This window comes from Mesorhizobium sp. M7A.F.Ca.US.011.01.1.1 (assembly GCF_003998295.1).
Taxonomy (GTDB): domain Bacteria; phylum Pseudomonadota; class Alphaproteobacteria; order Rhizobiales; family Rhizobiaceae; genus Mesorhizobium.
The window spans coordinates 1-54,690 of record NZ_RZRT01000013.1; the positions used below are offsets into that span (position 1 = coordinate 1).

General features: G+C 61.4%; 58 protein-coding genes and 4 pseudogenes (1 of these 62 only partly in view). 31 read left to right on the forward strand and 31 right to left on the reverse strand.

Annotated features, from left to right (window positions below; genetic code table 11):
• Positions 1-29: 29 nt before the first annotated feature.
• From EOA13_RS15165 to EOA13_RS15200, 8 genes and pseudogenes are all read right to left on the reverse strand, one after another.
• Complete coding sequence (locus EOA13_RS15165; RefSeq protein ID WP_127293689.1) at positions 30-725, reverse strand: VIT family protein; 696 nt, start codon at positions 723-725, stop codon at positions 30-32.
• Entirely contained in the window at positions 722-1,126 is a 405-nt protein-coding gene (locus EOA13_RS15170; RefSeq protein WP_127293691.1) for an OsmC family protein, read from the reverse strand. Before EOA13_RS15170 ends, EOA13_RS15165 begins: the two co-directional genes overlap by 4 nt.
• A gap of 130 nt (positions 1,127-1,256) precedes the next feature.
• A pseudogene (locus tag EOA13_RS38735) lies at positions 1,257-1,870 on the reverse strand (IS5 family transposase); the annotation flags it as partial.
• Between the two features lie 266 nt (positions 1,871-2,136).
• Positions 2,137-2,289, reverse strand: coding sequence for a hypothetical protein (locus tag EOA13_RS37920; protein WP_164780090.1), 153 nt, complete (start codon positions 2,287-2,289; stop codon positions 2,137-2,139).
• Complete coding sequence (locus tag EOA13_RS15185; protein WP_127293697.1) at positions 2,286-5,552, reverse strand: efflux RND transporter permease subunit; 3,267 nt, start codon at positions 5,550-5,552, stop codon at positions 2,286-2,288. The genes EOA13_RS37920 and EOA13_RS15185 overlap by 4 nt, the downstream gene beginning before the upstream one ends.
• Positions 5,549-6,559 carry an efflux RND transporter periplasmic adaptor subunit gene (locus EOA13_RS15190; RefSeq protein ID WP_127293699.1) on the reverse strand — a complete coding sequence of 337 codons (1,011 nt, stop codon included), beginning with the start codon at positions 6,557-6,559 and terminating at the stop codon, positions 5,549-5,551. The genes EOA13_RS15185 and EOA13_RS15190 overlap by 4 nt, the downstream gene beginning before the upstream one ends.
• An 88-nt stretch (positions 6,560-6,647) precedes the next feature.
• A complete protein-coding gene (locus tag EOA13_RS15195; protein WP_127293701.1) occupies positions 6,648-6,851 on the reverse strand; it encodes a DUF2892 domain-containing protein in 204 nt (67 codons plus the stop codon).
• Between the two features lie 29 nt (positions 6,852-6,880).
• Positions 6,881-8,173 (reverse strand): FAD/NAD(P)-binding oxidoreductase, encoded by a 1,293-nt coding sequence (locus EOA13_RS15200; protein WP_127293703.1) that lies wholly within the window; start codon positions 8,171-8,173, stop codon positions 6,881-6,883.
• Between the two features lie 93 nt (positions 8,174-8,266).
• Between EOA13_RS15200 and EOA13_RS15205 the strand changes: the two genes are divergently transcribed.
• Entirely contained in the window at positions 8,267-8,635 is a 369-nt protein-coding gene (locus EOA13_RS15205; protein WP_245490381.1) for a metalloregulator ArsR/SmtB family transcription factor, read from the forward strand.
• A gap of 73 nt (positions 8,636-8,708) precedes the next feature.
• Positions 8,709-9,038, forward strand: coding sequence for a rhodanese-like domain-containing protein (locus EOA13_RS15210; RefSeq protein WP_127293705.1), 330 nt, complete (start codon positions 8,709-8,711; stop codon positions 9,036-9,038).
• 39 nt (positions 9,039-9,077) lie between these two features.
• Here EOA13_RS15210 and cydX read toward each other — a convergent pair whose 3' ends face one another.
• Genes cydX through EOA13_RS15225 form a run of 3 tightly spaced genes read right to left on the reverse strand, consistent with a single transcriptional unit; the run spans position 9,078 to position 11,988 of the window.
• The gene (gene cydX / locus EOA13_RS15215) at positions 9,078-9,209 is read right to left on the reverse strand and encodes a cytochrome bd-I oxidase subunit CydX (protein ID WP_127293707.1); all 132 of its coding nucleotides are present in this window, start codon (positions 9,207-9,209) and stop codon (positions 9,078-9,080) included.
• Positions 9,210-9,231: 22 nt separating this feature from the next.
• On the reverse strand, positions 9,232-10,386 hold the full coding sequence (gene cydB, locus EOA13_RS15220; RefSeq protein WP_127293709.1) for a cytochrome d ubiquinol oxidase subunit II: 1,155 nt from the start codon (positions 10,384-10,386) through the stop codon (positions 9,232-9,234).
• Between the two features lie 27 nt (positions 10,387-10,413).
• Positions 10,414-11,988, reverse strand: a complete 1,575-nt coding sequence (locus tag EOA13_RS15225) for a cytochrome ubiquinol oxidase subunit I (RefSeq protein ID WP_127293711.1) — start codon at positions 11,986-11,988, stop codon at positions 10,414-10,416.
• A gap of 101 nt (positions 11,989-12,089) precedes the next feature.
• On the opposite strand from EOA13_RS15225, the gene EOA13_RS15230 reads away from it, so the two are divergent.
• On the forward strand, positions 12,090-13,748 hold the full coding sequence (locus tag EOA13_RS15230; protein ID WP_127293713.1) for an ABC transporter transmembrane domain-containing protein: 1,659 nt from the start codon (positions 12,090-12,092) through the stop codon (positions 13,746-13,748).
• Positions 13,745-15,382 carry an ATP-binding cassette domain-containing protein gene (locus EOA13_RS15235; protein ID WP_127293715.1) on the forward strand — a complete coding sequence of 546 codons (1,638 nt, stop codon included), beginning with the start codon at positions 13,745-13,747 and terminating at the stop codon, positions 15,380-15,382. Before EOA13_RS15230 ends, EOA13_RS15235 begins: the two co-directional genes overlap by 4 nt.
• A gap of 13 nt (positions 15,383-15,395) precedes the next feature.
• Here the strand turns inward: EOA13_RS15235 and EOA13_RS39390 are convergent, their stop codons facing one another.
• Positions 15,396-15,521: a hypothetical protein gene (locus EOA13_RS39390; protein WP_281040869.1), complete on the reverse strand. Its 126-nt coding sequence runs from the start codon at positions 15,519-15,521 to the stop codon at positions 15,396-15,398.
• A gap of 48 nt (positions 15,522-15,569) precedes the next feature.
• Between EOA13_RS39390 and EOA13_RS15240 the strand changes: the two genes are divergently transcribed.
• Positions 15,570-16,049, forward strand: coding sequence for a potassium channel family protein (locus EOA13_RS15240; protein ID WP_245490382.1), 480 nt, complete (start codon positions 15,570-15,572; stop codon positions 16,047-16,049).
• A gap of 88 nt (positions 16,050-16,137) precedes the next feature.
• Here EOA13_RS15240 and EOA13_RS15245 read toward each other — a convergent pair.
• Positions 16,138-16,671: pseudogene (locus EOA13_RS15245) on the reverse strand (VIT1/CCC1 transporter family protein); the annotation flags it as partial.
• A gap of 4 nt (positions 16,672-16,675) precedes the next feature.
• Positions 16,676-17,194, reverse strand: a complete 519-nt coding sequence (locus EOA13_RS15250) for a cytochrome b/b6 domain-containing protein (protein ID WP_127293717.1) — start codon at positions 17,192-17,194, stop codon at positions 16,676-16,678.
• A 203-nt stretch (positions 17,195-17,397) separates the two neighbouring features.
• Here EOA13_RS15250 and EOA13_RS15255 point away from each other — a divergent pair, with 203 nt between their 5' ends.
• Genes EOA13_RS15255 through EOA13_RS15265 form a run of 3 tightly spaced genes read left to right on the forward strand, consistent with a single transcriptional unit; the run spans position 17,398 to position 20,424 of the window.
• Complete coding sequence (locus tag EOA13_RS15255) at positions 17,398-18,168, forward strand: FMN-binding protein (RefSeq protein WP_127293719.1); 771 nt, start codon at positions 17,398-17,400, stop codon at positions 18,166-18,168.
• A gap of 25 nt (positions 18,169-18,193) precedes the next feature.
• Positions 18,194-18,916 carry an FAD:protein FMN transferase gene (locus EOA13_RS15260; protein ID WP_245490383.1) on the forward strand — a complete coding sequence of 241 codons (723 nt, stop codon included), beginning with the start codon at positions 18,194-18,196 and terminating at the stop codon, positions 18,914-18,916.
• Positions 18,913-20,424: an RnfABCDGE type electron transport complex subunit D gene (locus EOA13_RS15265; protein ID WP_127293723.1), complete on the forward strand. Its 1,512-nt coding sequence runs from the start codon at positions 18,913-18,915 to the stop codon at positions 20,422-20,424. Before EOA13_RS15260 ends, EOA13_RS15265 begins: the two co-directional genes overlap by 4 nt.
• 7 nt (positions 20,425-20,431) lie before the next feature.
• Here the strand turns inward: EOA13_RS15265 and EOA13_RS15270 are convergent, their stop codons facing one another.
• Genes EOA13_RS15270 through EOA13_RS15280 form a run of 3 tightly spaced genes read right to left on the reverse strand, consistent with a single transcriptional unit; the run spans position 20,432 to position 22,709 of the window.
• Positions 20,432-21,775, reverse strand: coding sequence for a HAMP domain-containing sensor histidine kinase (locus EOA13_RS15270; protein WP_127293725.1), 1,344 nt, complete (start codon positions 21,773-21,775; stop codon positions 20,432-20,434).
• Positions 21,775-22,440 carry a response regulator transcription factor gene (locus EOA13_RS15275; protein ID WP_127293727.1) on the reverse strand — a complete coding sequence of 222 codons (666 nt, stop codon included), beginning with the start codon at positions 22,438-22,440 and terminating at the stop codon, positions 21,775-21,777. The genes EOA13_RS15270 and EOA13_RS15275 overlap by 1 nt, the downstream gene beginning before the upstream one ends.
• Positions 22,440-22,709: a PepSY domain-containing protein gene (locus EOA13_RS15280; protein WP_245486349.1), complete on the reverse strand. Its 270-nt coding sequence runs from the start codon at positions 22,707-22,709 to the stop codon at positions 22,440-22,442. The genes EOA13_RS15275 and EOA13_RS15280 overlap by 1 nt, the downstream gene beginning before the upstream one ends.
• A 185-nt stretch (positions 22,710-22,894) precedes the next feature.
• On the opposite strand from EOA13_RS15280, the gene EOA13_RS15285 reads away from it, so the two are divergent.
• The 3 genes from EOA13_RS15285 (at position 22,895) to EOA13_RS15295 (ending at position 24,514) form a co-directional block, all read left to right on the forward strand.
• On the forward strand, positions 22,895-23,128 hold the full coding sequence (locus tag EOA13_RS15285; protein ID WP_127293731.1) for a hypothetical protein: 234 nt from the start codon (positions 22,895-22,897) through the stop codon (positions 23,126-23,128).
• Positions 23,129-23,215: 87 nt separating this feature from the next.
• Positions 23,216-23,683, forward strand: a complete 468-nt coding sequence (locus EOA13_RS15290; RefSeq protein ID WP_127293733.1) for a DUF2231 domain-containing protein — start codon at positions 23,216-23,218, stop codon at positions 23,681-23,683.
• A 132-nt stretch (positions 23,684-23,815) separates the two neighbouring features.
• On the forward strand, positions 23,816-24,514 hold the full coding sequence (locus tag EOA13_RS15295; RefSeq protein ID WP_127293735.1) for a CBS domain-containing protein: 699 nt from the start codon (positions 23,816-23,818) through the stop codon (positions 24,512-24,514).
• Positions 24,515-24,788: 274 nt separating this feature from the next.
• Here EOA13_RS15295 and EOA13_RS15300 read toward each other — a convergent pair whose 3' ends face one another.
• The 4 genes and pseudogenes from EOA13_RS15300 to EOA13_RS15315 form a co-directional block, all read right to left on the reverse strand.
• On the reverse strand, positions 24,789-25,058 hold the full coding sequence (locus EOA13_RS15300) for a DUF6455 family protein (protein ID WP_127293737.1): 270 nt from the start codon (positions 25,056-25,058) through the stop codon (positions 24,789-24,791).
• A gap of 95 nt (positions 25,059-25,153) precedes the next feature.
• Positions 25,154-25,627, reverse strand: a pseudogene (locus tag EOA13_RS38740) (NUDIX domain-containing protein).
• Positions 25,628-25,631: 4 nt separating this feature from the next.
• Positions 25,632-28,325 carry a magnesium-translocating P-type ATPase gene (gene mgtA / locus EOA13_RS15310; RefSeq protein WP_127293739.1) on the reverse strand — a complete coding sequence of 898 codons (2,694 nt, stop codon included), beginning with the start codon at positions 28,323-28,325 and terminating at the stop codon, positions 25,632-25,634.
• Positions 28,256-29,068 carry a universal stress protein gene (locus EOA13_RS15315; protein WP_127293741.1) on the reverse strand — a complete coding sequence of 271 codons (813 nt, stop codon included), beginning with the start codon at positions 29,066-29,068 and terminating at the stop codon, positions 28,256-28,258. Before EOA13_RS15315 ends, mgtA begins: the two co-directional genes overlap by 70 nt.
• A gap of 200 nt (positions 29,069-29,268) precedes the next feature.
• Here EOA13_RS15315 and EOA13_RS15320 point away from each other — a divergent pair, with 200 nt between their 5' ends.
• Positions 29,269-30,822, forward strand: a complete 1,554-nt coding sequence (locus tag EOA13_RS15320) for a PAS domain S-box protein (protein ID WP_127293743.1) — start codon at positions 29,269-29,271, stop codon at positions 30,820-30,822.
• Positions 30,812-31,426, forward strand: coding sequence for a response regulator FixJ (fixJ, locus tag EOA13_RS15325; protein ID WP_127293745.1), 615 nt, complete (start codon positions 30,812-30,814; stop codon positions 31,424-31,426). Before EOA13_RS15320 ends, fixJ begins: the two co-directional genes overlap by 11 nt.
• Here the strand turns inward: fixJ and EOA13_RS15330 are convergent.
• Complete coding sequence (locus EOA13_RS15330) at positions 31,423-31,695, reverse strand: hypothetical protein (protein WP_348629756.1); 273 nt, start codon at positions 31,693-31,695, stop codon at positions 31,423-31,425. The genes fixJ and EOA13_RS15330 overlap by 4 nt on opposite strands.
• A 50-nt stretch (positions 31,696-31,745) precedes the next feature.
• Between EOA13_RS15330 and EOA13_RS15335 the strand changes: the two genes are divergently transcribed.
• Positions 31,746-32,051, forward strand: a complete 306-nt coding sequence (locus tag EOA13_RS15335; protein WP_245490392.1) for a lipoyl domain-containing protein — start codon at positions 31,746-31,748, stop codon at positions 32,049-32,051.
• Positions 32,052-32,211: 160 nt separating this feature from the next.
• Here EOA13_RS15335 and EOA13_RS15340 read toward each other — a convergent pair whose 3' ends face one another.
• From EOA13_RS15340 to EOA13_RS15350, 3 genes are all read right to left on the reverse strand, one after another.
• Positions 32,212-32,442, reverse strand: coding sequence for a hypothetical protein (locus EOA13_RS15340; RefSeq protein ID WP_127293747.1), 231 nt, complete (start codon positions 32,440-32,442; stop codon positions 32,212-32,214).
• A gap of 112 nt (positions 32,443-32,554) precedes the next feature.
• Positions 32,555-32,908: a cytochrome c gene (locus EOA13_RS15345; protein ID WP_127293749.1), complete on the reverse strand. Its 354-nt coding sequence runs from the start codon at positions 32,906-32,908 to the stop codon at positions 32,555-32,557.
• Positions 32,909-32,927: 19 nt separating this feature from the next.
• Positions 32,928-33,359 carry a phasin family protein gene (locus tag EOA13_RS15350; RefSeq protein ID WP_245486347.1) on the reverse strand — a complete coding sequence of 144 codons (432 nt, stop codon included), beginning with the start codon at positions 33,357-33,359 and terminating at the stop codon, positions 32,928-32,930.
• 169 nt (positions 33,360-33,528) lie between these two features.
• Here EOA13_RS15350 and EOA13_RS15355 point away from each other — a divergent pair, with 169 nt between their 5' ends.
• The 5 genes and pseudogenes from EOA13_RS15355 to EOA13_RS15375 all read left to right on the forward strand — a co-directional run bounded on the left by EOA13_RS15355 (position 33,529) and on the right by EOA13_RS15375 (position 36,896).
• On the forward strand, positions 33,529-34,344 hold the full coding sequence (locus tag EOA13_RS15355) for a universal stress protein (RefSeq protein WP_127293751.1): 816 nt from the start codon (positions 33,529-33,531) through the stop codon (positions 34,342-34,344).
• A 302-nt stretch (positions 34,345-34,646) separates the two neighbouring features.
• Positions 34,647-35,077, forward strand: a pseudogene (locus tag EOA13_RS15360) (aminotransferase class I/II-fold pyridoxal phosphate-dependent enzyme); the annotation flags it as partial.
• Positions 35,078-35,187: 110 nt separating this feature from the next.
• Entirely contained in the window at positions 35,188-35,700 is a 513-nt protein-coding gene (locus tag EOA13_RS15365; RefSeq protein ID WP_245490384.1) for a DUF2267 domain-containing protein, read from the forward strand.
• A gap of 3 nt (positions 35,701-35,703) precedes the next feature.
• Positions 35,704-36,438 carry a phosphoribosyltransferase gene (locus tag EOA13_RS15370; protein WP_127293753.1) on the forward strand — a complete coding sequence of 245 codons (735 nt, stop codon included), beginning with the start codon at positions 35,704-35,706 and terminating at the stop codon, positions 36,436-36,438.
• An 11-nt stretch (positions 36,439-36,449) separates the two neighbouring features.
• Complete coding sequence (locus tag EOA13_RS15375; RefSeq protein WP_127293755.1) at positions 36,450-36,896, forward strand: pyridoxamine 5'-phosphate oxidase family protein; 447 nt, start codon at positions 36,450-36,452, stop codon at positions 36,894-36,896.
• A 78-nt stretch (positions 36,897-36,974) separates the two neighbouring features.
• On the opposite strand, the gene EOA13_RS15380 is transcribed toward EOA13_RS15375, so the two are convergent.
• The gene (locus EOA13_RS15380; protein ID WP_127293757.1) at positions 36,975-37,811 is read right to left on the reverse strand and encodes a universal stress protein; all 837 of its coding nucleotides are present in this window, start codon (positions 37,809-37,811) and stop codon (positions 36,975-36,977) included.
• Positions 37,812-37,987: 176 nt separating this feature from the next.
• On the opposite strand from EOA13_RS15380, the gene EOA13_RS15385 reads away from it, so the two are divergent.
• Together EOA13_RS15385 and EOA13_RS15390 are read left to right on the forward strand one after the other, a co-directional pair.
• A complete protein-coding gene (locus EOA13_RS15385; RefSeq protein WP_127293759.1) occupies positions 37,988-38,386 on the forward strand; it encodes a c-type cytochrome in 399 nt (132 codons plus the stop codon).
• A gap of 49 nt (positions 38,387-38,435) precedes the next feature.
• Positions 38,436-39,989: a bifunctional aminoglycoside phosphotransferase/ATP-binding protein gene (locus EOA13_RS15390; protein WP_127293761.1), complete on the forward strand. Its 1,554-nt coding sequence runs from the start codon at positions 38,436-38,438 to the stop codon at positions 39,987-39,989.
• Positions 39,990-40,007: 18 nt separating this feature from the next.
• On the opposite strand, the gene EOA13_RS15395 is transcribed toward EOA13_RS15390, so the two are convergent.
• On the reverse strand, positions 40,008-42,689 hold the full coding sequence (locus tag EOA13_RS15395; protein ID WP_127293763.1) for a bifunctional acetate--CoA ligase family protein/GNAT family N-acetyltransferase: 2,682 nt from the start codon (positions 42,687-42,689) through the stop codon (positions 40,008-40,010).
• A gap of 154 nt (positions 42,690-42,843) precedes the next feature.
• On the opposite strand from EOA13_RS15395, the gene EOA13_RS15400 reads away from it, so the two are divergent.
• The 6 genes from EOA13_RS15400 to EOA13_RS15425 all read left to right on the forward strand — a co-directional run bounded on the left by EOA13_RS15400 (position 42,844) and on the right by EOA13_RS15425 (position 47,956).
• Complete coding sequence (locus tag EOA13_RS15400; RefSeq protein WP_127293765.1) at positions 42,844-43,230, forward strand: DUF302 domain-containing protein; 387 nt, start codon at positions 42,844-42,846, stop codon at positions 43,228-43,230.
• 32 nt (positions 43,231-43,262) lie between these two features.
• Positions 43,263-45,116, forward strand: a complete 1,854-nt coding sequence (locus EOA13_RS15405; protein WP_127293767.1) for a heavy metal translocating P-type ATPase — start codon at positions 43,263-43,265, stop codon at positions 45,114-45,116.
• Positions 45,117-45,144: 28 nt separating this feature from the next.
• Positions 45,145-45,594 carry a thioredoxin TrxC gene (trxC, locus tag EOA13_RS15410; protein WP_127293769.1) on the forward strand — a complete coding sequence of 150 codons (450 nt, stop codon included), beginning with the start codon at positions 45,145-45,147 and terminating at the stop codon, positions 45,592-45,594.
• Positions 45,595-45,608: 14 nt separating this feature from the next.
• The gene (locus tag EOA13_RS15415; RefSeq protein WP_127293771.1) at positions 45,609-46,859 is read left to right on the forward strand and encodes an MgtC/SapB family protein; all 1,251 of its coding nucleotides are present in this window, start codon (positions 45,609-45,611) and stop codon (positions 46,857-46,859) included.
• Between the two features lie 88 nt (positions 46,860-46,947).
• Positions 46,948-47,334 carry a hypothetical protein gene (locus tag EOA13_RS15420; RefSeq protein WP_127293772.1) on the forward strand — a complete coding sequence of 129 codons (387 nt, stop codon included), beginning with the start codon at positions 46,948-46,950 and terminating at the stop codon, positions 47,332-47,334.
• 31 nt (positions 47,335-47,365) lie between these two features.
• Positions 47,366-47,956: an NAD(P)H-dependent oxidoreductase gene (locus tag EOA13_RS15425; protein WP_127293774.1), complete on the forward strand. Its 591-nt coding sequence runs from the start codon at positions 47,366-47,368 to the stop codon at positions 47,954-47,956.
• A gap of 207 nt (positions 47,957-48,163) precedes the next feature.
• Here the strand turns inward: EOA13_RS15425 and EOA13_RS15430 are convergent, their stop codons facing one another.
• Together EOA13_RS15430 and EOA13_RS38745 are read right to left on the reverse strand one after the other, a co-directional pair.
• Positions 48,164-48,697, reverse strand: coding sequence for a plastocyanin/azurin family copper-binding protein (locus tag EOA13_RS15430; RefSeq protein WP_245490385.1), 534 nt, complete (start codon positions 48,695-48,697; stop codon positions 48,164-48,166).
• 210 nt (positions 48,698-48,907) lie between these two features.
• The gene (locus tag EOA13_RS38745; protein WP_245490386.1) at positions 48,908-49,126 is read right to left on the reverse strand and encodes a hypothetical protein; all 219 of its coding nucleotides are present in this window, start codon (positions 49,124-49,126) and stop codon (positions 48,908-48,910) included.
• A gap of 429 nt (positions 49,127-49,555) precedes the next feature.
• Here EOA13_RS38745 and EOA13_RS15440 point away from each other — a divergent pair, with 429 nt between their 5' ends.
• Positions 49,556-49,834: a PepSY domain-containing protein gene (locus tag EOA13_RS15440; RefSeq protein ID WP_127293776.1), complete on the forward strand. Its 279-nt coding sequence runs from the start codon at positions 49,556-49,558 to the stop codon at positions 49,832-49,834.
• A gap of 43 nt (positions 49,835-49,877) precedes the next feature.
• The gene (locus EOA13_RS15445; RefSeq protein ID WP_127293888.1) at positions 49,878-50,408 is read left to right on the forward strand and encodes a cytochrome b/b6 domain-containing protein; all 531 of its coding nucleotides are present in this window, start codon (positions 49,878-49,880) and stop codon (positions 50,406-50,408) included.
• Positions 50,409-50,488: 80 nt separating this feature from the next.
• On the opposite strand, the gene EOA13_RS15450 is transcribed toward EOA13_RS15445, so the two are convergent.
• Positions 50,489-51,472 (reverse strand): zinc-dependent alcohol dehydrogenase family protein, encoded by a 984-nt coding sequence (locus EOA13_RS15450; protein ID WP_127293778.1) that lies wholly within the window; start codon positions 51,470-51,472, stop codon positions 50,489-50,491.
• A gap of 73 nt (positions 51,473-51,545) precedes the next feature.
• Entirely contained in the window at positions 51,546-52,193 is a 648-nt protein-coding gene (locus EOA13_RS15455; protein ID WP_127293780.1) for a BON domain-containing protein, read from the reverse strand.
• 231 nt (positions 52,194-52,424) lie between these two features.
• On the opposite strand from EOA13_RS15455, the gene arcD reads away from it, so the two are divergent.
• Together arcD and EOA13_RS15465 are read left to right on the forward strand one after the other, a co-directional pair.
• The gene (gene arcD, locus EOA13_RS15460; protein ID WP_127293782.1) at positions 52,425-53,891 is read left to right on the forward strand and encodes an arginine-ornithine antiporter; all 1,467 of its coding nucleotides are present in this window, start codon (positions 52,425-52,427) and stop codon (positions 53,889-53,891) included.
• Positions 53,892-53,905: 14 nt separating this feature from the next.
• Positions 53,906-54,690 carry the 5' portion of an arginine deiminase gene (locus tag EOA13_RS15465; protein ID WP_127293890.1) on the forward strand. It continues 430 nt past the right edge of the window, so the window shows 785 of its 1,215 coding nt (coding positions 1-785); its start codon is at positions 53,906-53,908; its stop codon lies off the right edge, out of view.

Consider the following 54,690-nt stretch of genomic DNA (forward strand, 5'->3'; position numbering starts at 1 on the left):
CGGTCGGAACTGTCGGGGTTCCCGGCCGCTTACACCGCCGTACCGACCAGCGCGCCGATGCCGGCGGTGAGCGCCATGGCGAAGGCGCCCCAGAAGGTGACGCGCAGCGTTGCACGTAGGAGGTTGGCGCCGCCCGCCTTGGCGCCGATGGCGCCCAAAAGGCCAAGGAAAAGCAGGGACGCCACCGAAACCGCCAGCACCAGCATGGAGGCCGGCGACAGTAGCACCATGATGAGCGGCATCGCGGCGCCGACGCTGAAGGTCGCCGCCGAGGTCAGCGCCGCCTGGATCGGCCGTGCCGTAGTCATTTCCGAAATGCCGAGTTCGTCATGGGCGTGCGCGGCCAGTGCGTCCTTTGCCATCAGCTGATCGGCGACCTGGCGCGCCAGACCAGTCTCCAGCCCGCGCTTGACGTAGATCTGCGCCAGCTCCTCGCGCTCGAATTCCGGCTGCGTCCTGAGCTCCTCTCGCTCGCGGGCGAGGTCGGCGTTCTCGGTGTCCGACTGGGAGCTGACCGAGACATACTCGCCAGCGGCCATCGACATGGCGCCGGCGACCAGCCCAGCTATGCCGGCGACCAGAACCTGCGAAGTCGGCGCGGCGGCCGACGCCACGCCGACGATCAGGCTCGCGGTCGAAACAATCCCGTCATTGGCTCCCAGCACGGCGGCGCGCAGCCAGCCGATGCGAGACACAAGATGGTTTTCGACATGCAGGCGGCTCATGCTTTTCTCCTGATCGTGCCTTCGAGTTTCGTGGCCGCCGCGACTGTATTGGAAATTGTACCGTACTTGCGGACGTTCTTGTGCAACAGCTCCAGCCGCGGGTCGGTTTCATCGGTGTCGACGACAAGCTCGTAGTCGATCGAGGCAATCCCCGGCGGGCTGTCGCGCCGAACGGCATGCAACGCGACCTCGACGCCGCGCAGTTCGAAACCAAGCATTGGCGTGACGCGCTCGATGCCCTTGATCATGCAGGCGGCAATCGCCGCGAGAAGCAGTTCGGCTGGATTGAAGGCATCTGCCCGGCCATCGAGACAGGTGTCGAGTACAAGCGCGGCGCTCTTGGTCGTGGCCACGCTGCCTCGTGCATTGGTCCGTTGGGCTTTAACGCTGTATTCGAACATTCCGCGGCCTTTCTCGCTGGCGCTTTTCCTGTTAAGTGACGCCTGGGCGTTCTGGCACTAAATCGGGCGCCCGGTATTGATCGAGGTCAGATCGCGGCGTGCCGCCGAACGTCCTAGGCCGAATCGACATTCAGCGTAGCCAGATCATTGCGGCGGCGAGGTGCATGAAGCCTGTGAAGTGAACTGTGCGTCGGTCATAGCGCGTAGCGAATCTACGGAAGTGTTTGAGGCGGTTGAAGCATCGTTCGATGCGGTTTCGGTGCTTGTAGATGTCGGTGCCGTGAGGGATGGCGACCTTGCGGTTGCGCTTGGATGGGATCCCCGCCTCGGCCTTCATGCCGGCGATGCGTTGGCGTAAGTCGTTGCTGTCATAATGTCGGCCAGCACGGCACAGGCCTGCTGGCCCTTCAGAAGATCAGGAGCAGCGGTGATGTCATTGGCTTGGCCAGGTGTGATCAGAAACCGCAAGGGACGGCCAAGCGTGTCGCAGAGCATGTGGATCTTGGTGGTCAGTCCACCTCGGGAACGCCCCAGCGCCTGATCCTTGGCCCCCCTTTTTCCGGTCGCTGCCTGCTGGTGGGCGCGAACGATGGTACTGTCGAGCATCAGGTATTTGTTGTCGCGGTCAGCGGTCAGCGTGTCGAACACGCGTTCCCAAACGCCGGCATGGCACCACCGGCTGGAACGCCGATGAGCTGTCTTCCACTTGCCATAGCGTTCGGACAAGTCGCGCCAGTGCGCGCCCCACCAGGCGGTCCCGCTTCCCAAGAGCAGCTTTCCCAGACCCTGGCACGCCCAGGTCGACGGCGACGCCTTGCATCGATCGAGGATCTGTCCGGCAAGGCGTCGCCCGTCCTCCACATAGGCGCGGAATTTTCGCCAACCGAATAGCCTGACATCGGATCTTGCCAATCGAAGAGGAGGAACGGCTAGGGCACATTCTGGAAGACAATTTGTGCCTTCAGACGGCTGGAAGAGACAGCCCGTGCTTTACGCCTATCTCCGCCAGTTCAGATCCGTCCGTGGCGACCAGCGTCGATCTCGTTAATGATGCCGAAGCCGGCATCCTTCAGAACGGCCGTCGTGTGTTCGACCGCCGCATCAAAGCTGGAGGCCAGCGTCTTGGAAAATAGTAGCTCATGATCTTGTCCTTGCTGGCTCACGCGGGAGTTGGGGTTGGTTCGTCGGCCGCCGTGAGCTCTGCCGGCGCGTCGCTGTCGGTGCCCGGCTTCGAGCCGCCTCGAAGCGCCACGTAGATGGCGGGAATGACAAGCACCGTCAGCAGCGTCGACGAGGCGAGGCCAAACAGCAGCGAAATCGCCAACCCTTGGAAAATCGGGTCGGTCAGGATGACCGCCGCCCCGATCATCGCTGCGATCGCGGTGAGCAGGATCGGCTTGAAGCGGATGGCGCCGGCCTCAAGCAACACGTCGACCAGCGGCCTGTCGGTGCCCTTGGAATGGCGAATGAAATCCACCAGCAGGATCGAGTTGCGCACGATGATGCCGGCAAGTGCGATGAAGCCGATCATCGAGGTGGCCGAGAACGGGGCGCCGAAGGCCCAATGGCCGATCATGATACCGATCAGGGTCAGCGGGATCGGCGTCAGGATAACCAGCGGCAGCCTGAACGAACCGAACTGCGCCACAACGAGAATGTAGATGCCCAGGATCGCCACTATGAAGGCCGCGCCCATGTCGCGGAAGGTGACCCACGTCACCTCCCACTCCCCGTCCCACAGAAGTGTAGGCTTGGATTCGTCGCCCGGTTGGCCGTGCAGTGCGATCGTCGGTTTCGGCAGGTCAACCCAATCCGCTTTGGCAATGGCCTCGTCGACAGCGAGCATGCCGTAAACGGGCGCCTCGAACTCGCCCGCGAGTTCCCCCGTCACCATTTCGGCGGGCCGGCCGTTGTGGCGGAAGATCGGGTAGGATGCCGGCTCGCGCGTCATCCGCACGACGTCGCCGAGCTCCACCACGTCGCGTGCGCCGGGCAGAGCGTTCGCCGGCACCGGTGTCGTCAGGGCGCGCTGGTCGACCACGCCGTCACTCTTCGAGAGCGCCACGCGGATCGGGATCGGCTGGCGGCCGCCGCCGCGATGTGAGTAGCCGACTGTCGTGCCGCCGTAGAGGTAGTTCAGCGTATCGTACACGTCGGACTGCTCGACCTTGTAGTATTCGAGGTTGTCCTGGTCGATCGACAGCCGCACGCGCTGCGGCTGGTTGTGGAAGCTGTCGTCGACGTCGACGATGAACGGAATAGAGGCGAACGTCTCGCGCACCTTTGTCGCCACCGCACGGCGCGTCTCGGCGTCAGGCCCATAGATCTCCGCGAGCAATGTCCCCATCACCGGCGGACCAGGCGGTGGCTCGACCACCTTGAGCACGGTGCCTTCTGGCATGGCCATGCCCTTCAGCCGTTCGCGGATGTCAAGGGCGATGGCATGGCTTGGACGACTGCGCTCTCCCTTCCCCACCAAGTTGACTGCGACGTCGCCCTGCTCGGGCCCAGAGCGAAGATAGTAATGGCGCACAAGGCCGTTGAAGTTGAACGGGGCTGCCGTTCCGGCATAGGTCTGGAAAGAGACCACCTCGGCCACGTCGGCGAGGCGGTTCACCACCGCCGCCAACAGCCGGTTGGTGTCCTCGACAGAGGAGCCTTTGGGCAGGTCAGCAACCACCTGCAATTCGGTCTTGTTGTCGAACGGCAGGAGCTTCACCGTGACGTGCCTGGTGTAGATGAGCACCATGGAAGCCATGGTCGCGGCGCCGACGACGAGCAGGAAGGTCCACGACCGAAACCGCGACTTCAGGATGGGCCTTGCGACCGCGATATAGGCGCGGCCGAGCGCGCCACCGGGGCTACTGGCATCATGGACATGCGCCGAGGCGTGGCCCTTCTTGCCGAATTTCATCATCAGCCATGGCGTCAGCGTCACCGCGACGAAGAAGGAGAACAGCATCGCCGCCGAGGCGTTGGCCGGGATCGGGCTCATATACGGCCCCATCAGGCCCGACACGAACAGCATCGGCAGGAGCGCCGCGACCACGGTCAGCGTCGCCACGATGGTCGGGTTGCCGACCTCGGCCACGGCGTCGATCGCCGCCTGCTTGCGGGACCGCCCATCGTCCATGGACCAGTGCCGGGCGATGTTCTCGATCACCACGATGGCATCGTCGACGAGGATGCCGATGGAGAAGATCAGCGCGAACAGGCTGACCCGGTTCAGCGTGTAGCCCATGATGCGCGAGGCAAACAGCGTGAGCAGGATGGTCGTGGGGATGACAAGGGCCACCACCAGCGCCTCTCGCCAGCCGATGGCGACTGCAACCAGCACGACAATGGAGATCGTGGCAAGGCCGAGATGGAAGAGCAGTTCGTTCGCCTTCTCGTTCGCGGTCTCGCCATAGTCGCGGGTCACGACCATCTCGACGTCCTTCGGGAAGATTTCGCCGCGCACCTGGTCAAGACGCTTGACGATCGTGTCCGCGATGACAACGGCGTTGGTCCCGGGCCGCTTGGCAACCGCCAGCGACACGGCCGGCGCCCGTTCAAGCCCCTTGTCGGACTTGACAATGTTGGTGACGAGGTTCTCCGCAGGCGACGTCGCCAAGACAATTCTGGCCACGTCGCGCACATAGACCGGCCGCCCGTCGCGCGCAGTCAGAAGCAGGTTACCGATGTCGGCGAGCGTCTGCAGGGTCTGGCCGGCCACCAGCACGCGCTGCTTGCCCTCATCGCGCACCGTGCCGATCTGGAAAGACCTGTTGGCGCCGGTGATCTTGGCCGTCAACTGCTGCAGCGTGATGCCGTAAAGAGAGAGTTTTTCCGGGTCCGGCTCGATCTGGATCGCTTCCGGCTCCTCGCCGACGATGTAAGTCAGGCCAATGTCCGGCAGCTTGGCGACCTCGACCTGAAGCTCGTGCGCCAGTCGGCTTAGATCGGCCGAGGAATAGCGGCCGGCCGCCTCGGGTGTCGGCGTCAACGTCACCACCACAATCGCGACGTCGTCGATACCGCGCCCGACGATGAGCGGCTCGGGGATGCCGACCGGGATGCGGTCCATGTTGGCGCGCACCTTGTCGTGAACACGCAAAACGGCGGCGTCGGAACTGGTGCCGACCTTGAAGCGGGCAGTCACCAGCGCACCGTCGTCCACGGTTTGCGAGTAGACATGCTCGACACCGTCGATGCCCTTGATGATGGTTTCCAGCGGCTCGGTCACGAGCTTGACGGCATCCTCCGCCTTCAGCCCGTTGGCCGCGACATGGATATCCACCATGGGCACGGAAATCTGCGGTTCCTCCTCGCGTGGCAGCGTGGCCAGGGCCACAAGCCCGAGCGCCAGTGCCGCCAACAAGAAGAGCGGCGTCAGCGGCGAGGCGATGAACGAGCGGGTGAGCCCGCCGGCGATGCCAAGTTTCATGGTACGACGACCTTGTCGCCTTCGGCGAGCCCGGTCAGAACCTCGACCCGCGGCTGGCCGCCATCCTGGTACCGCTCGCCGAGCACGACTGCCACGCCGAGCGGTCCGTCCGCCGTATTGACTGTGACGTAGTCGATCCCATGCACCCTGGTGACCGCCTGCGGCGGCACGCCCAGCATGGTTCGCTTCGCGACTGGAATCGACACCAGCGTGCGCTCGTTGACGAAGAAGCTGCCGATGTCGGCGACCTCGACATCGGCGATGACGCGGCCGTTCTCGATCTCCGGATAGACCTTGGCGACCCGGCCCTGGCGGGCCTTGACGAAACCGCCATCCGCGCCGGCACCGCGTTCGGCGATATCGACCTGGGCCCCCTCCGTGATCTCCGTCGCATGCCGCTCCGGCAGCGACAGTCGCAGATAGTATTGTCCCGAAGCGATCCGGGCGACCGGTTCGCCTGCCATGATCACCGAGCCGGCCGTCACTGGAACTGTCAGCACCCGACCGTCGGCTGGAGCCAAGGTATCGCCTTCCTTGGCGCTCTGCTGGGTAACGGCCTTTTCGGCAACGGCAGCCGCCAGCTGGCTCGTGATGACGTCGAACTGGGTCTGAGCTGCATCGACCCGGCTCTGGGTCGCGGCGCCTTTGGCCAACAAGTCCTGGGAGCGCTGCAGATCGGTCTTGGCATTCTCCATCTGGGAATTGAGAGCGCCGATCTTGGCATCGGCTGCGCGAAGCTGCAGAGCTATTTTGTCGTCGACGACGGTAGCGACCACATCACCCTTTTTGACGACCTGGCCTTCCGTTACCCGCACGTCGGTGATGGTACCGGAAAGGCGAGCGCGCGCCGGCACGATTGTGCGGCTCTCGACCTGACCGTAAACGGCCTTCATCTCGATGACGGTGGCTGCCTTGACTGTGAAGTCCCCCGCAAACGCGCCGCCGTTGACGAGCAGCGTGATGCCGAGCGGAAGCCCGTTGGTCAGGAGGAATCGTACGTATCTCATCGCTATGTGCCGTTCTCGGAACGAATTGAAAGGACGGGAGGCGCGAAGGCACCTCCCGTTCGGGACGGCGGTCCTGGAAAGTCGGGTGTTACTTGAAGGCGACGCCGCTCTTGCAGCCAACTTTCTTGAAGACAATAGCTGCCGGGCACCAGCCAGTAAGCGAGGCCTGGACCATGTTAAGCCCAGCAAAGGCGGTCAGGAGGAACCAGTAGGGCGAATAGTAATAGCCGAGCGCGACGGAGATCAGCACCATGAACCCCGCGAACATCAGAACTGCCTTGTCAATCGTCATGATCTTGTCTCCTTAAATCTGCGCCGTGCCTATTCGGCCGGCTCCATGTGAATGGCCTTGAGCTTCTTGATGCCGAGCAAGTCGAGTGCCAGTCCCTCGTAGAAGGTCTCGCTCTTGCCCTGCCGGACCTTGTGCAGGAAATATTTCTCGAACCCGACCTTGGCCGCGTGCACCCACTTTCCCTGCGATGACCAGTTGACGTTGCGTGGCGGGATCTGCGGCTGCGCCACGAAGGCGATGCCCTCGTCGCCGAAGTCGGCCAGGCAGACCGCGTTCCAGGTCGCGACAGCCCGCGGTTCCTCGCCGCGCAACAGCGCGCCAATGTTTTCCGCCGTCGCCGTGACCATGGATTCGATCATGAAGCCGGTCTTTGGAACGCCGACCGGTAGCGGCGTCTTGCCGAGTGGAGGAATGGCGACGCAGACGCCGATCGAAAAGATGTTCGGATAAGTCTGGTTCCGCTGATGCTTGTCGATCGTGACGAAGCCGCGCGGATTGACCAGGCCCTCTATGTCCTTCACCGCCGGCACGCCACGGAAGGCCGGAAGCATCATCGAGAAGGTGAACGGCAGGTCGTGCTTGGCCTTCAGCGCACCATCCTCGTTCACTTCCTCCACATGCATGGTTCCAGCATCGACTGACGTCACCTTGGCGTTGGTGATCCACTTGATGTGGCGATCGCGCATGGCACTCTCGAGCAGACCCTTGGTATCGCCGACGCCGTCCAAGCCGAGATGACCGATATAGGGTTCCGGCGTTACGAAGGTCATCGGCACCCGGTCGCGCACCTTGGCTCTGCGCAGCGCGGTGTCGAGGATGAAGGCGAATTCGTAGGCGGGTCCGTAGCAGGATGCCCCCTGGACGGCGCCGACGATCACAGGGCCCGGATTGCGGACGAGTTCATCGACCTTCGCCTTGGTGGCGGTCGCATGGTCGATATGGCAGATCGACTGCGTATATCCAGCAGGTCCGAGGCCGGGCACCTCATCGAACGCGAGGTCCGGCCCGGTCGCGATGATCAGGTAGTCGTAGTCGACAAACGTCCCGTCGTTGAGCTCGATCCGGTTTTCCTTCGGATACACTTTCTTGGCGCCTTCGGGTTTGAGCGCGATGTTTCGCCGCTTGAAGGTTGCGGCGAGATCGACTGTGATGTCGTCGCGCTTGCGCCAGCCGACTGCTACCCAGGGATTGGAAGGCACAAAGGAATAGGATGTGCCGAGATTGACGACGGTGAGGCTGTCCTCACGGCGCAGCGTCTCTCGCATTTCATAGGCCATGATGGTTCCACCAAGACCGGCCCCGAGGACGACGACATGTGACATAGGGTTTCTCCCGATGTTTCTCGTTCGAGCAAACTGACAGCAAGGCAGCCGGCTTGTGTTGATCTGGCGCAATTTCCGAAGGCGGGGAGCGCGATGATAAGGATTTCACTGCTCGTGCGCCTATCGATGGGCTTGCAATTAACATTCAAAAGTTTTAAATTCAAGAGTATGAATGTAAAAGAGATGATCCCAGCTTCGGGAAAGGCGGCGGAGCTGCTCAGGAGCCTGTCCCATCCGCAACGGTTGCTGGTCCTCTGCGCGTTGGGGAAGGATGAACGTTCAGTGGCGGAACTGCGCGAGTTGCTGGGCATCGACCAAGTGCCGATGTCTCAGCAACTCATGCGATTGCGTGCTGACGGCCTGGTCGAATCGCGCCGCGAAGGCACGACTGCCTATTACCGCATCACGCGGCCGGAGGTGCTCACCGTCGTCGAAGCGCTTCACGCGGCTTTCTGTCCCTGACGATAAGCTGTTGCTATCGACATCTCATAGGCGGCGCACAGCATGCTGCCTCCGGAAAAACAGGAGAAGTGCAATGTCTGGATGTGGAACGTGGTCGGCGGCCAAGACACTGACGCCGACGCAAGTGCGTCAGCTGGGTGACGCTGTCACGCTTGTCGATGTCAGGGAGGACGGCGAATGGGCATCTGGGCATATAGCCGGCGCCGTCCATATTCCACTAGGCAGGCTTCGTGAAGAGATGGACCGGATTCCATCCGGCAAACCAGTCGTGTTTTATTGCCACGCCGGCGGCCGGTCATCGCAAGCGATCGCCGTCGCCATGGCGGCAGGGCAGGCGCACGATACGCATATGGGTGGCGGCATCAGCGCCTGGCGTGGGCAAGGTTTCCCGTCTGCGGCTTGACAGCGAAGGTGTTGTCGCAACAGGTTTCGTTGCGGCGCCTCATGGGGCTTCCAAGTGCTCAATTTGCTCGGACGTTTGGGCGCGAACCGCGCGCAACTCGTACCAGAGGGCATTCAGGATGCCGACCGTGGCGGCCAGTCCGAGCCCGAGGATCCAGGCAAAATACCACATCGTTGCAATCTCCAATCTCTTTTCAGTACACCGATGAACCAGCCCCGCGTACCGAAGTTTCGCTGACCTTGCCCCAAAGCACGCTGTAGACCCAGGCTGTGTAGGCAAGGACCAGCGGTAGGAAGATGACAGTTGCGATCAGCATGTTGCGCAGCGTCGCCCGGCTTGAGGATGCGTCGAACACGGCAAGCGAATGGCCCGGATTGCTGCTTGACGGCAGAATGATCGGAAACATCGCCAGGCCGACAGTCGCAACGATGCAGAGCACGCCAAGCTTCGATGCGAGGAAAGTGAGGCCTTCGCGACGCGCTCGGAAGCCGGCCGCGGCGACCAGCGGCGCCACGATGCCGAGCGCGGGCACCAAGCAGAGGACCGGCGTGGCACTGAAGTTGCGCAGCCACGCGCTCGAATTCGCTATCACTGTCTTGCCGAGGGGATTGGACGGACCACCCCAGACGATGGCGCTGGTCACTTCATAGCCGCCGAGCAGCCCGAGCCAAACAAGCACGCCGCCGCCGGCAAACAGGGCAGCGGTGGCAAGCGCGGCCTTGCCGCCGATCAGGCGGGCGCGGTCAGCCACCGGCCCTTCCGCCTTGAATGTCAGCCAAGCCGCGCCGTGCATGACAAGCATGGTCAACGAAACCAGGCCGCAATAAAGCGCCACCGGATTGAGCAGGCCGAACAGGGTGCCCTCATAGAACGGCCGCAGGTCGGTGGAGAAGTGGAACGGCACGCCTCTCAGCGCATTGCCCACCGCCACGCCGAAGATGAGCGCCGGCACGGCGCCGCCGATGAATAGTGCCCAGTCCCAGTTCGAGCGCCAGCGGGGATCCTCCCGCTTGGAGCGGTATTTGAAGCCGACCGGCCGCAGGATCATCGCGAACAGAACCAGGAACATGGCGAGGTAGAAGCCCGAGAAGCTCAACGCGTAGAGCGCCGGCCACGCAGCGAAGATGGCGCCGCCACCAAGCACGAACCAGACCTGGTTGCCCTCCCAGACCGGCCCGATCGTGTTGATGGCAACACGCCGCTCGATATCGGTTTTTGCCACGAAGGGCAGCAGTGCCCCGACGCCCATGTCAAAGCCGTCGGTCACCGCGAAGCCGATCAAAAGGACGCCCAGCAGCACCCACCATGTGATCCGCAGCGTTTCGTAATTAAAGAGGAAATCGATCATCGTCGTTGTTCCTTGCAGGTCCCGCGTTTACTGGGCGGCGACCAGATGGATTTTTATGCCTTCGCCGACGGGAGGCGTGATATCCGCGGCGACAGTCGGCCCTTTCGCTATCGCCTGCAGCATCAGCTTCACCTCGATCACGGCCAGCACGCCATAGACCAGGGTGAAGCCCAGGATGGTAATCACAAGGTCGGGAACGCCGAGCTCGGACGTTGCCAGGAACGTCGGCAGCATGCCCTCGATGATCCAAGGCTGGCGGCCGAATTCGGAGACGAACCAACCGAGCTCCACGGCAAGCCATGGCAATGGCATCGCGATCAGCCCCATGCGCAACAGCCAGCGCGGCGCGGGTGTCTCGCGCATCGTGTGCCAGAGCGAGAGTGTAAAGACCGCAAGCAGCACGAAGCCGCACAGGACCATCAGCCGGAATGTGAAGAAGATCGCCGGCACCTCCGGCACGGTCGACCAGGCTGCCTGCTTGATCTGATCGTCAGTGGCCAGGCGCGGATCCTCGACGTAGCGCTTTACCAGCAGCGCGTAGCCAAGATCCTTGCTTGTCGCGTCGAAGCTGGCGCGTGCTGCTGCGTCGGCATGGTTGAGCTTGAGTTTTTCGAGAGCGTCATAAGCGGTTAGCCCGTTGCGAATGCGCCCCTCTGCCCTCTGGACGAGTTCGATGATTCCGGGGATTTCCTTGTCGATCGAGCGCGTGCCGATAAGGCCCATGACCCAGGGGATATGCACGGCGAAATGGGTCGTGCGATCGCTCATGCTGGGTACGCCGAAGGCCGTGAACGAGGCGGGAGCCGGCTCGGTCTCCCACATCGCCTCCATGGCGGCGAGCTTCATCTTCTGGTTGTCGGTGATGGCATAGCCGCTCTCGTCGCCAAGCACGATGACCGACAGCGAGGAAGCCATGCCGAAGGCCGCAGCGATGACGAAGGAGCGCTTGGCGAGATCGATGTGCCGCCCGCGCAGCATGTAGAAGGCCGAAACGCCGAGCACGAAGACGGCGCCGCAGACATAGCCCGCCGAAACGGTGTGGACGAACTTCGCCTGCGCCACCGGATTGAAGATGACGGCCATGAAGTCCGTCACTTCCATGCGCATCGTGTCGGGATTGAAGGCCGAGCCGACGGGATTCTGCATCCACCCATTGGCGATCAGGATCCATAGCGCCGAGAAATTGGTGCCCAGCGCGACAAGCCAGGTTACCACAAGATGCGCGCGCGCCGAGAGCTTTTCCCAGCCGAAGAAAAACAGTCCGACGAAGGTCGCCTCCAGGAAGAACGCCATTAGGCCCTCGATCGCGAGAGGGGCCCCGAACACGTCTCCGACATAGTGAGAATAATAGGCCCAGTTCATGCCGAACTGGAATTCCATGGTGATGCCGGTGGCGACACCGAGGGCGAAATTGATGCCGAACAGCACGCCCCAGAATTTGACCATGTCGCGCCAAATCGCGCGGCCAGTCATGACGTAGACCGTCTCCATCATCGCAAGCATGATCGAGAGACCCAGTGTCAGCGGGACGAACAGGAAGTGGTACATCGCAGTCAGTGCAAATTGCAGCCGCGACAACTCCACAAGCAGTGGGTTGGTCATGGGAGAGCTCCGTTAGGCGTGCCCTTCGATAGCGTGTTCGGCGGTCGCGCCTTTTGATGTGCGTCAATTCACTGATGGCCCCGGCATGAGATTGAGCTGTCATGCTCGAAACTGTCCTGAAACACTGCGGCAAACGCCCAACGGAGGCAAATCAGCCGGAAGCGGCCAAGCCAGGGGCGCCTGCCCCCGGCAAGACACTTTGCGTTGCCCGCGGCCTTGCCGCTTCCGGTCTGCGTTGCGCCCTTGCATTGCAAGCGGCGCGCGCGGTGCTGCGGCTTGCCTTCGTAGGTCTGGCGGCAATGTTCGTGGGCCGTATGATCTCCGGGAATGCAAGCTGGCTGCTGCTTGGCGCGGCGCTGGTCAGCCTGATTCTCGGCTCTGTCGTCGGCCTGGGGGCCGACCTAGCCGTCGCCAACACGGAATTGAAAGTCGCCAACGGCCTGCTCGAGTCGGTGCGTCGAGCCCTGGCCGCGGCTCTTCCCGGCGACATCCAGGCGAAGCCGCTCGGAGCTTTGATCGCCGGACTGCAACGCTATCCGCAAGCCGTGGCCGGCCTGGCGGTCGGGCATCGCCTCGCGTCAGCCATGCTGGGGCTGGGCCCGCTGCTTGCCGCAACCGTGATCGTCGCTGTTTCGTGGGAGGCGGCACTGGCGCTCGTCGTTCTGACCCCGGTGATGATCGTTTTTTTCGCTCTGATTGGCGGCGCGATCCGCAGCGGCGCCGAGGCTCAGGAAAGAGCGTTCGGCCGTCTCGCTGCACAGTTCGCCGATCGCATCCGCACCTTGCCGACCATTCTTGGAAACCACGCGCTGAGCCGGGAAAGGCGCAAGCTCGCGGTGCGGCTGGATACCTACGCCTCGGGCACGATGGGCGTGCTCAGGATCGCCTTCCTCAACGCCGGCATCATCGACTTCTTCTCGTCGCTGTCGATCGCGATGCTCGCCGTGTTTCTCGGCGTCGGCCATCTCAAGCTCGTCAACATCCCTGGCTTCGCCGACCTCCAGCTCTGGCAGAGCCTGTTCATCCTGATGATCGCGCCGGAGTATTTCGCCCCGTTCCGGCGCTACGCGGAGCAGTATCACGCCAAGGCCGAGGGCCTCGCCGCCGCCACCGCGCTCGATACCCTCGTTCTGGCCGCTCATCCGCAATCGTCGGCTTTCGAAGCCGCCATCGTGACCCGAGATCTGGCCGGTGCCGCATCGCTTCTGCCCCGCACCGGGTTGGTAGCCATCACCGGACCGAGCGGATCGGGCAAGTCGACCCTGCTGCGCCACCTTGCCGGGATCGGGTCCGCGCCATCTTTCGAAGCGGATCTCTACACCCGCCCAGGCATCGCTTGGTGCTCCACCGACATCTATGTGCCGGAAGGCACGCTTGGCGGCGCCATCGCCTGGCGAAACGGCCCATGTTGCCGGACCCGGCTGTTGCTTGCTGCGGGCACTGTCGGTCTTCTCGACGAAGTGCTTCTGCCCGGCGGGCTTGACGCGCTGATCCAGGCCGGCGGTGAAAACCTCTCCGGCGGACAACGGCTGCGTATTGGCCTGGCGCGTGCGCTGATCTCGGGCCGGGCCATCTTTGCCGACGAGCCGACCGCCAAGCTTGATCCCGGCAGCGCCGCGATGGTGCGTCGTGCGCTTGTGGAGGCGGCGTGCAGCCGGATCGTCCTGGTGGCAACGCATGACACAAGCCTGGCCATGCTTGCCGGCACAACCATAGACCTCGGCGCGGACAACGGTCAGGCACGGGAGAACGTCGCATGAACGCCGCCGCGTCCTCGGTCACCGAGCAATCGCGGATCGGCCCACCGCAAGAGCCAGTTCGAAACAGGGCACCGTGGCGCCTCGCCCTGGGTTTGGCGCTTGCCGCCCTGGCGGGCGGAATCCTGCTGACCGGCGTGTCCATTTGGTTTCTCGGCGCTGTCGCACTGGCGGGCCTGACGCCCGCCGCGTTGACATTCAACTTCCATGTGCCGGCCGCATTCATACGCCTGTTCGCTCTGACCCGGACGGCGGCCAAATATGGCGAGCGCGTTGTCGGCCATCGGGCGGCGCTCACCGATCAGGTTCTTCGCCGTTCGACGCTGTTCGCCGCGATGGCCGCGGCACCGTCCGTGCGCAAGGCCGGCTGGCAGCTTGGCAATCAGGACCGCCTTGCCGACTATCTCGACGAGGTCGAGGACGTGGATTATGCGCGCCTGCGCGTAAGCCTGCCGTCAGCGACCCTTGGCGTCGCCATTCTCTTGCTTGTCGCACCGACCCTGTTGATAGCGCCGCTGGCAGTCGTGCCGATCCTGTCGCTCATCTCGGCAAACATCGTCGGGGCCTATTTCCTGGCAAACCGAGCCGACGCCGATCTGGCGGCCATGCGCGAAAGCAGGCAGCAGGCCTCCCGCCTGCTTGGCGCCGCGATACAGGCCGTGGTGCCATTGCAAGGCGAACGCCGCTGGGGTCTCACGATCGAAGCGCCGTTCGACGGTTACGCCAATGCCCAGACGCGCGCGATGGCGCTTCGCCACTGGCAGGCACTGCTCGACACGCTGGCCAACTGCCTTGCGCCTTGTGCAATGCTGAGCATTCTGGTGTCCGCCTGGTTGTCAGGTCTGCGTGGCGAGGCACTGCTGCCGCCTGCCCTACTGGCCTTCGCCTGGCTGGCCGTCGCTGAATCGGTGTTGGGCACATCGAAGATCGTCGTCGCCTTCGCGCGCGAGAAAGCAGCCCGATCGGCTCTGGCTCAATGGAACGCGCCGGATGGCGTAACGCGTAAGCATGTCACGGAACGGATCTCGTCGTTGACGTTGGACCGGTTGCCGCGCCACGCAGCGGATGGCCGGCTGATCGGCAGGCCAATAAGCGCGACCCTCAAGGCCGGCAGGCCAACTGTCCTGCATGGTGCCAGTGGCTGCGGCAAGACCTCGCTGTTGAAGCAGATCGCTGGCTGGCTCGACGCCAGTGACGAATGCCTCCTGGGTGATGATATCGAGCTCAGTGCGGATGCGCGCCGCGCCATGAGTTGCTTCTGCGCCCACGATGCGACGGTTCTTGCCGACACAGTGCGCGAGAACCTGTTTGCCCCGCACGCCAGCGACGATGAGCTGTGGCGCGCGCTGGACGCAGTGGAACTCCAGGGCAGGATGAGAGCGGCTGGCGGCCTGGATGGATGGATCACGCAAGATGTGCTGTCACTGGGTGAGGCGCAAAGGCTGAATCTCGCCCGATCATGGCTTTCCGACAGGCCCGTCATCCTTTTGGACGAACCAATCGAGCATCTCGCGGCCGAACAGGGCAAGCGCATCCTCCATGCGCTGCTGCAGCGGCTGCGGCAACGCATCGTCATCCTCTCGAGCCATGGCGAACTGATACCGAAAGGGGCCACAGCGATTAGGCTGCAAGGTTAGATAATAAAATCCGCTACAGCCGTCGAAGAAAGGCGTCATCCTTGCCGCCCTGTGCCGATCTCCGCTCGTCGGAGCCGATCTCGACCTTGACCTCTTCGCGAAGAAAGGACGCAAGGCGGAGATCGATCTGGCTGAGCAATACCACAATCTGCTGGCTATGCTTAGGCTCACAGGCCGTCGACAGCTTTTGATTTTGCGCAAGGAAGTTTGCCGCCGCGATTTCTACCTTCCGCGAATGGCCCTAAATCTTCTCATCGGCACTGTCGTCATCAGTCTGACCGTTCTCGTCCACACATTTGGTCTGATCGCCGTCACACATGCGATGGGGCACATGGTCGCCCGCTTCCGCATGCACGGGCGCCGCAGCCGTATCGTCGCAATGATCAGCGTAGTGATGGGCCTTTTTGCGATCATGACCGCCGAGGTCTGGCTTTGGGCTGGGTTGTACCGAATGCTCAACATCTTCGCCGACTTCGAAACTGCGTTGTACTTCTCCACCATCACTTTCTCGACGGTTGGGTACGGCGACATTGTGCCCGCCCATGCATGGCGTGTCCTGGCGGCACTCGAGGGCGTCAACGGCTTCTTGCTCATCGGCTGGTCGACCGCCTATCTGATCGCTGCAGGCACCCGCATCGGACCGTTCAAGGCCGGCGAGCATTTCTGACGCGGCCAACTCAGACTACTAGGGAATGTCGCGCTTGCCGGTTTCGGCCTATGTCGCGATGCTCCTGACAAGGGGCCGGCATTCGGCGCGACGAAGCGGTCACCGTTGCGGCAAGCCACGCTGTTGGTGAAACGAGCACCATTGCAAATGGCATGTCCGCGCCATCTGAAAAATGCCACCGCCGAGGCCAGCGCCGCCTGGATCGGCCGCGCCGCAGTCAATTCCGAAATGCAGAGTTCGTCACGCGCTGCCAAGCGCGTCCCTGGCCATCAACTGGTTGGGACTTGCAAGGCCAGTGTCGGCTCCGCGCCGCGCTTGACATAGATGCCTGCAAGTTCCTGTCGCTCAGAGTCTGGCTGCGTTGCTAACTCGCCTCGCTCAATGGTCGAGGTCGGCTGGTATCGGACTGCGAAATGACCGAGACACATTCGCCGGCCGCCATCGACATCGCACCGGCGACCAACCCGGCGACGCCGGCCACCAGAACGTTGACGCCGTTGCATTGGCCGCCGCCACGCCAACGATCAGGCTGGCCGTCGAGACGATGCCATCATTGCCGCCAAGCACGGCCGCGCGCAGCCGGTGGCGATACGAGATGGTTTTCACTGTGCAGGCGGCTCATCGCATCACGGCGCGCGCCGTCCAGCGGGTCGCAGCATCCTGACGAGGACGTCCGATTTCACAAAGAAATGCTGCCATAGCGCCGCCACGGCATGGAGCCCGACGACAATGATGATCACTGGCTTGGCGAGTTCGTGTATCTCACCCATCGCTCGAATGTTGAAGTACCATGCTAGCGCTCCGGTAATCGGCATCCCGAAAATGAACAGGTAGAGCAGGAAATGGGCGGCAGCGGCGAGCCGCTTTAACAATGCGCTTTCTTCCGACGGTGCAGCCGGCACACCAACCATAAGTCGGACCGCAAACCGCCAGATCGCCAGCACCAGGACCGCCAAACCGACATACACATGAATATTCGCGTTGAAGATATCGCCAGCAGCCGGCTCGGTGCCGCGTGAGAACGCCCGGTAAGCCGGCTTGATGTCCTCACCGAGGATGAGCTGTAGGACGATCAACGCCGCAATCACCCAATGCAGCAGAATCTGGGTTGCGGTGTATCCGGCCGGCTCATTGGCAACAGTCATGGCAGCTTCCTCGCTTGAGAGAGCCCTCTTAGCTCGGGCTTCATGCGAATATCTTGATCTATGACAAATCGACTTGATGTCGTCCATGAGCGTTGACGGGTCGCAGCCCGCTGACAGCCAGTTGTCAGCTTGGCCGTGGGATATTGCATCCGAAGCGGACCAGACGGGTCACCCTGCAAGATTCAACGTGGAAGCACATTCCGATGAAACAGATTGCCTTGTCACTTTTCGTGATCGCCGCCTCGGGCGCTTATGTCTGGGATCAGGCCGGCAAGGATCCGGCAAACGATATGCTTGGCGAAGCGCTGCCGGCCGATGCAGCAGATGTGCCTTCCGAGCAGCCAAAAGAGCCCGCATCCGCTGCGGCTTTGCCGATGCTTCGCACCTCCCCGGCGCCCCTCGATCCCCAATTCAGAACAAGGTTCCCGATTGCCCGGGAAACGACAGCGGGCATAGCAGTTCCCGCCGAACGACCAAATGATCCAGTCAAGCAGACAGTGCCGGTCGCACCACAACCGTCGCGAACGCCACTGGCGCAGCCAGTGGCTCCGGCTGCCTCCGATCCAGCGCCATCGGTACCTTCATTCGCCGTAACTCCTGCCGTCTACATACCTGTCCCACAGCCGCGGCCGGCATATCCGGATGCGCCAGCACATGTCGTCCGGGTCGGCATGAAGCTCGCCGCACACGGCTATGCCGACGGCGTCTACACCGGCCCCACGGCCGATGCCTACTACGGCATCATCCAGATTCAGGCCCTCGTACAAGGCGGCCAGCTTACGGCGCTGAAAGTGCTGAAATATCCATCCGACCGCCGCACCTCCATCAGCATCAACAGGCAAGCGCTGCCCATGCTGCGCGACGAAGCGATCAGCGTCCAAAGCGCCAATGTCGACATCATTTCGGGCGCGACGCTAACCAGCAGGGCTTTCATCCAGTCGCTGCGTGGCGCGCTGAAGAAAGCGTCGTCATAGCATCATGCGCGACACGCGAATTTTGATGGGCATGCCCATCACGGTCGACATCGGTGGCGCGTCGACCGGTGAACTGATCGATACGGTCTTTGGCTATTTTGAAAATGTCGACAGGCGCTTCAGCACGTACCGGGCCGACAGCGAGATCGCGGCCATCAACCGCGGCGACGTTCCGGTCGTCGACTGGAGCGGCGAGATGATGGAAGTGCTGGCCATTGCCAGACAGACAAAAGACGAGACGGACGGATACTTCGATATTCGCAAGCCCGACGGGTCGCTCGATCCTTCCGGCATCGTCAAGGGCTGGGCCATTCGCAATGCCGCGAGGATTGTTCAACGGGCCGGCATCAGCGATTTCTTCATCGAGGCGGGTGGCGATATCCAGTCCAGCGGCAAGAATGCATCGGGCCAGGACTGGAGCGTCGGCATCCGCAATCCGTTCAATGCGAACGAGATCGTAAAGATCGTCTATCCCCGCGGCCGCGGCGTCGCGACCTCCGGCACCTATGTCCGAGGCCAGCACATCTACAACCCGCATGGGATTGGCAGTCCGATCCAGGACATCATCAGTTTGACCGTCATCGGCCCGGATGTGCTTGAAGCCGATCGTTTCGCCACCGCGGCGTTCGCCATGGGGCGGGACGGCATTCTCTTCATCGAGCAGACGCCTGGCCTGGAGGGCTATCTCGTCGACGCCAATGGCCGCGCCACGCCGACAACCGGGTTCGGAGCCCTTTGCCTGCCATGATCAAGACCATCGACCGATTTCTGGATCACCTGACCATGTACAGGCTGATCCTCTACTATCTGATGGCGCTGGTCGGCGCGGCGTTCGTGTTCGGCTTCGTTAGGCTCGTGCCACATGATCCGATTGCGCTCGCCTTCACGACGGCTTTGGCGTTGGCCGCCTGCTGGATCACCAACAGGATTTTTGCGTATGTCTTCGCGGTCCCGGCCAACAATGAATCCGTCTACATCACCGCATTCATCCTGGCGCTCATCGTCGATCCGGTAGCGGTCACGGACATCAAAGGGATTGCGGCGGTGGCATTCGCATCCGTCTGGGCGATATCATCCAAGTTCATTCTCGCCATCGGCCGGAAGCACCTTTTCAATCCGGCTGCGCTGGGCGTGGCGGTGTCCGCGCTGCTGCTCGACCAACCCGCCACCTGGTGGGTCGGCGGCAATTTCCCGTTGCTTCCTCTCGTGCTCGTCGGTGGCATGCTCATTGTCCGCAAACTGCGCCGGCTTGATCTTGTCTCGACCTTTGTTGTCGTGGCGCTGGCGACCATTTTGGCAACCACGGACCCGTCGCAGTACCGGACCGCACTCGCGGAGACACTCGGTTCGTCGCCTCTGCTGTTCTTTGCCTTTGTGATGCTGACCGAGCCGCTGACCGCGCCGACGATGCGTTGGCCGCGTATCGCCTTTGCCGCCATCGTCGGCTTTCTGTTTGCTCCCAACATCCATATCGGCTCGTTCTATTTCACGCCGGAACTGGCGCTGCTTGCCGGCAACCTGTTTGCCTATGCGGCAGGCCCCAAGGGACGCTTCGTGCTGACTCTTGAGCGCATTGAGCAATCGGCTGTCGACAGCTTTGACTTCGTCTTCCGGTCGCCGCGCAAACTCGCCTTTGAGCCCGGCCAGTATCTCGAATGGACGCTTGGCCTCGATCGTGCCGACAATCGCGGCAACCGCCGCTATTTCACGGTGGCCTCGGCGCCGACGGAGGAAACGATCCGTCTCGGCGTCAAGTTTTATCCACAATCAAGTGCCTTCAAGCGCGAATTGATGACCATGAGGCCGGGCAGCACGATCCACGCCGCGCAACTGGCCGGCAACTTCACGCTGCCCGCCCGGCATGAAACCAAGATCGCTTTCCTGGCCGGAGGCATCGGCATCACGCCGTTCCGCTCGATGCTGCAATATCTCCTCGACCGCAAGGAGCGGCGGCCGATCGTCGTCCTCTACGGAACCGAAGGCCAGCAGGATATTGCCTATCGCGACGTGCTTGGCGCGGCCAGGCAGGAACTTGGCATCAAGACGGTCCACGCCGTGGCGCGCGGTGGCGAGCGCGGGCAGTATCCCGGTCACATCGACGAGCGCCTAATACGTTTGGCCATACCTGACTATCTCGAACGCACATTCTATATTTCCGGCCCGCAGGCGATGGTCAAGGCGCTGCGTCAGAAACTGCTGGCCATGGGCGTGCGCCGCTCGAAGATAAGGGTCGACTACTTCCCAGGTTTTGCTTGAAGCAGGGTCAATTGTGTCGTGGCAAGGAAATGGTCACGACCAGGCCCGGGTCGGCGTTGGTCATGGCAAGACACCCGCCGTAGGCTTCGACGATGTCGGAAACGATGGCCAGGCCGAGGCCGTTGCTGCCGCCCTTGCTGTCGAGCTGAACGCCACGTGACAAGGCGGATTGGCGATCCGCATTCGGTATGCCGGGTCCGTCGTCGGCGACAGTGATGGTCACCTTGCCAGCGGCGGCGGATGCATCGACCTGCACTGACGATTTTGCGTAGCGCGCCGCGTTCTCGACCAGATTGCCGAGGATTTCCGACAGGTCACCCTCATCGATCGGCGCTGTGAGATCCTCCGGGACAGTCATCTTGAATGAAAGCTGCTTGCCGCTTGGCGTCCGTTTGACGACGGCAATGACGCCAGCCGCGACTTCCGACACGAGGCAGGATGCCTTGCCGGAGATGCCGGGCGCGAGGCGGGCGCGCGCGAGCTCCCGCTCGACATGGCGCCGGATCGCTGCGGCGCTCTTCTCGATCTCGTCGGCCAAGTCCGTCTCGCCCTTCTTTCTCAACGCACGAATGTCGGCCGACAGCACTTGCAGCGGCGTCTTGAGGCCATGTGCCAGATCGGTGGCACGCGAGCGGGCTCGGGCAAGGGCCTTTTCCTGGGCATTGAGAAGACGATTGATTTCGTCCGCGAGCGGCTGCACCTCGCTTGGTGCCGCCACATCGAGCCGTGTCGTTCGTTGTGCGATCACGTTTCTGACGGCGACCCGCAAGGTCTCCAGCGGTGCAAGGCCGATGGTGATCTGGATGAAAAACGCGGCCATAAGAACTGCAGCGAGCATCAAGAGAGCCGGAGCAAGGTCGCGAACATATTCGCTTACAGATAGCTCAACGGTTCGATGATCTTCCGCCACGATGGCGCGAAACGACCGGCCTCCGGCATCGATGATCGTACGCTCGACTGCAATGCTGAGTTCTCCGCCCGGGCCCGTGAACTCCTCGACCGTTCGCAGCCCACCACTTGCGCTCTGGGCAGGCAGGAGCAGCTTGGCGTCCCACAATGATCGCGAACGCTCGAGGCTGCCGGTGGTGATGTCCTCCACCTGCCAATAGTAACCGGAGAGTGGGTTGGCAAACCGCGGATCGGTCAGCACTGGGGTCACGACAAGGCGGCCATCGCCGGCGAAAGCCGTTGCGCCGATCAGTTCGTTGAGGTCGACCGTCAACTCGCCCACCACGCGCCGCTCGACGTGGAGTTCGAACAGATAACGCAAGCCCGCGCCGGCGATGCCGAGCGCGACAAGAATCGAGATTGTCGCAGCCAACCACAACCGGAAGCGGATCGAGTTGCCCATCAAGCGGGATCATCGGGCATCAGATACCCGAACCCACGTCGCGTTTCGATGACATCGCTGCCGAGTTTCCGTCGCAACCTCGCTACAATGACCTCAATCGCATTCGGATCGCGATCGTTGCCTGAATCGTACAAATGCTCGGCCAATTCGGTCGGCGCCACCACCCGCCCGGCGTGATGCATCAGAAATGCCAGGAGCCGGTATTCCAGCGGCGACAGGGAAACGGGGATGCCGCGTAGCGAAATGCGCATCTGGCGTGTGTCCAAGAGCAGCGGCCCTGACCTCAACACGGGTGCCGCCTGCCCGGCCGAGCGGCGCAGGATGGCGCGCAACCGAGCGAGCAGTTCTTCCATTTCAAAAGGCTTGGGAAGATAGTCGTCAGCGCCGGAATTGATGCCGTCGACACGTTCGGTCCACATGCCTCTTGCGGTCAGGATGAGAACCGGAAACCTGCGCTCATTGGCCCGCCAGCGCTTCAAGACCGTAAGACCATCGAGCTTGGGCAATCCGAGATCCAGAATCGCGGCGTCGTAATTCTCGACATCGCCTGCGAACCAGGCAGCTTCACCATCCCTTACGATATCGACCGCCATTCCGGATGCCTTGAGGGCGGTCGCGATATCGGCAGCGATACGGGGCTCGTCTTCGGCGAGGAGGATCTTCATCAGTCACCCTCCCCATCGCGCATGATGACACCGGCGCCGGCGTCGACGTCGACGGTCTTTCGCCTGCCATCGGCACCCAAGACCTGGAACCGGTAGACCCATCTGTCGGCCTCGCGGATGAGATCGACCGCAATAACATCGCCGGGAGCTTTGGCGCGGACAAGGTCCAGTATGTCGGCAAGGCCCTTGATTTCGCCGTGCTCGTACAAATCCCGCGCCCGGTCATGGTCGCCGTCATCGTCCTCGTCGGCACGGGCAACGAGAGGCATTGCCAGGATAAGTCCAGCGAGACCCAGCACCGCCAAACGCTTCCATTGTCTTCTCATCGGCAAGGCATGTCGCACGTTGCAGCTTTCAATTTGCTGTCAGTTATCCTCAGCCCACGGCAAGCAAAGGGTCCATATCAGGGCATCATCGCGTCCAATCATGGCCGCGCCGAGAAGGATACCAGACCATGCGCAATTCCATGCTTGTCCTTGCAGCACTTGCAAGCCTCACGATCTTTGCCCTACCCGCGGCCGCTGAATCGGACGAAGGATCATGTGGGGCGTCATCGTCTGTTGTCCCATCCGGCCCGATTGATCTGCAGGCCATCCCGATGCAGGACGCCTCCACTCCGAAAGCGATTAAGGGTGGCGACGATGAGTGTGACGACCGGCAAGGCGATGAGGCCGACGAAAACGACTAGGTCTTCCCTTCGCTGTGCGTGGCGGGCCAAGGCTCGCTGCAAGGCTGGCAATTATCCAAAGTCCCTTACCAATCCCTGGAGCATTTCATGGTCCCCATTCAACACATCCACCCCATTCTTGTTCATTTTCCCATTGTTCTGATCTACACGCTTGCGGCTATCGACCTTGTAGCGCTGGCTGGTGGCAACGCCGTCACGAGAAAATCGGGCGCCGGCACGATTTCCACGTTTGTGGCCCTGGCTGCCGGCGTGTTCGCCCTTGGAACCTGGTTCTTCGGCGGTCTTGCCCTGGATCACGCCGAAGCGGCCGGCTTCAGCAGCGATATCGCGGAAATCCACGAAAGCCTGGGAGGTATCACTGCTTTTGCCTTCCTGATCTGGGGATTTGTGAGGCTTGCGCTTTGGATTCGGAACCGCGAGTTCCGGGCTGTGACGATCGCCATTCCTCTGATTGAAATTGGCGGAGCGGTGCTGGTCACCACGACTGCCTATTATGGTGGTCTGCTTGTCTACGAACTTGGCGTGAATGTCGCCAAGACCGCGATCTCTGGTTGACGGGCACGGGCCCGTCATTCGCGACCCCACACATGGACCATTTGTCTCGATGGCAAAATGATGCAGATCAAGGCGCTTTATACATGTGACTCCTAAGAAGCCGGAGGTTTTGGAAAACTCCGGAGAACGAAGATGCAAGCCGCAGCCATAATGAGCAAGCCGGTCGTCGGCATAGACCCGTCCGCATCGATCGCCGAGGCGGCCGGGTTGATGCTCGCCAAAAAGGTGAGTGGCCTCCCCGTCATTCGCAGCGACGGCAGGCTGGTCGGGATCCTCAGCGAGGGCGATTTCCTGCGACGAGGAGAACTGGGCACGGAACACAAGCGCTCGCGCTGGCTGGAGTTTCTCGTCAGCCCCGGGAAAGCCGCCGACCAATATGTCCGGGCCAATGGCCGACGGGTTGAGGAGGTGATGTCGCAAGATGTCGTGACGGCATCCCCAGCGGCATCGCTCGCGAAAATCGTCGAGCTCATGACGCGTCACCATGTCAAACGCATTCCGGTCATCGACGGCGGGAAAGTCGTTGGCATCGTCACCCGCTCTGATCTTCTGCGGGCATTGCTCGGCATTCTTCCGGATGGTGCCGCCACGGTCATCGACGACGAACAGATTCGGCAGAACATCATAACCGAGCTTGCGGCGCAGAAATGGGCCGGCAACGACTTGATCAACGTGACGGTGGACAGTGGCATCGTGACACTGGGCGGCGCCATCTTCGACGAACGCGAGCGCCAGGCAGCGATAGTCGCCGCCGAAAACGTCGCCGGCGTCAATGCTGTCAAGGACAATCTCTTCTGCGCCGATCCCGTGTCGGTGGTCCTTGTTTCGTAGCGGAGCTGACATTGACCGGTGGCGAGGCACACCATTGCCTCTCTGTGTTGCTAGTGGTCGCCCAAGGCTTCGCCGCGCTTAAGGTGCGACCAGGGTGATCAATGGCCGATGGCGTAACAGGGCAAAGGCAATAAGCGCGCGCCCGCAACTTTTTCTGCCAGTGTTTTGCCTTGCGCCCGTCGAATGCAAACTTATCAACTGCAAAACGTGGGTTGCGTTGACTCTCGTCAGAACACGCACAGCACGACATGGTCCAGGCCGAGGACTCGAACGGCTAGCGTTGGCCAGCCGCATGCTGCAGTCGAGCGATCAAGTCGCTATTGCGGCAATAGTCTGGCGGGTTGTCGGCTTGCTGGTGTTCGTTGAGCCAGACCGAGCATTCATCCTGATGCCCACAGGAACGGCAGCGGTCCACCGCCCGGCCGGTGACGGCCTCATGGTCGGCTACGACCTTCAATTGTCTGTCGACGCCGAGCTTCTGCATCATACGACCCATCAAAGCGGTTCTGGCGTCGACTGAAATCACGTAATCGAGAAAGGTCATGGTGATCACTCCTGTCTATTGCTGATCATTGGCATGTTGGCAGCAGGCGGCGTTGATCTCGATCAACAGGCGATCAGCTGACAAGCCCTTGACGGCTAAACCGACGCGACGAGGCGGTCGAGAAAAGGCCGTTGACCGACCACCAGCTTGTCCCTGGCCAGTGTTCAATCCAGCCATTCACCACGATCGATCTTGGCAAACGATTGTACCCGATCGCTGCGTGGCGGCCATTCCACCTCAAACAGGTTGCTGCGCAACGTCGCGGTATCGAAGTCGCCTTCGAACGCGAATGCAGTGATGAGTTTGCCTCCTCGCTGGCGCAATTGACCCAGAGTGAGCAGGGCTCCCGTGGGCTCCCAGTCTCTCTCTTCCGTGAACTCACGTCGTGCCGCTGCCTCGGGCAGCTCGCTTTCGTCATACTAGCCTTTGGCAATCGACAAGGCGCCAAGATCGCGCCTTTGCCACAACGGGCCTCCAGGATGGACAAGCAGCACCTGCAGACCCTTGTCAGATCCTCGATAGGGCAGAATTCCTGCGCTTCTTTTCGCCGTCGCTTCAAGCGTCCGCACGGCCCTATGATCTCGGACAGGCTGCACGAGGCTTGGCCTCTCTTTCAATCGAATGCTCCCTCTTCCGCGAGTTGCGGTTCTCTTGTCCGAAAAACCAGCGCTTGGTCGCCTCAGAGGCGAGTAAATAGAGCGCGGTAATTACGACAAGCACGGCCAGCACGGGCAGAGGCAAGGGCACGAAGCCGAACCAGGCTGCAAACGGCAGATAGGGGATCATGATAGCGATAATCCCAACGGCCAATGTAAACCAGGCAAGCAACGGGCTCGGACGGCTCGCCCAGAAAACCCTGTGCGTGCGCACAATGAGCACAATGGCAAGCTCCGTCAGTAACGACTCGACGAACCACGCGGTCTGGAATGCGGCCTCCGTGGCGTGCGCAAAAAACACAAGGAATGCGAAGGTCGCGACGTCGAAGAGCGAACTGACGAGGCCAAAGCTGATCATGAACCGCCGCACAAAACGGATATCCCAGTGGCGAGGCCGGCGCAGTTGGTCGGGATCGACGTTGTCGCTTGCAATGGCGAGTGAAGGAACGTCGGAAAGGAAGTTATTGAGCAGGATCTGCTTGGCCAGAAGCGGCAGGAAAGGCAGGAACATCGAGGCAACGGCCATGCTGATCATATTGCCGAAATTGGCGCTGGTGGTGATGGAAATGTACTTCATCGTGTTCGCGAAGGTCTTGCGACCATCGTCGACGCCGCGCACAAGCACGCCTAGATCCTGTTTGAGTAGGATGATATCGGCCGCTTCGCGCGCAACATCGACAGCGCTGTCGACCGAGATGCCTATGTCGGCCTCATGAAGGGCAGGCGCATCATTGATACCGTCGCCAAGGTAGCCTACGACATGGCCCCTGCTCCGCAAAGCGTGAACGATGCGCTCCTTCTGGTTGGGGTCGATCTCGACGAAGAGGTCGGTGTGCTGCACGCCTGCGAAGAGGGCGCTCTTCGTCAATTTCGAAAGCTCCTCGCCGGTCATAATCCTGTCGGCGTGCAAGCCGATCGTCTGGGCGAGATGTGCGGCAACGTAACGGTTGTCGCCAGAAATGACCTTTACGGCGATACCACGCTGGGCGAGTTCGGCGAGCGTCTCCTTGACGCCTTTCTTTGGCGGGTCGAGGAAAAGCAGAAAGCCCGCGAAGGCGAGATCGATCTCGTCTTTCCTGCTGAACGGTTTTGCGCTCTCAAACCGACGGATGGCCAGGCCCAGAACGCGGTAGCCGTCCGCACTCCAGCGCCGGAATTTTTCGTCGATTGCAGCACGGTGCATTTCATTGAGAGGTTCCAGCCCCTTGGCCGTTCGCACAAAGCTGCAGGTTTCGAGGATATTTTTTACGGCGCCTTTGGTAATCAGAAGATCTTCGGCGTCATTGGTCCGCACTACAACGGAAAGCCGCTTGCGAATGAAATCATAGGGGATTTCGTCGACCTTGGAGAAGGCGGCCAACGATCCGCCCTCGCCCGGAGCGGTTGCGATCGCTTCGTCCAGCGGGTTCTTCAGGCCGGTCTGCAGGGTCGCGTTGAGACGTGCCCAGAGCAGAACATCGGTAGACGGACTGCCATCGACATCGAGCCATCCATCCAGGTGGATGACGCCTTCCGTCAGCGTCCCCGTCTTGTCAGTGCACAGCAGATCCATGCTGCCCAGGTTCTCGATGGCGTCGAGACGGCGCACGATGACGCCATTGGCGGCCATGGCGCGGGCACCACGAGCAAGGGTCACGCTGATAATAGCCGGGAGAAGCTCCGGCGTGAGGCCCACCGCCAGTGCCAGCGAAAACAGCAGCGAGTCAATCAGCGGTCGATGCAGCAGCAGATTGGCGAAGAACACCACGATGACTATCGCCAGCATGATCTCGGTCATCAGATAGCCGAACAGCCGGATGCCTCGGCCAAACCCTGTTTCGGGAATTTGTCGCTCCAGGGCCGCGGCGATCGACGCGAATTCCGTGCGGGTCCCGGTTGCTGCTGCAAGCACGGTTGCGGTGCCGCTACGGACGGATGTGCCCGTAAAGACCGCGTTGGTGCGCAGTGTGAGCGCGGCATTCGGCGCGGATCGTCCGGGGGTCTTCACGGCGGGGAAGGTCTCGCCGGTCAGCACGGCCTCGCTGACATTGAAATCGCGCGCGTCCAGAATGACACCGTCGGCAGGGATGAGGTTTCCTGCCGAAAGCCGGATTACGTCACCCGGCACGATGTCTTCGGCGGCGACCGAGCACTCGACACCATCACGCAACACGATAGCCTTTCGCGAAATACGCTGTTTCAGTGCTTCGGTCGCCCGCGAGGCACCGTACTCCTGGGTGAAGCTCAGGACGCAGCTTGCCAACACGATCGCGCCGATGATCGCAGCCTCCTGGCCCTCCCCCACGAAAGCGGACACGCCGGCCGCGAAAATGAGGATCAGGACCAGCGGGCTGCGGAACTGGCGGGCAAACACTGCCACGGCCGATGCGCTCGACGTCGACGCCGGTGTGTTTCGGCCGAATTTTGCCAGCCGCGATGCGGCATCGGAGGCGGCAAGCCCCGATGGCGACGTCTTGAGGCTCCGCAGGAGGTCATCGGTCTCGATCGACCAATAAGCGGCGCCGTCCGGCGGCACGGATTGCTGGTCAGCTTCGCTTGTCATCAATACGACATGAAGCGGCTTATGCCGCTCTCTTCGATGAGCGTGCGGGTGACACCGCCAAAAGCCCATTCCCGCAAGCGGCTATGGCCGTATGCGCCAGAGACGATCAGATCCGCATGGATGGAGCGTGCGAAAGTCAGCAGCCTGTCGCCATCAGCCTCGCCGGTGATCAGCTCGGTTTGCGCCTTGATGCCATGGTGTTCGAGAAAAACCGCGACATCGGCGAGGCTGTCACGAATGCTCTCGTCACGACTGGTGTCAATTGTGGCGACGACGACCTCGTTCGCCTTGCCCAGGAAAGGCAGTGCATCGGCTATCGCCCGCCGTGCCTCCCGTGTGTCCTTCCAGGCAACCAGCATGGTTTTCGCGCGGATATGCTCGATATTGCTGGCAGTGACCAAGACTGGCCGCCCCGTCCCGAGTGCAAGGCTGCCGATATCCACGGCGCGAAAGACATTGTCGCCATCAACGCCGCCGGTGACGATGAGATCGGCCGCGGCCGCTTCTGCACTGAGCAGGCGGGTCGGACTGCAGACCGCTTGCTCCCATTCGGTTGTGATCGAAGCTGGGACAAGCGACTCGAACACGTCACGTAATTCTGCGAGCCGCTTTTCGATCTCCGTTCGCTGGATCTGCATGACCTCGCCTTCGTAGACCATACCGTCGCCAGTCGCGACCAAAGGCGGAACATCCGCAGCCGCCAGGCCGATCAGATGCGCTCCAAATCGTTCGGCAAGTTCGATCCCCACCCTCACTATGGGTTCAGGAGCGGCATCGATGGCGAGGTTCACGATGATTGACTTGTAGGACATTGCGGGTGCCTTTCGCGGAAATGGCGCAATTCTCGATGATTGCAGGCGCCAGCGCCCGATGCCTTGACGCGCGTCAAAAGACCGCCAATTGCGGCTGCCAACGGCATATCGTCTGAAAGCGTCATTTCGATCTGTTTTGCGTGTTCTGCGAGAAGTGGTAGTTAGCCCAGGTAGCACCGTCTCAACCCGAGGAATTTCACGTGATCAAAGACGAAGCGCTCAGTCTGTCGCCCGCTGGGACGACACTGAAAGCCCTCTTGTCGCGGATGTTCGATCAGGCTCCGGGCTTTATCGCGCTCCTGCGCGAGCCGGGTCATATTTTCGAATTGACCAATGCCGCCTATCAGCGATTGATCGGCAACAGGCAGGTCATTGGAAAGTCAATCCGGGATGCCTTTCCCGAGCTCGAAGAACTTGAGTTTTTCGAACATCTGGACCAGGTCTACACGACCGGCGAGCCCTACAGGGGCGCCGGCGTGAAGGTTGGCCTTCGCAACCAAGCCGACGGACCGGTCGAAGAGCGCATCCTCGATTTTGTCTATCAGCCGGTCAAGGCTGACGATGGCCGTATCACCGCGATCTTCATTGAAGGCACGGATGTCAGCGAACTCTCCTTTGCAAACGCAGCACTTCGGCTGCGTGAGGACCATCTGCGATCGATCCTTGCCACGGTGCCGGATGCAATGGTCGTCATCGACGAACAGGGCGGAATTCAATCCTTCAGCACTGCGGCCGAAACGCTGTTTGGCTATCAATCAGGTGAAGTCATCGGTCAAAACGTGAAAATGCTGATGCCCCCGCCCTACCGCGACGAGCATGATGCCTATCTGCTTCGCTACCTGACGACGGGAGAGCGCCGGATTATTGGGCTCGGCCGCACCGTCACCGGGATGCGCAAGGATGGTTCGACCTTCCCGATGGAGCTTTCCGTCGGCGAAATGAACCCTGGAACCGGACGCTTCTTTACCGGGTTCTGCCGCGACCTGACCGAGCGCCATCGCGCAGAAGCACGAATTCAGGAGCAGCAGCAGGAGCTCCTCCACATGGCGCGGTTTACAGCACTTGGCGAAATGGCTTCGACGCTTGCTCATGAGATCAACCAACCCCTAACAGCCATCACGAACTACCTGAAGGGCAGTCGTCGGCTGCTCGAGAAGAGCACGGAAGAGAACGCGCCCATGCTGCGGGATGCTGTGGAAAAGGCGGCTGAGCAGGCGCTGCGGGCAGGCGACGTCATACGTCATCTGAGGGATTTTGTTGCAAGGGGCGAAAGCGAGCGTCAGGTCGAACGACTGCCGGCGCTGATCGAGGAAGCTTCGTCCCTGGCCCTGGTTGGCGCCAGGGAGATAAATGTCCTCGTCAGCTATAAGCTTGACCCTGCCGCCGAACTGGTCTTGACCGACCGCATCCAGATTCAGCAGGTTCTGCTCAACCTCATGCGCAACGCGGTAGAGGCCATGCAGGATGCGCCGCGCCGCGAATTGAAAGTCACGACCGTTGCCAAGAACGATGGTATGGCCGAGGTAAGCGTCATCGACACCGGCGCCGGTCTGGCACCGGAGGTTTCCGCACAACTGTTCCAGCCATTCGTAACCACGAAAAAGCAGGGCATGGGCGTCGGCCTTTCCATCTGCCGCACCATCGTCGAGTCACATGGCGGTCACATATGGGCCGAGGCAATGCCGGCCGGCGGTACCGCCTTTCGGTTTACGTTGCGCATCGTCGAGAAAGATGAGGTCACCAATGGCCACTAGCGATCTGGTGCACGTGGTCGACGACGACGTGGACGTCCGCAAGTCCCTTGGATTTCTATTGGGCACGGCAGACTTTGCCGTGCGCCTGCATGAATCGGCCACAGCCTTTCTAGCGACCGCGACGGGCAAGCTCGACGGTTGCATCGTCACCGATGTGCGCATGCCGGGGATCGACGGCATAGAATTCCTGCGGCAGCTCCGAACCCGCGGACATTCGCTTCCGGTCATTGTCATGACGGGCCATGCCGATGTGGCTCTCGCCGTTCAGGCGATGAAGGAAGGCGCTGCCGATTTCATCGAAAAGCCCTTCGACGACGAGGTGCTGATCGAAGCGATCCGCTCCGCACTGGCCAACCGCAACCAGGCGAATGCAGCGCATCCGCGGTCCGCAGATATCCGCGGGCGCCTGTCAACCTTGTCAGAGCGGGAACGGCAGGTGCTGGATGGACTTGTTGCGGGCCTGCCGAACAAGACGATAGCCTACGATCTGGGGATCAGCCCGCGCACGGTCGAAATCCACCGGGCCAATGTCATGAGCAAAATGGGTGCGGGCAGCCTGTCCCATCTCGTGCGCATGGCGCTGATCTTGGAATCCCGACCTTAGGGAGAACCTTCGAGAGGGTTGCCAGTGCTGGCCTGAACCTTCTCCTCGTCCCACTCGCGCCAGTGGGTCGGACGGATGTCGACACGGGCGCCGGTGACGGCATTTTTCCAACCTTCGCGGCTCTTTATGCAGGGAAATACCAGCGCATGCGCCCCCTCCTCGTCGAAGACGGCGAGTTTGAGATGGCGACCATAAGGTGCGCTTTGGATAGAGTTCCACATCATCCTAGCTTTGACGAAGACAGCGCGACGCGCTTTGACCTGGATCATTTTCAAGAATTGCTGAACGCTTGTCCGCAAGACGGCACTTGCCTTTGATCGTGGTCAAGGACGCTCCCGGTGCGCAGCCTATCATTCCTGGTCAAAGGAGAATTGCGATGCAATACATCAAAGTCGACGAAGCGCTATGGGCGTCCAGCTTGCTGCCCGAGGGCATCCTGGCACGTTGGTTCATTGCCAGCGGCGACACAATCAAGGCCGGCGAGCGAATAGCCGAAGTTCGCGTCGAAGACGCGCTTCACGAGATTGTCGCGCCGGCAGATGGCCGCGCGACGATTGTCGCCACAGCAAATGCCGTCATTGAACCCGGCTCAATCCTGGCAACGCTGGACTTCCAATCGGCGTGAGGCATTCGAGGCCTAACCGCGACGATTGCGCCATTAATCCAAGGAGGTATAGACATGCAGGCCCAACATGCCGTCGCCTGGCTGGACCATCGCGAAGCCAAGGTGTTCCTCTTCAACCATGAGACAGCCGCGTGAGGCTTGCCACCGCACTGGCGCATCATCAGACCCACAACAAGGCTGGCACCGTGGACGGCAAGGGTGCCTGGAGAACGGGGCTTCCTACTACGATGTCGTCAACGCCCTGCAGCTGGCAGGGAATGGCTGATCGTGGAACAGGATCGGCAAGGATGAACTGGCCAAGCATATCCGCGACCACCATTCTCACCTGAAGGATCGCATTGTCGGCGTTGAACCTGCGGATCATCCTACGCAGGCCCAGATCGTGGCGCATGCGCGGACGTTCTTCCGGGCCGCTGACCGGATGTTGCCCTAGCTCAGTCTGGAGTGGCTCTGATGGCGCCGCAATTGGCACGCTCGGCCGACTGCTGCGACTGCGGCCTCGATCACGGTTGCTGCAAACTGCTGATATAAGCAATTATTGCCTCGATCTGGTCAGGACTCGCAACCCACTCGGGCATGTCCGGGTGGCCGGTCGAAATGCCCTCCGCGAGGGCTTCCTCGAGGTCCGTGATTGGGTAGCGTTTCGACAAGGTGCGAAATGCTGGCGCGTCGGGATGGCTGCTTTTGTCAGTTTTTCCAATGGCGTGGCAGCGAGCGCAATTGAACTCAACCAGTGCCTGACCGCGTTCTGTTAAGCTGTTGGCCTGTGCCGGCAGCACGGAACCAAGCAACACCGCCGCAAGTGCCCAAACTGATCGACGCCGCCAGCGAAGCCCATTACCCATATAGCCGCTCATGGTTGCAGGCGCCTTCCAATTACGCGACTGTCTTTGCCAGTACATCCTCGATGCTGGTTCTGGCTTCCTTGCGCAAACACTTTGCCGTCTCCGAGGCGAGTTTGGAGGTCAGCGCCGCGAGCTTGCCGGCTTCGGTGGTGTATTGCAATGTCGCATTCTGCAGGAAAGTCGAGACAATGTCGAACGCGTCGTTGAATTCGAAACCAGCGACGAGATCGTGGGCCAGCTTGGCATCCTGCTCGTAACGGTTTTTGAGAAACGCGAGCGTTTCGATCTGATAGCGCATCACCGCCTGAAAAGCGTGCGCCTGAAGAGACGCCGCAGCGAGGACGACCTTCTGACTGTTTTCCGCCATCGGCAACTGTTGCATGCCGCATTGCGACGGTTCGGGATGAGTCTGCATGATCGCTACTCCATGTGAGGCGGCGCAAACAAAAGTCTGCGCCCACAACGCTAGCCCCTTTCGTCGCCGGGTCATTGATCCGGATCAACCGACGTATGACCTTTGCCGGAATGTGCGAGCAATCGAGCGGCACCGGTCGATTTGAAGCGTTTGACACGCATCAAGGTCGCTGCCCTTCCTTCGTGCTGTTTCGCTTCAACGCAAAAAGGTTGCAGCGATGGCTTTCAAGACGATCATGGTTCAACTGGACGTGGACACCATCGCCACGCCACGCATCTCCATGGCTTGGGATCTTGCCCAGCGGCATGATGCCGATCTGGTCGGCTTCTGTGCGGCCGAGCCGCATTTTGTCATGCCCACCGGTACCGACGACCAGGCCGCGACCAAGGCGTTGTGGTGTCAAGTGGAGGCGATAGAAGCCCGCCTCAACTGCTTGAGAGAGGACTTCCTGAGCACTGTCAACGGCAGCAATCGTGCCTCTTGGCGCGGAGAGATAGGAAATCCCACTCGCCAGCTTATACTCAATGCGCGTGCCGCCGACCTGATCCTCACTGGCTCGCCGGCGGTTGACCTGATCGTCGACCATCATCGTATGCTGGATCCGGCAAGTCTCATTCTTGCAGCCGGCCGCCCGATCATTGTGGCGTCGCAAACCCTTGCCCCGATCAAGGCCGAAAGCATCCTGATAGCATGGAACGACACGCGGGAAGCGCGCCGCGCCGTCGTCGACGCCATGCCCTTCCTGATCACGGCGCGGGATGTCGTGATCGCCACAGTGAACCATGGAAGCCCCGACAATGTGGCGGACGTCGAGATGTTCTTGGCGCGCCACGGGGTGAAGGCGCGATCGGAAGTTCTGGATGCTCGCTGCTCCGAGCCGGCGGAACTGCTCCTCAAGATCGGTCGGGAGATTACGGCCGATCTGATCGTAATGGGTGGCTTCGGTCACAGCCGCCTCCGGGAAATGGCCCTTGGCGGCGTGACGCGTTCTGTACTGCGCAGCGGATCATTGCACCGCTTCATCTCGAACTGAACAAAATGACATATCAGGCTCCTGGTGTTGACACGAATCAACGTAGGCCTCTTCCGCAAACAGTTAGGCTAACGTCGCCCAGTTGAGCGTGGCTGATGACGTGCGGGCGCAAGACACCGCAGGAAAACGCGGGCGTGCAGAGCACGTGGAGAGCAATTGTCATGCAGGCGGTAACAATTGGGAAGGGGCCGGTCCTTACGCCAAATAGATGAAACCAAGCTGCGGGGGCGGCGCGGCGGAACAAGCGATTGCCCAACAGGCAAGGAATTCAGGACATGAACTACTAGCGGTTCTTCGAGGAAGTGATCGACCAGGTCCATCCAGAGCGTGGCTATCGCGTCTTCGCCGACCTCGAACGCATCGGGCAAGTTTCCGCGCGCTATCTGGCACTCCAATGGCCGCGCCGAGGAAATCACGGTCTGGTGCTCCAACGACTATCTCGGCATGGTCCAGCATCCCGATGTTATCGCCGCGTGCAGAATGCGGCCGGCAAGATGGGATCGGGCGCCGGCGGCAGCCGCAACAGTTCCGGCATAGCAACCATCGCGCATCTGGAAAGCCTGCTGCAGGCGGCGGGCCCGCGATCGCGCCAAGCTGATCGTCTTCGAAAGCGTCTATTCGATGGATGGCGACATCGCGCCGATCAGAGAGATCGTCGAGCTCGCCGAGCGCTACACGCGAAGGCCTGGCTGATCGCATCGACGTCATCAAAGGCACGCTGACCAAGGCGTTCGCCACGCTCGGGGCCACATCACCTGCACAAGTGCTGCCATCGACGCCGTGCGGTGCGGCTCTTCGAGTTGATAGCTGCCGCGCTGAAAAATGAAGCGGGACAGCGCATTTTTGACCGATTTGATCCGGCTCAATGCTCAAAATTTTTCGATGACCGAGAATGAAGTTCAAACTTCAAGGAGCATCGCCATGGGTCATATTTCACACACGTCCTTCGCTGACTTCACGCACGCTGGCCAGCAGGCGCAGCAGTGGGTCAAGGAGCTTGCTAAGGATCTTTGCTGGAGCGAACCGAGCGCCTGTCGCCTCCTGCGATCCGTTCTGCACACGGTGCGGGACTGGTTGTCGCCAGCGGAAATGGCCGATCTTTCGGCGCAACTGCCTGTTTTGGTCCGCGGCATCTATTTCGAAGGCTGGAACCCCTCGGTGTCTGCGCGCGAGCGTACGAAGCGCGACTTTGTTCTCAGCGTCAGAAACAGTTTCGGCTACGATGAGGAGATCGATTTCGATGTCGCGATCAACGCGGTGTTCAAGCTTCTCGACAGGCACGTCTCGCATGGCGAGATCGTGCAGGTCAGAAACTCGATGAAGAAGTCGCTGCGAAAACTGTGGCCGGTGGATTGACCGATGTTCCGCGACCGGGAAGACGCTGGAGTGAAGCTTGGCCTGGAGCTGAGCAGGCTGCAATTGCATCAGCCTGTCGTGCTGGCATTGCCGCGTGGCGGTGTGCCCGTCGCGGTCGAAGTGGCCAAAGCTCTTAACGCTCCTCTTGACCTGCTTATTGTCCGCAAGGTGGGCGCGCCCGGCAATGCCGAGCTGGCTGTTGCCGCAATCGTCGATGGTGATCCTGGAGAGATCGTGTTGAACCGTGAGATTGTCGAAACCTATGCGCTCGACGAAGACGCGCTACGTGTCTTGATTGCCAATGAACGTCCCGAACTGGAACGTCAGCGCGTTGTCTATCGAGGGAAGAACAAACCGATGTCGATCGCCGGAAAGACCGCGATCATCGTTGATGACGGTGCCACGACCGGCACGACCATGAAAATCGCGATCCACGCACTCAAGCGTCGGTCACCCAGGGAAATCATTGTGGCTGTTCCTGTTTCACCGCAGGAGACAGTAGCCGACCTGGCACGGGAAGCTGATCGTGTGGTTTGCATTAGTCAGCCAGGACAGTTCCGTGCCCTGAGCTACCATTACTTGCGGTTTCCGCAGCTGTCGGACAGCGACGTCGTTTCTGCGATGGACGAGGCTGCTCGATCGCACACGGCTGGGCAACACCGAACTGGGCGGCACGCCGTCAGCGCTAGTTCAACGACCGCCACGAAATCAATGACACGCAACAACAAAGAGAAATAGGAGATCACGTCATGCTGGTCCGCACGCTTTCTGCCTTGGAATGCACGAAAATGCTGACGGCCAACCGGGTTGGCCGCCTGGCGTGCGCGAAGGACGGACAGCCTTATGTCGTGCCCTTTTACTACGCTCATGCCGACAATCATCTCTATGCCTTTTCAATGCCGGGCAAGAAGATCGAATGGATGCGAGCCAATCCTCTGGTGTGCGTCCAGGTCGACGAACACGGCCAAGGTCGAGGATGGAGAAGCGTCGTTGTTGATGGCCGATACGAAGAACTGCCTGACCGGATCGGCCACAAACTCGAACGAGATCATGCCTGGTCGGTCTTGAGCAAGCACTCCGACTGGTGGGAACCTGGCGCGCTCAAGCCCGTCGTTCCACCCACAGCCGACAGTGCACCGCACGTTTTCTTTCGGATTCTCATCAAGCAAGTGTCCGGACGAGAAGCAAGCGAGTAGTCGCCCCGTCAAGTTTTGCCAGAAACAAAAAGGGCCGGCGCGATCTGCACCGGCCCTTTTTCCTTACCGTTGAAATTGCTATCGCGCCATCAAGACCGGCAGCGATTGACCCGCAAGCATCGACTTGGTGACCCCGCCGAAAATTCGCTCGCGCAACCGGGAATGACCGTACGCCCCCATCACCATCAACTCTGCACCAACATCGCCGGCATGCTGGCGAAGCACATCGGCAACCGAATGATTCGCGCTCGGCAGCCGGTCGACCGTAACCTTCACGCCGTGCCGCGCCAGATAGGCTGCGGCATCTGCACCCGGCTCTTCGCCATGATGGAACTCATTTTCGATGGGATCGACGATGACAAGGCGCACTTCTTCGGCGCCTTTCAGCATATCGAGCGACTCGCGGACAGCGCGCGATGACTCGAGACGGGCATCCCATGCTACGAGGATGCGTTTCGGCTTTAGCGTCGGGCGCGAGCCCTTGGGAACGAGCAGTATGGGTTTTCCCGATGAGAACAGCGTGCCCTCGATGACCTTGTCCTTCAGCGTATGGCTTGCCAGCAGATCTGGTCCGAGAATGGTCAGATCCGCGTAGCGGGCACGCCTTCCGATGACGTCGTCCGCCCATCCCATGTCGGGATAGTCGTCGCTCAGATCAGCCGATACGGCGGTCTGGGAAAGAAAGCCGGCGACCTCCGAAATTCGTTTCTCGAGCCTTTTCAGCTCGGCCTGACGTTCCTCCAGCCACGCTGGTGAGACGACGGCAGCATACTCGCCTCCTGAGGGCGGTGCGGCCAGTTCGAGAACGAGCACGGAAAGATGGGCACCGATCTGTTCGCACAACGAGGCGGCTAGCTTTAGATCGCCCTCACCCTGGTTGGGCCCGGTAACGGTAAGCAGTGTTCTGAAAGTCACGGCGGCGACTCCTGATTTCGATTGAAGGGTCAGTCGTGGTTTCAGTCATTAATGAGGGCGCTCGATGCGTTCATTGCGCTGAATCAAACACCGTGACCGCAGCGGCATTTGATCCGCATCAACGCACTGCCAAACCCAGCCTGTTAGGTTTCAACTCATCAATTGGGTAAACACAGATGAGATTCCTGATCATGGCGGCGCTGGCAGGATTGGCCATTAACGCGGCCGGCGCCCAGGAGCTCGGCGACGGCAAGGGCGAATACATGAACTCATGCGCCGTCTGCCATGGTCCCGAAGGCAAGGGCGATGGCCCATTGGGCGAAGAGCTGTTGAAGCGGCCGAGCGACCTGACACGCCTCTCCAGGCGCAATGGCGGCGAATTCCCCTACTGGCGCGTTTATGCCGTGATCGACGGTCGCGCGGTGGTGCCGGCGCATGGCGAGCGCGACATGCCAGTGTGGGGCAGCCAGTTCCTGCCTGGCGACGTGAAGAAATATGGCCCAAACGCAGGCGAAATCGTCACCAGGGAACGCATCCATGAGTTGGCAGGTTATGTCCAGACATTGCAGCAATGAGCGCAGATCGCGGAAACGAATTTCGCAAGACAGCCTGGGAAGGCCGGCCATGATCGTCGACGACCAGCAAGCCGCTGCCGCGTTTCTGCGCGATCCGGCTTCCTATGGCGCCTCCGGGCCGGTCGAGGCGATCGAGACCCACATTTCGCGTATCTTCCTGGTTGGCCAGCGCGCCTATAAGATGAAACGCGCGGTCAAGCTGCCCTATGTCGATTTCTCGACGCCAGCCCTAAGGCTGGCCGCCTGCGAGAGAGAGGTAGAACTCAACTCGAAAACCGCTCCCGGCCTCTATCTGAGGGTGCATCGCATCATGCGGGGAGCCGACGACAAATTGGCTTTTGGCGGCACCGGCCAAATCCTCGACGCGGCGATCGAGATGATCCGCTTCGACCAGTCGAAGCTTCTCGATCGAATGGCAACTGCGGGACAATTGACGCCGGCGCTGATGACCGCCGTCGCACGGATGATTGTAGGATATCATCGCGCAGCGCCCGAAGTCCACAATGGCACCGGCTCGTTCAATTTGATGGGCGTGCTCGACATCAACGAGGCCGGCTTTGGCACCAGCCATGTTTTTACGAAACGGGAGATCGAGACCTTTGCCGGGGCCTTCCGCACCGCACTTGCCCGGCATTCCGGATTGCTAGACCGCCGGGAGGCCGCAGGCAAGATCCGCCGCTGCCATGGCGATCTGCACCTGCGCAACATCTGCCTTTTCGATGGCGAGCCCCGCCTCTTCGATTGCATCGAATTCAATGACCAGATCGCCAGCATCGATGTCCTCTATGACCTTGCCTTCTTGTTGATGGACCTTTGGCATCGCGGTTTTCCGCAGCTCGCCAATCTTGTGATGAACCGCTATCTCGATGAGGCCGACGACGAGGACGGGTTCGTCCTTCTGCCCTTTTTCATGGCGGTGCGGTCTGCTGTGCGCGCCCATGTCACCGCAACGCAGGTCGAGGAAGGCAGCGCCGACAGCGACACGCTGATTGCGGAGGCGAGATCCTATTTCGAACTGGCCGTGAAATTTCTCCAGGAGACAGAACCGCGGCTCGTTGCCATCGGCGGCCTCAGCGGTTCCGGCAAGACGACCATTGCCGAGGCGCTCGCTGCCTATGTCGGAGCGCCGCCCGGCGCACGCATTGTCGAAAGCGACCGCATCCGCAAGGCTATGCACGGTGTGCCGGCCGAGACCAGGCTACCGGACAAAGCCTATCGGCCAGAAGTCTCCGACCGCGTCTACCGGGAAATGGCATGGCGGGCCGGCCTGATCCTTGCGGAGGGTGGATCGGTTGTCGCCGATGCCGTGTTTGACAGACCAGCCGATCGTGACCGTATCGAAAAGGCGGCAAGTTCCAGGGGCGTCGCATGCTCCAGATTCTGGCTGGACGCGGCTCCGCCTGTTCTTTGGCAACGTGTCACTGAGCGCCAGATTGGCCCTTCCGACGCCACCATAGATATCCTCTCGCGACAGTTGCAGCGAAATGCCACTCAATCCACCTGGCGCAAGGTCGACGCTGATCGGAAGCCTGCCGATATCGTCGCGGAGTTGAGAAGGTTTTCCGATGGCGATGCCTCCGAAACCCTGCGCACAGCCTCCTGACTGGCAAGGTGATCCACCTCAGCCGAGATCAAGTATTGCCTCGACAAGGCCTGGTTCGCTCGGATGATGCCTTACCGAAAAGCCGAATTCGCGGCACATGGCCAGCATCTTGACGTTTTCGCTAAGCACGATGCCTTCGATCCGGCCGATCCCATCGGCCTTTGCATAATCTACGATTTGCTTGAGTAATTCCCAACCCAGGCCATGACCCTGCAGGTCCGTGCGCACCAGCAAGGCGTATTCGGCGACAGCATGGTCCGGATCACAAGACAGGCGGCTGATACCTGCCAGCAATCCAGTGCTCGTCTCCAGAGCGACGAAAGCCATGTTGCGGTCGTAGTCGAGCTGGGTGAGCCGCTTCAGCATCTGGTCGGAGAAGCTTTTGCGCGGCGCCAGAAAACGCAGGCGCAGATCATCGGGCGAAATCCTGGCAAGGAATTCGGGATAGAGCGCGATGTCGGCCGGCTTGATCGGCCGGATATGGTAACGCATGCCACCGGCCGAAAACTCCTTTTCCCAGCCCGACGGATAAGGCCTGATGGCAAGCGCCGGATTGGGGCCAGGCTCCTCCACGCGTTCCGGCTCGATCTCGATGCGGGCGTCAAGCGCAATCACGCCCTCTGCGTCGGCCAGCAGCGGATTGATGTCCATCGAAACGAGGCACGGAAAATCGACGATCATTTGCGACAGTCCGTTGAGTGCCGTAACGATTGCTCCACGATCGGCCGGCTTGCGGTCCCGAAACCCGGCCAGCAGGCGGCCGATCCGCGTTTGCGCGATCAGGTCACCGGCAAGCACGTCGTCGAGCGGTGGCAAGGCAATCGCTATGTCGTCCATAACCTCGACCGCGACGCCACCGGCTCCAAACAGGATGGCCGGCCCGAAGATCGGATCCCGGCTCATGCCGAGGATAAGTTCCTGCGCCTGCTTTCGCACCACCATCGGCTGAACAGCATAGCCTTCAATATCGGTTTGCGGTGCGTGTTTGCGCACACGCGCCTCGATTGCGCGTGCGGCCTCCCCGGCAGCGGCGGCGTTGGCAATGCCAAGCACCACCCCGCCAATGTCCGATTTGTGTGAGATGGCCTTGGACAGCAGCTTGACGACGACCTGCTCGGACGACTTGAGGAGCCGGCCGGCCGCCGCTTCCGCCTCGGCAGGAGTTTTGGCGACGATCGTTTCGGGTACCGGCATGCGGTAGGCGGAAATTGCCGCCTTGGCTTCGGGCTCGGTCAGCATTCGCCGCCCCTCCTTGGCGACCTGCCTGAATATGGCAAGCACGGCCTTCCGGTCCCCCGCGACGTCCTCGCTGCTGCTTGACGGTGCGCGCATCAATGCCCGTTGGGCACGCGACCATTCGCTGAGATAAGAGACGGCGGTTGCCGCGTCAGCGGGCGTTGCGAAACTGGCAATGCGGGCATCCTGTAGGATTTGCCGCCCGGCGCGTGCCGTGCGTTCACCGAGCCAGCAGGTCAGGACCGGTTTGCCGGCGATCATCCCTTCTCTTGCGAGGTCCGCCACAGCACTTGCCGCGGCAAGCGGTGAGCTCAACCCGGTCGGACAGTTCATCACCAGGACGACGTCCGTTCCGGGTTCGGCCGCCACGGCTTCGACAGCGGCCTTGTAGCGCTCCGGTGTGGCGTCACCGATGATGTCGACCGGATTGGCGCGCGACCATGTCGGCGGCAATACGACGTTCAGGCGTTCGATGGTGGCAGGCGAAAGCGCCGCCAATTCTCCCCCGCAGTCGATGAGCTGATCGATGGCGAGTACCCCTGTCCCGCCGCCATTGGTGACGATGCCGACGCGGGCTCGTTCGAGGGGAGTGAAGCGGGCGATCGTTTCAGCGGCATCAAACAGCTCGGTCAGGCCTTTGACGCGCAGGATACCTGCGCGCAGCAATGCCGCATCGACGACACGATCGGCCCCCGATAACGCACCGGTGTGGGTCGCAGCCGCTTTGGCCGACTGCTCGTGCCGACCCGCCTTGATCGCGATGACAGGCTTGACCCGTGCCGCCGCACGAGCGGCTGAGATGAACTTGCGCGGATTGGGAATTGTCTCAAGGTACATCACGATGGCGCGCGTGCGCGCATCCCCCGCCAGCATGTCGAGACAATCGCCCACATCGACATCCGCCATGTCGCCAAGGGACACGATCTGTGAGAAGCCGACATTGTTGTCTGCCGCCCAGTCGATCAACGATGTGGCAATAGCGCCGGATTGCGACAGAAGCGCGATGTTGCCAGGCTTGGCGGCCATGTGCGCAAATCCGGCATTGAGCTTCAATGGCGGAATCATCAGCCCGACCGTGTTTGGCCCGATGATCCGGAAAAGCACGGGCTTGGCGGCGTCGAGCATCGCCTGACGCAGGCCATTTTCGCGCGTCAGCCCCGCAGTGATGACCACGGCCGCTCGCGTACCCTTTTCGGCAAGGTCGCGCACGATGCCGGGAACAGTCTCGGGCGGCGTGACGATGACACCAAGGTCTGGAATATCTGGAAGATCAGCCGTTTTGGCATAGCAGTGTCGCCCAGCCACTTGGGTATATTTCGGGTTGACCGGCCAAATCTCGCCCTCGAAACCGCCGCTGACGATGTTGTCGAAGACGACACGACCGACGGAGCCGCCGCGCGCCGACGCACCAAAGACCGCAACCGATTTCGGGGCGAACGCCTGTTCAAGATTTCGGATCGTCACCCCTTACGTCTCCTGTTCGTGGCATCATCGCCAGTCGATCTTGCCCGTTCATTGCGTTGGATCAAAGCCTCCTCCGCTTGTCGCGATTAGCTCTTGCGCGAGGTCGCTCGCAAAGTGGAGACGCGCTGTTGCGATCTAAGGAGTGGAGAGTTGGATGAGTTACTATATCAGCAAGATCGTCGACATGCCGTTCACCACGGCGATCAGCCACGTGACCAACAAGCTCGCAAGCAAGGGGTTTGGCGTTCTGACCTCGATCGATGTCCAGCAGACCATGAAGGCCAAGCTTGGCGCCGAGTTCAGGCCCTATGTGATCCTGGGCGCGTGCAATCCGCATTTCGCATGGCGGGCCCTTCAGGCCGAAGACAAGATCGGAACCATGCTGCCTTGCAACGTCATCGTCACGGAGGTCGGACAAGGAAGGGTAGAGGTCGCAGCGGTGGACCCGGTCGCTTCAATGGGCGCCATCGGCAATCGCGAGCTTGCGCAGGTCGCGAACGATGTGCGTCGCCTGCTCGAGGAGATGGTCGGCGAACTCTAGTGCCGGGGGCCATCACGGTCGAGGGACATCGTATGAACGAGTCTGCACTGCGACGCGCATTGCTGGTCATCGCCATCCTGGGCCTCGCGATTGGGTTAGGAATCTGGCGAACCGGGGGCGGCCCCCTTAAGGCCGACACGATCTGGACGGCGGCGACGTTGCCCGTGGTCATGGCTCTCACCATTTCGATAGTGCGCGATTTCTGGATTGGCCGCTTCGGCGTCGATGCGATTGCTTTGGTGTCGATGTCCGCTGCACTGCTGCTCGGCCAGCCGCTGGCGGCGGTGGTGGTCGCCATCATGTATGCCGGCGGCACCGTGCTCGAGGACTTTGCACGCGGCCGCGCCGAGCGGAGTCTCAAGGCACTGACCGACCGCTCGCCGCGTGTCGCGCATCGCAAATCGGCAGCCGGAACAGAAATGATCCGCATTGAACAGGTCGCTGTCGGCGACAATCTTTTGGTGCGCGCCGGCGAACTGCTTCCCGTCGACGGCATCTTGCTCGATGCTTCGGCCTCGCTCGACGAGTCGGCGGTGACCGGGGAGCCATTGCCGGTGCGGCGCAGCGCCGGCGACATGCTGCGCAGCGGCACCGTCAATGCGGGCGAGACCTTCACCATGCGGGCTTCTGCCCTGGCAGAGCACAGCACCTACGCCGCCATCGTGCGCATGGTCGCGGCGGCGCAGACCGTGAAAGCGCCCTTCATTCGCTTGGCCGACCGCTTTGCCCTGTTCCTGCTGCCGGCCACTTTGCTAATCGCGGGCGCGGCCTGGTACATCTCCGGCGATCCGATCCGGGCGCTGGCCGTGCTGGTTGTCGCGACGCCCTGCCCGCTTATTCTTGCTGCCCCCGTAGCCTTCATCGGCGGCGTGTCCCGCGCCGCACGCGCTGGGGTCCTAATGAAAGGCTCGGCTGCGCTGGAGGCTCTTGCGCAAGTCCGAACCGCGATCTTCGACAAAACCGGCACCCTGACCATCGGTGGCGCCGAGCTCATCGAAATCGAAGCCGCACCCGGCCGCAACGTCGACCATCTGCTGCAGTTGTTGGCATCCCTGGAACAGGCCTCGCACCATGTGCTCGCCGACTCCATCATCCGGGCGGCGCGCGGCAGGCAGCTGGCGCTTTCGCATCCGTGTGATGTGCGCGAGCATCGCGGCGCGGGCCTGAAGGGCAAGGTCGAAAACATGTCGATCGCGGCGGGATCGCGGGCTCTCGTGCTCGCCGACAAGCCGCTGCCCGGCTGGGCGAAAAGCGGCGAAGAAAAGTACCGGGACGAGCCTGTGCTCAGGGTTTTTGTAGCACTCGGCGGACGGCTTGCCGGTGTTTTCACCTTCGGCGATGCCCTGCGTGTTGATGCGCATGATGCACTCGGCAAGCTGCGCTCAGCCGGCATTGCGCGCATGATTATGCTGACAGGCGACGACGGCGTGGCAGCCAAGCGTATCTCCGCATTGCTCGACCTCGACGCCATTGTCGCCGATGCGACCCCTGCCGAAAAAGTCGACGCGGTCGAAGCCGAAAAGGCCTTGGCGCCGACGATGATGGTCGGCGATGGCATCAACGATGCCCCAGCGCTTGCGGCCGCAACGGTCGGTGTCGCCATGGGCGCACGTGGTGCCACCGCCTCCTCCGAGGCAGCTGACGTCATCGTGCTGACCGACAGGCTGCAGCCCGTCGCCGATGCGGTTCGGATTGCACGGCGAACGCGATCGATCGCCCGGCAAAGCATCATCGCCGGGCTGGCGCTGTCGGGGCTGGCAATGATCGCGGCTGCCTTGGGGCAGATCACCCCAGTTGCCGGAGCGCTGCTTCAGGAAGGGATTGACGTGGCGGTTATCCTGAACGCGTTGCGCACCCTTGGCGATGGACATCTGTGGCGCGCATAGTGTTTGAGAGCAAGATCGGTAAATGGCCATGGCACAGCAGAACTTGGTGGTTTGCAGCAAATGTGGTGGGGTCAACCGCCTGCCACTGGGCCGCAATGCCATGGAGGCGAAATGCGGAAAGTGCGGGAACAGGCTGTTTTCGGGTCAGCCCGAAGATGTCGACACCCGGGTTTTCGATTGTCAGATCGCCCGCAGCAGCCTTCCAGTCGTGGTCGACGTCTGGGCACCGTGGTGCGGCCCCTGCAAGATGATGGCTCCGGCCTATGCAGCGGCAGCCAATGAACTGGAGCCGCACGCTCGCCTGATCAAACTCAATTCCGACAATGAAAAGGCTGTTGCGGCCAGGCTCGGCATTCGCAGCATCCCGACCATGATCCTCTTTCATGGCGGGCGCGAAATCGCGCGCACATCAGGCGCAATGACGGCAGGCCAGATCGTCAGGTGGGTTCGCGACCGCCTGCCGACGGTCGCCGCCTGAGAGGCGCCGCGCCAATGGATCCGCTCATCGCCCGGCTCGGACTGGCCCTCGCAATAGGTCTGCTCGTCGGCCTGGAGCGCGGCTGGCAAGAGCGGGATGCGCCCGATCGCAGTCGCACGGCCGGCATCCGGACGTTCGGCATAACCGGCCTGCTTGGCGGCGTTCTCGCCGCACTTGCCAACGCGCTCGGCGCGGCATCCGTGCTGGTCGGCGGCTTCATCGCCTTTGCGGCAATTTTCGCCTGGTACAAGGCGCGCGAAGCTGTCCACGACGAGGATTTCAGCGTCACAAGCGTGATCGCTGGCCTCGGCGTTTTTGCCCTTGGCGCGCTCTCCGTCGCCGGCGACTACCGGGCTGCTGCTGCCGGTGGGGCGGCATTGGCGGCAATCCTAGCCAGCCGCGAGATCCTGCACGGTCTTTTGAAGCGACTGACCTGGATCGAACTGCGTTCAGCTCTGATCCTGTCCGTGATGACGGCGATCGTTCTGCCCCTGCTGCCAAACCGGACGATGGACCCGTGGGGCGGGTTCAATCCATGGGAAGTGTGGTTCCTGACGGTGCTGATGGCCTCCATATCGTTCGCCGGCTATGTGGCTGTTCGCATTCTGGGAAATACCCGTGGTCTGCTGGTCAGTTCGCTCGCCGGTGCGATCGTTTCCTCCACCGCCGTAACCTTGGCGCTTGCCCGCAACGCCGCCTCGGCGAGCAATTCGCTGCCGCTGGCCGGGGCGGCATCGCTGGCTGCAATGGTTTCGGTCCTCCGCGTCTGCGCCGTGGTTCTGATCATCGAGCCAAGCGTGTTGGTTTGGGTCGCCATACCAGCGATTGCCGCGGCGCTCGCCTTCGCTGTCTGCGGAACATTGCTGCTGACTCGCGACAGCGGGAACGGCGAAGGCAGCGCGATCGCGCGCAATCCATTCGAACTGGGCCCGTTGCTGCTCTTCGCCTTACTCTTTGCGGTAGTCGCGACCGCAAGTGCCGGGCTGGCCGCTCAATTCGGTGGGCGCGGTCTGCTGGCGAGTTCGGCGCTGGCCGGCGCATTCGATGTCGATGTCTCGGTGCTCAGCGCGCTGCGCCTGATCAAGCATTCGGTGCCTGTCGACACTGTGGGCCAGGCCGTGCTCGCGGCGCTGGCAGCAAACGCGATCGGCCGCCTGTCGTTCGCAATATTTGCCGGTCCCGTCAGGTTCTGGTCGCCACTGGCCGTCGCAACCCTGATCGCCGCGATCGTCGGCGCCTGCGCGATGTTGTTGCTCAGCCCTTGATTGAAACCCGGTTCTCGAGCCTTCTTTGATGCGGATCAAGGGCCAGGTCCCGCCACCGCTCTATGAAACTCCGTGAAAGGAGTTCGTTATGACCAATCTGAAGGATCTCACCCCGAAATTCCGCCATGTCCGGCTGTTGCTCGCGCGCGAGAAAGGCCATCCGGAAGGTGACCGCGAGGAGGGTTACGACGTACTCGCTCCATTGACCGGCGAAGGCCGGCTCGATGCGGAAGCGTGGAAATCGCACAAGGCCTCTTGCCGTGTTCGCCGGTTCCGCAATGGCGAGGAAGATTTGATCGGCCGACTGAGGCGCAAGCCAGGGGGGCAATGGTATTTCGACTATGCCGAAGGCGATCGCGACGACGAGATCGGCTTTCATCTCGGCGATGAGCGCTTCGTGACCGGCGAATATGTGTCGATCGCGCGCAACGGCACCATGCACACCTACCAGGTGGCACAAGTGGAACGGCCTTGACCCCTCGGGGCAAGCTCACTGGCGGTATACCATGTCGCGACGCATCCTCATTGTGGTCGGGCATCCCGATCCGTCCCCTGACCGGCTCTGCCGTGGTCTTGCAAAGGCCTATGGCGAGGGTGCGGAACAGTCGGGACATGTCGTCCGTCGGGTCGATCTGGCAGCAATCGATTTTCCGATGCTACGCACGATGCAGGAGTTTGAGCACGGTGCTGTGCCCGACAGCCTCAAGGACGCCGCCCAGGCGATGGCCTGGGCCGAGCACATTGTCTTTGTCTTCCCGCTGTGGCTCGGAACCATGCCGGCCATGCTCAAGGCATTTCTGGAACAGGTGATGCGGCCTGGAACGGCCTTTGCCTACCCGGACAAGGGCAGCGGGTTCACCAAGACGCTGCTTCGCGGCCGCTCTGCGCGGGTCGTGGTGACGATGGGCATGCCTTCCGTTGTTTACCGGCTATGGTTCCTCGGACACGGCATCGCCGGCATGAAGCGAAGCATTCTGCATTTCGTCGGCATCAGTCCGGTGCGCGAGACCTTATTCGGCATGGTCGCTGGCGCCAACGATGCGACCCGTGCGAAATGGATCGGACAAATGCGCAACCTCGGTGAGCGTGGGCTTTAGCTGGCGGCCCAGAAACCGGGATAGCGGTTCAAAGCCATCCTTTGCCGGCGCCGCAAACAAAGCCAGAGCCACCAGGGCTTTATGCGGCGCCCAAACCGCCAATCGCGCGAGTTTTGGATCGCGCAGGGGGCTACAGGGACAGCCACGCATGTGAAATGAGAAACCCGCCGCACCTTGGCGCGACGGGTGTTCTCATCAAGGCGCGCCTTACTTGACCAGGATTGTCGCCCACATTCCGTTCATGAAGTGGCCAGGAATGTTGCAGAAGACTGCATAATTGCCAGGCTTGAGGCTGAGCGTCAGCGATCCGGTCTTGCCCGGATCCAGCTCGGAAACCTCGCCGAGATGGCCTGCCGCATCCTCGTTGACACGACTTTCATTTGGCACATATGGCAGCGTGGTCTTCTTCGCATCGGCGATCGGGACGACGATCATCTCATGGACTGTGTCCTTGGAGGTATTCTGGACTTCAAAGGTCACCTTCCCCGCGGGTACGACGGTCTGGTCCAGCTTGACCCTCATGGCTGCCATGCTCATGTTGGCCGGCATGCCCATGCCCATTTTTGCATCGGCGTTCACGACCCCTTCCTTGTCCCATAGCTTGACGTTCACGGTCGTGTTGGCGAAGGCGGGTGCCGAGGCTGTTAAGAGGACGAGGACCAGTCCGGTCTTGAAAGGCTTCATGTCTAAATGCTCCTGATCGCTCGCGGCGACCCCGTGAGCGCTGGTTTTGAGAATCATTCCCGGTCGCGGCACCCGGCTAGAACAGCCAAGCTGACAACGCGCTGACAGCGGATATGAACGGAGACCAGGATGCGATGGACCTTCACCCGAAGCGCTGCATGTTTCATGGACTCATGGATCGACGGTGAATTCCGTCCACATGCCCGCGCCGTAGTGACCTGGCACGTTGCAAATAAGCAGATATTTTTTAAGCTTTTAGATCGACGGTCAGCGTGCCTGACGTGCCGGGATCGAGCTCTGATACTTCGCCCTTGTCGCCAGCTTTATCCTCATCCACGCGGTTTTCGCCTCAACATAAGAAAGCGGCTTGCCGGGATCGGCATGGTACATCACGATCATTTCATGGACTGTGTCCTTGGAGTCGTTTTTCACCTTGAATGTGACCTCTCCAGCCTTCACCGCCTCGGGCAAGGCTTTGATGCCCATGGTCGCCTTGGCGAGATCGAGTCCGGCCGCCCATAGGCAAGACCCATTAGCATCTCTGTGCTTGCGCCCTTGTCCCACAGCGAGATCTGGACAAGCGCTGCTGCTTCGACGCCGCCGGTGCTGCTGGCCATGAGCGTGGCGGCGGCAAATGCGAGCCTGAATAGGGTCTCATGGCAATCCTCCCTCGGGACGGCAGCAGAAGCGCTCACGTCTCGGTCGTACCTGCTCCGACGGCCGCTGCCGTCCTTGCGCCAAATCAAGCGGATCGGTGCTAGTGGCTCATCAGCGGCGCGGATGCGGCTGTCAGCCAGTTGTCAGCTTGAATCGGCTACGTCGCACCAATGACGGTGACGTCGCCGCCTGACAGGACCAATCGAAATCCCAACCGCCGGCGCAACATTCGCGCCCAAAATTCCAAATGGAGTGATCATGTATCGCACACTCGTTCTCGCAACTCTCGCCGCTATGATTGCTGGACCGGCGCTCGCCGCCGGTGGCAGCTGCAGCACCGCCCCGAAATCGGCATTCAAGCCCAAGGCAACGCTCGAGGCGCAACTGACGGGCGAAGGCCTGACCGTCCGCCAGATCAAGGTCGAGAAGGGCTGCTACGAAGTCTACGCAGTCGACAAGGCCGGCAAGAAGGTGAACCTGGCCTACAATGCCGAGACGCTTGAAAAGCTCGACAATGCTGAAGCCGGCGAAAACTGATCCGAGCGTTTCGGCAGCCACGGACGCGCAGCCATCTCCAGAGATGGTGCGCGTCTGGGACCGCGTCGTGCGGAGCTTCCACTGGGCGCTGGTGCTCAGCTTCGTCACGGCTTGGCTCACCTCCCATTCCTCGCAGGCCATCCACCATTGGGCCGGCTACGCCGCTGCCGCACTGGTCGCCATGAGGCTCATGTGGGGCGTTCTGGGCACGCCCTATGCGCGGTTCTCGCAATTCGTGCGCGATCCGGTGACGGTGCTGCGATATCTCTCGGCAATACTGACTGGTCGCGAAGCCCGCTACATCGGCCACAATCCGGCTGGCGGCGCGATGGTGATCGCGCTGATTGCGGCGGTAGGTTCAACCGCGCTGACAGGATGGCTGATGACGACGGACGCCTATTTCGGCGTGTCGTGGGTCGAGGCTGCACACAGCACGGCGGCGCACGGCCTGTTGCTGCTCGTCTTCCTTCATATTAGCGGCGTCGCCCTGGCAAGCGTTCGCCATAGCGAAAACCTGGTCTGGGCCATGATGACCGGGCGAAAACGCAAGGCCGAGCGCACGGATGTCGCTTGACGATCTGCCAGCGCACAAGCCCGCTTCGCCATCCTCAGCTATTTGGGGGAACGGGCCAGATAATGCTCGTCGATTGTCAATCACGGCACCAGGACAGCGGCGCCGCTCAATCTCCCTTGCCTGAGATCGTCCAACGCCCGATTGGCTTGGTCCAGCGGATAGGCTTTGGTATGCGTGCGAACCCGCGCACTCTTCGCAACGGGAAAGAACTCTTCCGCGTCGTGGCGCGTCAGGTTTGCTACCGATATTAGTTCACGCTCTTCCCAGAGCAATTCATAGGCCATCGCCGGGATGTCACTCATGTGGATGCCGCCGCAAACCACCCGGCCACCCTTATGGACAGCGCCAAGCGCGATCGGCACCAGGTCACCAAAAGGGGCGAAGATGATCGCAGCATCGAGCTGCCTGGGCGCAGATTCATCCGAACCGCCGGCCCAAGACACACCGAGCGAGCGGGCGAATTCCTGCGCTTGCCTATCGCCCGACCGGGTGAACGCGAAAACCTCGCGACCTTGCCACAGTGCGATCTGGGCGATGATGTGCGCAGCGGCGCCGAAGCCGTAGATCCCGAGCCGCTTGCCGTCGCCGGCCTTTTTCAGGCACCGCCAGCCGATCAGGCCAGCGCAAAGCAACGGCGCCAGTGATACGGCGTCGACATCCGGGTCCAGATCGAAGGCGAATTGCGCGTCGGCAATGACATGAGTGGCGAAGCCGCCGTCGCGTGTATAGCCGGTGAAATCTGGCTGATCGCAAAGATTTTCATTCTGTGCGAGGCAATAGGGACAATGCCCGCAAGTGTGCCCAAGCCAAGGCACGCCAACTCTGCGCCCGATCCTGGAGCGCGCAACGCCCGTGCCGACAGAATCGATGATGCCGACGATTTCGTGACCGGGGATGAGCGGCAGTTTTGGATGACGAAGATCACCATCAATGACGTGCAGATCGGTCCTACAGACGGCGCACGCCTCAACCCTCAGCCTGATCTCGCCTGGCCCGGGCATCGGATCGGGCCCGTCGACCAGCTTCAAGGGCATGCCGATGCTTTCGAGCACCATTGCTCTCATGACCACTCCTGCCTTCTCCGCAAGGAACAAGGGAAACAAATCTCGATCCGCTTCCCTTTGACGTTCCGATGCATCAAGCGATTGTGATGTGGTCTTCGACCATACGCACTCCGGGCACAGCCCAGGCGGCGCGTTCTGTTGTGCGGCGTTCGGCCCAGCTGTTGACCTTGCCCTTCAGCGTGACCTTGCCGTCGGACACGTTGACTTCTATCGCTTTCGACTCGACTTCGGCACTACGCTTCAAGGCGTCTTCGATGCGTTTTTTAACATCGGACGCCGTTGCGTGCGGCATCACCTCGATGTTGTTGTGTACGCCGAGCACGCCGGCCAGGTATCGAATGGCCGCAAACGCTGCGGATCGCTGGTACTGCCACTCCACCTTGCCGGTGAGCGTCACCCAGCCATCTTGCACCCTCACCTGCACCGCTCCGTCCGGAACGACGGTATTCCAGCTGATCGAGTGCAGAGCGCGCTTGGCGATCTCATCGTCGGCTGTCAGATTGCTGCCGACAGGCCGCACTTCGATTTCCTGCGCGATACCTTTCACTCCCTTGACGCGGCGTACCGCATCTTCGGTGGTTGCCTTCTGCGCATAGGTCGATACATGGCCGGTCAGAGTGACCACGCCGTTGTCGACCGCGACGCCGATATTGGCCGCGTCGATGCTTGGCTGGAACTCCAGTTCATCGATGATGTCCTGCCTCAAAATATTGTTGTTCATGATTGCACCTCTCTTGGGAGCGGACCGCGCTCGCTCAGTTGAACGGTCTGACTATGAAGGGGCGAGCTCGTGTTGACGTTGATGAGGATCAAACCATCTCTGGTCGAGGGAGACGAGTGACCCTCAACTTCACGTTCGGAAATCAAACTTTTATTTGACCGGCATCAAAGCTGGCAGCTCTGTCTTCCTGTTCATTGCCTCCCATCAGAGTCTCAGATCTGGGAGAGCACCATGACTACGGCTGACTTCAACATTCCTGTTCGGAAAGTCGCGACCGCGACGCCAACAAAGCTTCGACTTGGTTCCCTGACCGCACTGGTCATTGGTTCGATGGTCGGCTCAGGCGTATTCAGCCTGCCGCAGAATATGGCGGCTGGTGCTGGCCCTCTCGCCATCCTGATTGGCTGGGCGATCACCGCGGTCGGCATGCTGGCGCTGGTCTTCGTCTATCAATCGCTTGCAACCCGCAAGCCCGAACTCGATGCCGGACCCTATGCCTATGCCAAGGCCGGCTTCGGCCCCTTCATTGGCTTCAACAGCGCCTGGGGCTACTGGATCAGCGCCTGGGTCGGCAACGTCTCCTACGCGGTAATCGTGTTCAGCGCCCTGTCCTATTTCTTTCCCGCCTTCGGCGATGGAAACACCTGGCAGGCGGTGCTCGGCGCATCGATCCTGTTGTGGTTGATCCACGTCCTGGTTCTCGCCGGCATCCGTCAGGCGGCGATCATCAACCTCATTGTAACGGTGGCGAAGATCGCTCCCATTGTCTTGTTCGTCGGGGTTGTTGCCGTCGCCTTCAAATTGCAAGTCTGGTCGCTCGACTTCAGCGGTCTGGGCAACGCCAGTCTCGGCTCGATCGCCGCTCAAGTGAAAAGCACGATGCTGGTGACCCTGTGGGTGTTCATAGGCATCGAAGGCGCCAGCGTCTTTTCCAGTCGTGCCGAGCGCCGCAAGGGCATCGCCATGGCGACCGTTCTCGGCTTCTTCACCTGCCTTGCACTTTACGCCCTGGTGTCTCTGCTATCGCTCGGCATCCTCAGCCAGCCAGAACTCGCGGCGCTGAAGAACCCCTCCATGGCGGGCGTGTTGGAGGCGGTTGTCGGCCCCTGGGGTGCTATCCTCATCAACATCGCGCTTGTCGTGTCGGTGATCGGCGCTTTCCTGAGCTGGACGCTGCTTGCGGCTGAAATTCCGCACGTCGCCGCCAAGGATGGGACGATGCCGAAATTCTTCGGTCGAGAAAGCGAGCGCGGCGTGCCCTCGACCTCGCTCTTGATCACCAACCTGCTCGTCCAGGCGTTCCTGGTGATCACACTTTTCGCCCAAAGCACCTACCAGGCACTATTCTACATCGCGTCGGCCGCAATCCTGGTTCCTTACATCTTTTCCGGAGCTTACGCGGCCAAGCTCGCCTTGACCGGAGAGAGCTTCGCGGCCGGCGAACAGCGCGCCGGTCCGCTTTTTGCCGGGTTGCTGGCAACGGTCTACGGGCTCTGGCTCGTCTATGCGGCGGGGCCTGCATACCTGTTCATGTGCGCGATCCTCTATGCGCCCGGCATCATCTTCTACGTCTGGGCGCGCCGCGAAACCAATCAGCGCGTCTTCCATCCTGCCGAAGCGGCACTCGCCGGAACCCTCATCGCTGTCGCCATCCTCGCCGTTTACGAGATGTGGACCGGCGCCGTCAGCGCGCTGTGAGAGGATTGACAGCGATGACAAGCCTGGGTGTCCACTCCGAAGTCGGTCGGCTGCGCGAGGTGATGGTCCATCGCCCGGATCTCAGCCTGCGCAGGCTGACACCGGAAAACTGCAAGGCGCTGCTCTTCGACGACGTGCTGTGGGTCAAGCGGGCACGCCAGGAGCACGACGTCTTCGTCGATGCGTTGCGCGAACGCGGCGTCGTTGTGCATTCCTTTGGCGAACTTCTTTGTGAGACAATGAGCCTGGTCAAGGCCCGCGACTGGCTCCTCGACCGCCGGGTTCATCCCGGCGTCGTCGGGCTGGACATGGTCGACGAGTTGCGCGGGTGGCTCAAGGAAATGCCGTCCGAACAGCTAGCGTCTTATCTTGTCGGCGGCATTGCCCGGGCGGAGCTTCCTTTCGAGCCCAAAGGTCTGACGGGAAGAACGCTCGCCCCCCAGGATTTCGTCCTGCCGCCGCTGCCGAACCAGCTTTTCACCCGCGACAGCTCATGCTGGATCTACGGTTCGGTCTCCGTCAATTCCATGTACTGGCCCGCGCGGCGCCCGGAAGCGGCCAACGTCGAAGCCGTCTACCGCTTCCACCCTCGCTTCCGCGACAGCGGCGTCCCCTTTGTTTCGCCGGACTTGGGAACAGGCACCAGCCTCGAAGGCGGTGATGTCATGCCGATCGGCGGAGGAACTGTCCTCGTCGGCATGGGAGAGCGCACCACACCGCAAGCCGTGGGCGACCTCGCGCGCAGCCTGTTCGCAGCCGGCGAAGCCACGCGCGTGATCGCTGCCCTGATGCCGCGGGA

What these genes read in the sequence shown, in the direction of transcription:
- mgtA (WP_127293739.1), bottom strand. Translation starts at nt 28,325, where the DNA reads ATGGGCTTTTGGCGGTGTCACCCGCACGCTCATCGAAGAGAGCGGCAT.
- EOA13_RS15205 (WP_245490381.1), top strand. Translation starts at nt 8,267, where the DNA reads ATGATAAGGATTTCACTGCTCGTGCGCCTATCGATGGGCTTGCAATTA.
- EOA13_RS15400 (WP_127293765.1), top strand. Translation starts at nt 42,844, where the DNA reads ATGAGTTACTATATCAGCAAGATCGTCGACATGCCGTTCACCACGGCG.
- EOA13_RS15225 (WP_127293711.1), bottom strand. Translation starts at nt 11,988, where the DNA reads ATGACCAACCCACTGCTTGTGGAGTTGTCGCGGCTGCAATTTGCACTG.
- EOA13_RS15265 (WP_127293723.1), top strand. Translation starts at nt 18,913, where the DNA reads ATGATCAAGACCATCGACCGATTTCTGGATCACCTGACCATGTACAGG.
- EOA13_RS15355 (WP_127293751.1), top strand. Translation starts at nt 33,529, where the DNA reads ATGGCTTTCAAGACGATCATGGTTCAACTGGACGTGGACACCATCGCC.
- trxC (WP_127293769.1), top strand. Translation starts at nt 45,145, where the DNA reads ATGGCACAGCAGAACTTGGTGGTTTGCAGCAAATGTGGTGGGGTCAAC.
- EOA13_RS15185 (WP_127293697.1), bottom strand. Translation starts at nt 5,552, where the DNA reads ATGAAACTTGGCATCGCCGGCGGGCTCACCCGCTCGTTCATCGCCTCG.
- EOA13_RS15300 (WP_127293737.1), bottom strand. Translation starts at nt 25,058, where the DNA reads ATGACCTTTCTCGATTACGTGATTTCAGTCGACGCCAGAACCGCTTTG.
- EOA13_RS15345 (WP_127293749.1), bottom strand. Translation starts at nt 32,908, where the DNA reads ATGAGCGGCTATATGGGTAATGGGCTTCGCTGGCGGCGTCGATCAGTT.
- EOA13_RS15190 (WP_127293699.1), bottom strand. Translation starts at nt 6,559, where the DNA reads ATGAGATACGTACGATTCCTCCTGACCAACGGGCTTCCGCTCGGCATC.
- EOA13_RS15450 (WP_127293778.1), bottom strand. Translation starts at nt 51,472, where the DNA reads ATGAGAGCAATGGTGCTCGAAAGCATCGGCATGCCCTTGAAGCTGGTC.
- arcD (WP_127293782.1), top strand. Translation starts at nt 52,425, where the DNA reads ATGACTACGGCTGACTTCAACATTCCTGTTCGGAAAGTCGCGACCGCG.
- EOA13_RS15295 (WP_127293735.1), top strand. Translation starts at nt 23,816, where the DNA reads ATGCAAGCCGCAGCCATAATGAGCAAGCCGGTCGTCGGCATAGACCCG.
- EOA13_RS15385 (WP_127293759.1), top strand. Translation starts at nt 37,988, where the DNA reads ATGAGATTCCTGATCATGGCGGCGCTGGCAGGATTGGCCATTAACGCG.
- EOA13_RS15170 (WP_127293691.1), bottom strand. Translation starts at nt 1,126, where the DNA reads ATGTTCGAATACAGCGTTAAAGCCCAACGGACCAATGCACGAGGCAGC.
- EOA13_RS15425 (WP_127293774.1), top strand. Translation starts at nt 47,366, where the DNA reads ATGTCGCGACGCATCCTCATTGTGGTCGGGCATCCCGATCCGTCCCCT.
- EOA13_RS15210 (WP_127293705.1), top strand. Translation starts at nt 8,709, where the DNA reads ATGTCTGGATGTGGAACGTGGTCGGCGGCCAAGACACTGACGCCGACG.
- fixJ (WP_127293745.1), top strand. Translation starts at nt 30,812, where the DNA reads ATGGCCACTAGCGATCTGGTGCACGTGGTCGACGACGACGTGGACGTC.
- EOA13_RS15165 (WP_127293689.1), bottom strand. Translation starts at nt 725, where the DNA reads ATGAGCCGCCTGCATGTCGAAAACCATCTTGTGTCTCGCATCGGCTGG.
- EOA13_RS15280 (WP_245486349.1), bottom strand. Translation starts at nt 22,709, where the DNA reads ATGCCTCTCGTTGCCCGTGCCGACGAGGACGATGACGGCGACCATGAC.
- EOA13_RS15455 (WP_127293780.1), bottom strand. Translation starts at nt 52,193, where the DNA reads ATGAACAACAATATTTTGAGGCAGGACATCATCGATGAACTGGAGTTC.
- EOA13_RS15235 (WP_127293715.1), top strand. Translation starts at nt 13,745, where the DNA reads ATGAACGCCGCCGCGTCCTCGGTCACCGAGCAATCGCGGATCGGCCCA.
- EOA13_RS15330 (WP_348629756.1), bottom strand. Translation starts at nt 31,695, where the DNA reads ATGATCCAGGTCAAAGCGCGTCGCGCTGTCTTCGTCAAAGCTAGGATG.
- EOA13_RS15200 (WP_127293703.1), bottom strand. Translation starts at nt 8,173, where the DNA reads ATGTCACATGTCGTCGTCCTCGGGGCCGGTCTTGGTGGAACCATCATG.
- EOA13_RS38745 (WP_245490386.1), bottom strand. Translation starts at nt 49,126, where the DNA reads ATGGGCATCAAAGCCTTGCCCGAGGCGGTGAAGGCTGGAGAGGTCACA.
- EOA13_RS15260 (WP_245490383.1), top strand. Translation starts at nt 18,194, where the DNA reads ATGGGCATGCCCATCACGGTCGACATCGGTGGCGCGTCGACCGGTGAA.
- EOA13_RS15315 (WP_127293741.1), bottom strand. Translation starts at nt 29,068, where the DNA reads ATGTCCTACAAGTCAATCATCGTGAACCTCGCCATCGATGCCGCTCCT.
- EOA13_RS15420 (WP_127293772.1), top strand. Translation starts at nt 46,948, where the DNA reads ATGACCAATCTGAAGGATCTCACCCCGAAATTCCGCCATGTCCGGCTG.
- EOA13_RS15255 (WP_127293719.1), top strand. Translation starts at nt 17,398, where the DNA reads ATGAAACAGATTGCCTTGTCACTTTTCGTGATCGCCGCCTCGGGCGCT.
- EOA13_RS15285 (WP_127293731.1), top strand. Translation starts at nt 22,895, where the DNA reads ATGCGCAATTCCATGCTTGTCCTTGCAGCACTTGCAAGCCTCACGATC.
- cydB (WP_127293709.1), bottom strand. Translation starts at nt 10,386, where the DNA reads ATGATCGATTTCCTCTTTAATTACGAAACGCTGCGGATCACATGGTGG.
- EOA13_RS15230 (WP_127293713.1), top strand. Translation starts at nt 12,090, where the DNA reads ATGCTCGAAACTGTCCTGAAACACTGCGGCAAACGCCCAACGGAGGCA.
- EOA13_RS15270 (WP_127293725.1), bottom strand. Translation starts at nt 21,775, where the DNA reads ATGGGCAACTCGATCCGCTTCCGGTTGTGGTTGGCTGCGACAATCTCG.
- EOA13_RS15370 (WP_127293753.1), top strand. Translation starts at nt 35,704, where the DNA reads ATGTTCCGCGACCGGGAAGACGCTGGAGTGAAGCTTGGCCTGGAGCTG.
- EOA13_RS15445 (WP_127293888.1), top strand. Translation starts at nt 49,878, where the DNA reads ATGGTGCGCGTCTGGGACCGCGTCGTGCGGAGCTTCCACTGGGCGCTG.
- EOA13_RS15340 (WP_127293747.1), bottom strand. Translation starts at nt 32,442, where the DNA reads ATGCGCCACGATCTGGGCCTGCGTAGGATGATCCGCAGGTTCAACGCC.
- EOA13_RS15375 (WP_127293755.1), top strand. Translation starts at nt 36,450, where the DNA reads ATGCTGGTCCGCACGCTTTCTGCCTTGGAATGCACGAAAATGCTGACG.
- EOA13_RS15250 (WP_127293717.1), bottom strand. Translation starts at nt 17,194, where the DNA reads ATGACTGTTGCCAATGAGCCGGCCGGATACACCGCAACCCAGATTCTG.
- EOA13_RS15290 (WP_127293733.1), top strand. Translation starts at nt 23,216, where the DNA reads ATGGTCCCCATTCAACACATCCACCCCATTCTTGTTCATTTTCCCATT.
- EOA13_RS15415 (WP_127293771.1), top strand. Translation starts at nt 45,609, where the DNA reads ATGGATCCGCTCATCGCCCGGCTCGGACTGGCCCTCGCAATAGGTCTG.
- EOA13_RS15430 (WP_245490385.1), bottom strand. Translation starts at nt 48,697, where the DNA reads ATGATTCTCAAAACCAGCGCTCACGGGGTCGCCGCGAGCGATCAGGAG.
- EOA13_RS15195 (WP_127293701.1), bottom strand. Translation starts at nt 6,851, where the DNA reads ATGACGATTGACAAGGCAGTTCTGATGTTCGCGGGGTTCATGGTGCTG.
- cydX (WP_127293707.1), bottom strand. Translation starts at nt 9,209, where the DNA reads ATGTGGTATTTTGCCTGGATCCTCGGGCTCGGACTGGCCGCCACGGTC.
- EOA13_RS15440 (WP_127293776.1), top strand. Translation starts at nt 49,556, where the DNA reads ATGTATCGCACACTCGTTCTCGCAACTCTCGCCGCTATGATTGCTGGA.
- EOA13_RS15275 (WP_127293727.1), bottom strand. Translation starts at nt 22,440, where the DNA reads ATGAAGATCCTCCTCGCCGAAGACGAGCCCCGTATCGCTGCCGATATC.
- EOA13_RS15405 (WP_127293767.1), top strand. Translation starts at nt 43,263, where the DNA reads ATGAACGAGTCTGCACTGCGACGCGCATTGCTGGTCATCGCCATCCTG.
- EOA13_RS15390 (WP_127293761.1), top strand. Translation starts at nt 38,436, where the DNA reads ATGATCGTCGACGACCAGCAAGCCGCTGCCGCGTTTCTGCGCGATCCG.